Here is a 44,739-nt window from a genome sequence, read left to right as displayed (position 1 = left end):
GAGACGTTGGCGAGCTCTGGGGTTACTCTCGGTCTTCGAGAGTTTGCCAAAGTCATGATCTTTTAGGGTATATGTTGGTATAGTCATAGCTGAATTATACTATATATTATGGGTTTGGTATTAGTATAGTCATCATTTACTGTGGCAATTGCCAGTCAATAGGCGTTTTGCCAAATTGTCTCAGATAATCATTGGTTTTAGAAAATGGCTTTGAACCAAAAAATCCACCACGATTGGCCGCCAGTGGTGAGGGATGCACGGCCGTTAAAATTAGATGTTTATCAGTATCGATATATTTACCTTTCTTTTGCGCTTTGCTGCCCCACAGAATAAATACGGTATGCTCTGTTTGTTGATTAATAATGTCAATGACAGCGTCGGTAAACTGCTCCCAACCTTTATTTTGATGACTGTTTGGCTCGCCTTCACTGACAGTTAGTGAGCTATTCAATAACAATACGCCTTGCTGCGCCCAATAGGTCAAATCACCGTGAGCTGAGTAACTGGTGTCAATATCAGTAGCCATTTCTTTAAGCACATTATTCAGTGATGGTGGCTTAGGAATCGCTTTTGGTACTGAGAATGAAAGCCCCATCGCCTGCCCTGGACGATGATAAGGATCTTGACCTAAAATAACGACTTTGACATGTGCTAAAGGCGTTAGGTTAAAGGCATTAAACATCAGAGGGGCTGGCGGATAAATACTGTCACTCGACTGATAAGCTTGCTTTAAGAATGCGCGGAGATCATCCATATTATCGGAAGTCAGCTCATCAGTTAGCGCTAATTTCCAATCTTCTGGCAAACGTACATTATCTAAAATAGCTTGTTTTTGCTCAGCTGTTTTCTCAGTTGTCGTGTTCTCTGCCTGCTCATCATCAAATAATTGCATGGGTCTATCGCCTCTTTTTTAGTTGCTTTTTAGTTGTTTATAATTAGTTTGACACAGTTTATTTAGCACTCATCAAAACCTCACATTAATAAATCTGTCATTCAAATAATGATGGTAGCAAAAAAAGACGTTACATTTCATTATAAAAGGTTAGTAAACATATAAACATCGGCTAAATGTTAGCGAAAAAAAACGGCTGCCGTAGCAACCGTTTTTATTTATACCAATATTCAATTCAGGATTATTCATATCAATTGACTAAATAATTTATGATTGAATAGCTTACGATTAACCAACTTAGCTTGCCACTGACTCAGAGTCTGAGCGCGGCTCGTAGGTCTCAACAACTGTCAATATGATTCGACTATCGCTTGAGCCTTTATCACTTTGCATATTGCCGCTTTGCATATTAGAGGCCGTTTTCTCAATAGAGATATTGTTAGATTCGGCATCAGCGTCAGTATCTTCTGGCTCTAAAGTAAGATGTACTACCCCGCCATTGACCAAGTCACCAAACAAAATCATACCTGCCAATGGTTTTTTAATCTCATCTTGAATCAGACGCTGCATGGGACGGGCGCCCATCAGGCGGTCATAGCCCTTCTCAGCTAAATAATCACGTACCTCGTCATCAATCTCTAAAGTCACTTGCTTATCATCAAGCTGGACTTGTAGCTCAACCAAGAATTTATCGACCACTGATACCACTACTGAAGTATCTAGCGCATTGAACTGAATGATGGCATCCAAGCGGTTACGGAACTCAGGACTAAAGACGCGCTTGAGTGACTCATTGTTATCACGACTATGATCTTGCTGGGTAAAGCCCATAGAGGAGCGGCTGATACTGTCAGCACCAACGTTAGTAGTCATAATGACAACAACTTGTTTAAAGCTAGCCACTCGGCCATTATTATCAGTTAGCGTGCCGTGGTCCATAACTTGTAATAGCAAGTTAAAGACATCTGGATGCGCTTTTTCAATCTCATCAAACAGTAATACGCAATGAGGATGCTGATTAATCTTTTCAGTAAGCAAACCACCTTGGTCATAACCAACATAGCCTGGAGGCGCGCCAATCAAACGTGAGGCGGTATGCGCTTCCATGTACTCTGACATATCAAAGCGCACTAGCTCAACACCTAGCAAACTGGCCAGCTGGCGCGATACTTCTGTCTTACCAACCCCTGTTGGCCCTGCAAACATAAAGGAACCAATTGGCTTCTCCGGTGCTTTAAGACCCGCACGAGATAATTTAATAGCATCGGCCAAGGTCGCAATCGCTTCATCTTGACCAAAGACTAAGCGTTTCAAGTCGCGATCTAGATGTTCAAGAACACTCTTATCATCGCTTGAAATCGACTTAGGTGGAATACGCGCTAACTTAGCAACAATAGCTTCAATGTCTGCCACGTCAATTTTCATTGGTGGTTTTTTATTTTTCGCTTTCTTAAAATCAGCAGCCTTCGACTTATCACTGGCTTTAGCAGCTAAAGCTTCATCTTGCATTTCGTTATCAGTGCCATCAACTTCATTGGTGTCTGTATCGATTTGCTCGTCAAAATCCTGCTCCAAATCAGCAATTAAACTGTCTTCAGCATTGATGTCATCAGCATCAGGAATAACGCCCAGGCGTTTATACGCACCGGCCTCGTCGATGACATCAATAGCCTTATCCGGTAAGAAACGCTCGTGGATATGCTTAGACGACAGCTGTACTGCACTGATTAGAGCTTCATCGGTATACGCGACATTATGAAATTCTTCATAACGTGGTTTAAGACCGCGTAAGATATCGATACTCTCATCAATACTCGGTTCTTTGACATCAATTTTTTGAAAGCGGCGTGATAATGCATGATCTTTTTCAAACACCTGACGATATTCTGTAAAGGTGGTTGAACCCACACAGCGTAACTCACCATTAGCAAGAGCTGGTTTGATTAAATTAGACACATCCATATTACTGCTCATGGACGAGCCTGCCCCAATAATCATATGAATCTCATCAATAAATAAGATCGCATTGGGTTTATTCTTCAGGGCATCAAGCAGCGCCTTCATCCGTTTTTCGAAATCACCACGGTATTTTGTACCTGCAATCAATGCGCCAATATCTAAGCTATAAATCACGCAACCATTAAGTGGTTTTGGCGCTTTATCATTGATAATCAACCAGGCTAAACCTTCAGCAATCGAGGTCTTACCAACGCCCGGCTCACCGACTAACAGCGGGTTGTTTTTACGGCGGCGGCACAATACTTGCGCTGCACGCTCGATTTCAGGACCCCGCCCAATGAGCGGATCAGTCTTACCTTCCGCTGCACGCTGGTTGAGGTTACTAGCGAATTCTACTAAGGGGTCTTTGCTGGTCTTTTCAGAAGCACTACGACGCTCACCCGTTATAGAAGCGCGTGGCTCAGATGGCTCCTCTTTGTCTTGCCCATGAGATAGATATTGGGTCAGCTCAAGGCGGCTGATACCTTGCTTTTTCAGCAAATAAACCGCATAGGTATCATGCTCTGAGAACATAGACACTAAAATATCTGAGCCCTCGACCAAACGGCCACCGCCGATAGACTGCACATGGAAGATTGCCCGTTGCAAAATACGATCAAAGCTTTGGGTAGGCTGCGGTGACTGCTCTATATCGACATCTACTGTTGGCGTGTGCTTATTAATATAAGCTTCAAGCTCAGTACGCAAATTTGAGACATTAGCATTGCAGGCAGTCAAAGTGTTGGCAGCATGAGTGTTTTCTAACAGTGCCAGTAACAAGTGCTCAACAGTCAGATATTCATGTGATTTTTGACGCGCAAGCGTCATGGCTAGACGCAAGGAGACTTCAAGATGACGACTTAACATAACGAATTCCTACGGTTATACATATCTTTAGGATTTAGTAGCTTAATGAGTAAATCAGGGCGACAGATGGATTGTTCAAGGTAGATAACAATACGCTATCACTAATAATCAATCCAATAACAGGTAACAATAATTGATCAGCAAAGAGTAATACAAAACGATTAATACAAAACGGTTTACGTCAGCTGTCATTCATCTCAACATGATAAGCACGCATAGTCAATCTATTAACACGTACTAAAATGTATCAAATAATACCGCAAACGTAAAGTTAATGGCGCAGCAGAAGTAACTTTACAATCTGGTTGAATGAATAGAAAGATTAATAGTAAAAAACAGCAATAGAGGGACAACAATGAGGATATACAAAAGCAAGGGTTCTAAACAATACGTATACCATACGATATTTGCGAATACTTGGTTCGCTATATATATATAGGGATACTTAAGAAAGAAATCAAGGTCAAAATAGAGAGTCAAAAACAGATTTGGATATTTTTATACAGTAGGATTTATACAAAAATGTATTAGAAAAAGCAGTTTATAACACTTGGATAATTATTCTTAAAACCGATTTATTGGAGTAACAGGGTCAGAGAAAAGGGCAAAAGTATAATATTCAAATAACGATAAAACGATTGGCCCTATTCACCTTGATGTGGCTCGATCTGGGTAAGTAGCGGATAGCCTTCACGGTGGGCTAGACTATTAACCTTTTTTGCTTTGGTCTCAGCGATATCTTTAGGGTAGATACCCGCGATACCTTTGCTATTATTATGAATAGTTAGCATAACCTCAACGGCTGAATCAATGCTATGACGGAATTCTGACTGCAAAATGTAGACCACAAACTCCATTGGCGTATAGTTATCGTTATACATAACTACCGCATACATTGGCGGTTTTGCCACTTCCGGTTCCGCCACCATAACGTCTGCTTGCGGCGTGGTTTCGCCATCAGGGTCACTATCTTGCGCACGATGAGCGGGCACATTTGGAAAGTGCCAATCAAAAACAACGGGTTTAGCTTGTGATAATATTTGTTTCATCATAATCAAAGTATAAACTAAAAGGTAAGCTAACAATAAAAGAGAGACTATCAGGTATAAAAGTGATAGGTAAAATATACGGTGAAGCGGTTGTTAAAAGTAAAGCAGTTATTACCAAGCAAACAGTCACTGGAAATTGAATGGTTATTCAGAAGCAATGGGCCTTTTATCGGCTTCTGGTAAATCTAAAAGCGACAGTGGCATGTTATCGACCATAGCACCAAGTTTCCAATCATACAATTGCTCCACTTCCTGATCGCCTGCCTTTAAAATGAGCTTAATTTGTAGCGGCTTAAAGCCTGACGGCATTACAAAGCGTCCACGAATGCGTTCAATACCTTTAATAGCATAACGAGCAGGATCTAGCGGCACTTCTACGAAATCATCATCGTTTAGCAGTGTCAAGCTGACCGTTAGATTCTTTGCTTGCCCATCACTACTGAGCATACCAATATCGAAACCATACTCAAAAGTGTTCTCAGGTAATGGTTCAATCTTAGCGCCAAGTATCTGTAACGGCATGCCACCTTTATCACTAATCACACTAGCATATAGCCCATTGAGCTGTGTGACTTGCTCATTTTCAACTTTTAGGGCTTGCTGAGTCTGACGTAGATCATCTAAATTTGCCAAACTGATCGTTAACTCTTGTTTGGCAGTCGTCGCTTGATTCGTCGACATCTTATGACTTAAGCGCAAATCGGTGAGCTCTTTGTTCGCCTGCTCACTGTTTATAGTGGCTTGTTTTGTCTCGGATTGCATCGAATAGTAGCCACTCTGGTAGCCAAGCTTGTGGCCAAACATCAATCCAACAGCAGCAGTCACTAATATCACTATTACAAAGAGCGCCAATACCAACGTCGACGCACCTTGTTGTTTGCCAACTATACAGTTTTTAATACTGTTACGACTATTTATAATGTTATCTATACTTTGATAAGAAGACAGTAGTCCACGCTCAGACTTGTCTGATGCGGAATCTTGGCACGATGAACTTGCTGCCTGCAAGCGCAAGCGGTGGGCAGTCTTAACAAGCATCTAGAAGGCATCTCTTAACAGTAAGGGGATGTATTATAACGGAATTTAGAATCAATACCTAGCACCGTAAATACGAATAACCGAATAGTAAAGGTTCAGTGATAAAGTTTAGGCTATAGGTACATATGAAATAGTGTTCATAGAATACTATTAACTAAAAGACATTAAAGGTCAATCATTCATGGAACGTTTAAGGAACAACAGGCGCAAAATTTAATCCTAAGGTCTCATCAAGACCAAACATAACATTCATGTTTTGTACTGCTTGCCCCGCCGCCCCTTTCACTAAATTATCTTGTACCACTAGTACGGTCAGCTCAGCACGCGCGTTATCTTGGTGCACTGCTATACGTAAACGGTTGCTGGCACGGACACTACGGGTATCAGGATAAATACCGCTTGGCATCACATCAATAAACACTTCTGAGGCATAACTGGTCTCAAATTCGTGTTGCCAGTCGATATTAGCGCCCGCTTCGGTCAGCTCCATATGAATAGAGCTGAACATACCGCGTATCATCGGTACTAAATGCGGTAAAAAACGAACACGCTGGGTAAACTGGCTATTTAATAATTGCGCAATGCCCTGCTCAATTTCCGGCAGATGACGATGACCCGTCACCCCGTAAGCTTTAAAATTATCCGTAGTTTCCGCATAATTAAGCGCAATACTTGCTTGGCGACCAGCACCTGATACGCCAGACTTGGCATCAATAACAATCCGTGAGTCAATTAGGCGCGTTGCTTGCTTGTTTTGTGCCTCAATAATAGGTTTTAATCCTAAAATAGCAGTGGTAGGGTAACAACCGGGGTTACCTACCAACAGAGCGTTTGCAAGCTTATCACGATTGATTTCAGGTAAGCCATACACAGCCGTTTTTAATAGCTCAGGACAAGCATGCGGCTGTTGATACCATTGTTCAAACTCAGTCAATGATTGCAGACGAAAATCAGCGGCCAGATCAATGACTCTAACACCCGCTTGGGTCAGCGCCTCTGCTTGCTTCATCGCCACCCCATGCGGCGTGGCAAAGAATACTACATCGCAATGTTGTAGCGCAGCGAGCGTATCATCACCTAAGTCACTAAAGACCAAGTCTGAGATACCGCGCAAGCTTGGAAATATCTCATCAGCACGCGTTCCTGCCTCACTGCGCGAGGTTAGCAAATCGATAGACACCTCAGGATGCGTAGACAGTAAGCGAATAAGCTCAATACCTGTATAGCCTGTTCCACCGACAATGGCTGCTGAAATCATAAGAGGTCCTTTTTGCTTAGTAAACGCTGAATATGTATAACACTAAATATCTAAATTTTATAATCGTGCACGGCGTCGACAAATACTTTGGCATGATCAGGATCAACCCACTGGGTAATACCATGACCTAGGTTTGCCACATAGCCCGTTTTATCGCCACAGGCGTATGCACTGTCAAGCATCAACTTCACTTCAGAGCGAATAGTCGCTGGCGAACCGTATAGCGTCGCCGGGTCTAAATTACCCTGAATGGCTTTACTACTCTGTAGCTTTTTATGCTGTTTGGTCAACTGGCGCTGGCTTTCAGTCAACACTTGACGGGCACGATCAAGCGGCATCGTCCAATCTAATCCCAAAGCATCAGCCTCGCTATCCGCTTGAATATCAAGCCAAAGGCCGCCACCTTTGGTAAATAAGATGACTGGTACTTCAGGATGCCGCGCTTTTAGTGCAGCAACGATACGCTTATTGTACCTATGCGAAAACTCTATAAACTGACGGTGACCAAGTCCCCCGCCCCAGCTATCGAATATTTGTACCGCTTGCGCACCAGCGATGATTTGGGCATCCAAATAATCAATCACTGATGTTGCCAGCTTATCAAGCAGTTGATGCAGAAGTTCAGGATTGCTATAGAGCATACCTTTAGTATAACGGTAGTCTTTTGAACTGCCGCCTTCAATCATATAGGTCGCTAGCGTCCAAGGACTGCCCGAAAATCCAAATAACGGTACTTGTCCATTAAGAGCCTTACGAATACTAGTCACCGCTCGCATCACATAATCTAGCGAATCGTTAACATCTAGGGTTGGTAACTTGTCAATATCGGACTGCTGACGGATAGTACGTTTAAACTTAGGACCTTCACCGGTCTCAAAATATAAGCCTAATCCCATGGCATCTGGAATGGTCAAAATATCACTAAATATAATGGCCGCATCTAGATCCATACGTCGTAACGGCTGCAATGTCACTTCCGTGGCGCGATCAGTGTCTTTGCACAGGCTCATAAAGTCACCTGCTTCAGCACGGGTGGCTTTATATTCTGGTAAGTAGCGACCGGCCTGACGCATCATCCATACCGGTGTGGTATCTACCGGCTCAAACCGCAGAGCGCGCAGCAGTCTATCGTTTTTGAGAGGAGCAAAATTTTGCTTAGGTGAGTTATCGTTGTCCGAGGCGCTCATGCACAAATCTCCAAAATAGTACAATATCGATTATTGTCATTGTTAAACATAAATAGGGATAGAAAAAATACAACTGTTAAAATACCCAGATGTAATTAATGCCATAAAGATAAGCTCTGTTATGGCATTAAGGTCTTAATGTGTAAACATACTCACTGCACGTAATTGGTATCAGCTTAAACAATAATAAAAAGGTTTCATAGTTCAGCTATGTATCTCAGTTATTTATCTAAGCTAATTACAATATATTACATGGACAGCGCTAAGTTATCGCGATGTACCATCACCACGCGCTCTTCGTTATTACCAAGAATTCTATCGAACTGCTCGGTACGCTCACGTGCAACACGGCGCGCATCGGTAGACGAGAAATTGACTTGGCCAACGGCTAAGCGCTCATGGGTATCTTGATGAATGATCTCTACCACATCACCTTCATCAAAGTCCCCGCGAACCTCTACCACACCGACCGGAAGCAAACTTCTATTGTGCTCGATCAACGCTTTTGCCGCGCCGGCATCCACAATCAGAGCGCCTGACATCCGCAAATGTGCCGCGATCCACTGTTTGCGGGCGATGATTTTGTCCTCATCATTGGTGGTTAATAAGGTACCGACTGCTTCGCCTGCTACCACACGGGTGATGACATCTTCAATAGCACCACTCACAATAACAGTGGGACAACCACCCATAGCTGCCAAACGACCGGCACGAATCTTGGTCAGCATTCCACCGCGTCCAAGCTTGCCGCCATCGCCGGCAATATCAAATAAATAATCAGCCATAGCACGCTCTTGACGAATCATTCTGGCATTGGGGTTATCACGTGGATTGTCAGTAAACACGCCTTCTTGATCGGTTAAGATAATGTATAAATCAGCATTGACCATGGCCGCTGCCATCGCGCCTAAGGTGTCATTATCGCCAAACTTAATCTCATCAATGGTGATGGTATCGTTTTCATTAATCACTGGCAGTACACGCCACTCTAATAGCTGAGTCAGTGCGCTAGTGGTATTCAGATAACGACTACGATTGGACAAATCATCATGCGTCAACAGCAACTGCGAGCTCTGTATACCATGTTGGATAAGGGCTGACCACCAAGTACCAATCAAACCCATCTGACCGATAGAGGCACAGGCTTGTAATGCTGCGAGCTTATTAGGCCGCTCATCAAGATTCATGCGTACCACACCTTCAGCGACCGCACCTGATGACACCAACAACACTTCCACACCTTGGTTATGCAATTCAGCAATTTGTGTCGCCCACTCGTATATGGCAGTACGATCCAATCCTCGACCATTATTAGTCAACAATGATGAGCCAATCTTGACAATAACGCGCTGAATATCAAAGTTGCGGGTTTGTTTGATAAACCTTGGTTCTTCGGTCGTATTTTCCATGTCAACTGCCATAAAAACTCCTGTCTATTGCGGGGATTAATTTAAAAATCAATTTAAAAAGTAAATAAGTGGCCTATTCTTTTGTGCTATCAAAATCGTGCTGCCAAATAGGCATAATACAGATAAGTGTACTAGTGTCGGTAAAAGAGCAATAAAAGAAGATACTTATAAAATAATCAAACTCTTCTCTTATTGTTAATATTAAGCTTTTAACGTCAAACCGTCCATCTCATTCAGTAATATCAACCTAAGTATTATCAAATTAAGTACTGTCAAACTAAGGGGCGTAGGCCACTTCGACGCCATCATCGTCATCGTCATCGAAATGATCATTATCAAGAATATCGTTGTCAGGTAAGTCTGTACCTTCGCGTTGCGCTTTACGAGCTGCACGGTACGCTTCGCGCTGTGCTTCAGTGTTACGGCGAACTTCTACTTCTAAACGCTCAAATCGCGCTTTTTGTGCTTCGGCAAACTCTGGTTCTTCTTCTTCAAGCTGGCGCTCGCGCTCAATCTCATTCATTAAATGATATTTTACGGCATCAGTACCCTCACCCATTAAGGTTGAGGTACGAAATACGTCCCCTGTCCAGCCAAGCTCCGCAACGATATGAGTACACAACTCGTTCAATTCTTCTTCATCAATAACCTGATCAATTTTATTCAATATTAAAATTTGCGGTAAATTAGCCAGTTCAGGAGAAAAACGTTCAAGTTCATTTAAGATAATGCGAGCATTATTGACCGGATCTGTGCCATCAATAGGCTGTATATCAACAATATGCAACAGGCGACGCGTACGTGCCACATGTTTTAAGAAGCGAATACCCAGACCCGCACCTTCTGATGCGCCCTCGATAAGCCCTGGAATATCCGCCATCACGAATGAGCGATGGCGACCAATATCAACCACGCCTAAATTTGGTACCAAAGTCGTAAATGGATAGTCAGCAACTTTGGGTGTCGCAGCAGAAACTTGACGAATAAAGGTTGATTTACCCGCATTCGGAAGACCAATCAGTCCTACGTCTGCCACAACTTTTAGCTCAAGCTTTAATACTTTTAACTCACCTTCAAAGCCTGAGGTCGCTTTTCGTGGCGCTTGGTTGGTAGAGCTTTTAAAATGAGTATTACCTAAACCGCCATCACCACCTTTAGCAATTAATAAAGTCTGATCTATTTCGGTCATATCGCCGATGACTTCATCGGTTTCGGTATCAATAATAGTGGTACCAATAGGAACTGACAAGAAAATATCGTCAGAGCCTTTACCGGCACAGTTCTTACTATGGCCGTTTTCACCACGCATTGCATCATAGCGACGGGTATAGCGATAGTCGACTAAAGTGTTGGTGTTGTCATCAGCAATGACATAAACGTCACCGCCACTGCCGCCGTCACCGCCATCAGGACCACCGCGAGGGACGTATTTTTCTCGGCGAAAACTGGCGATACCGTTACCACCATCACCTGCTTTTACTGTTACGATGGCTTCATCAATAAATCGCATGTTACGTTCCTTAATTGTCAATCTGGTTTATAGCCAGTGACTGTATTTGTATTCGGTTTATATTCGGTTTATATTCAGTTTGTATTTGCGTCTATGTTCGCATGTTCCACTTTGCATATCTAAAATGGATACGTTCACGCCAGCACCAAACAATATCTACAAGTTAATATGAGCACTTATTATGGCAACAACACCCGATAATCAATCGGACTATCGAGTGCTGTATTTAATAGCGATAACACTTACTAATAATAATGACCAGTATAACATTTAAGGACAAGATGCAAACCATACTTGTATAGCCATGTCTAGCCTAGCTATCTTCATCTTAGTCGTTTTATGCTGGAATTTGAGTGTAGCTGATACCAGCCATCTGCGTGGCTAAGCGTAGTACCTGAGTACTATAGCCTACTTCGTTGTCATACCAAATATAGACAATAGCTTGATTGCCAGTGAGTATTGTGGCCTGAGCATCTACCACACCAACGTGGGTAGTACCTACAAAGTCAGTCGAGACCGCTTCTGTCGAGTCCGTATAAGCGATTTGCGACTGCCATGTGCTGCTATTAGATACTTTACGCATAAACTCATTTAAAGCATCAGCACTTTGCGGTACGCTTTTTAGATTTAAGTTTAAAATCGCTAAGCTAACGTTGGGCGTGGGTACACGAATAGCATTACCGGTGAGTTTGCCGCTTAGCTCTGGTAGGGCTTTGCCCACTGCCTTTGCAGCGCCAGTGCTAGTAATAACCATGTTCATTACGGCACTGCGCCCACGGCGATCTGCTTTGTGATAGTTATCAACCAAGTTTTGGTCATTGGTAAAGGAGTGAATGGTCTCAACGTGGCCGTTTTCGATACCGAACTCATCATTCAGTACTTTTAGCATTGGCGTAATGGCGTTAGTGGTACAACTGGCAGCACTAACAAGAGTGTCGTCACCGATAGTATCATTGTTAACACCGTAAACGACGTTTTTAATCTCGCCACCAGAAGGGGCGGTTAGCAAGACTTTTTGTACACCTTTAGCTTGTAGGTGCTTGCCAAGACCCGCTTCGTCTTTCCAAATACCGGTATTATCAATAATTAAAGCATTATCAATACCATAAGCGGTATAGTCAATTTCACTCGGATCATTAGCATAAATAACTTGTATAAAACGACCATTAACAATCATGCCATTATTGTCATCATCAATACTAATTCCGCCTAAAAATCTACCATGAATTGAGTCACGCTCAAGCAATGAGATGCGTTTGGCTAAGTCGCCAGCAGCGGCAGGACGTACCACGATAGCTTTTAATTGTAGGCCTTTCGCGCTTGAGGCTTGTGATAACAATAGACGCGTTAAGATACGACCAATACGACCAAAACCATATAACACCACATCGGTAGCACCATTTACGGTGTTTTTATCATTATCAGTAGACTGTAGGGCAGCTTGTATATCACTGTCGCTAGCAATTAGCTGACCGACATCGACTCGCGCCGCTTGAATATTCTCACTAGCTGCCAATGCTTTGACCATTGCTAAAGTGTCGGCAATAGCGATCGGCTTAGCGCCTTGTTCACGTATTGCCGCTTTTTGATGCAATGCCAGTACTTGACCTACTGAAGTCGTATCAAGTGTTTCACCGAACAAGGTGACTTGCACATCTTGCTCGTTATAAAGTTTATTGAGCAAACCAATCAATTCGATGGCTTGTTGTTCTTGATTGTTATAGTTGGTTAAGTGATCTTGATGTAATTGGCGTAAGGTATCAGCGTTGCTCACGAGAAACATCCTTCTGGTCAGTAGAATTTAATAGTAATGAAAACAGGTTAATAAAACGATCACGTATAAAATACGATAAAACTAAGAAGAAACTGGGATTACTCGGTATGGTAAAGCGACAAATACGAATAATTATGGGCGTCAGTGCTTTTAAATCGTCTGTATTTTAGCTCAAAACGCCTTATTTTGCCAGTGATAACCATTATTAGCGACGGTTATACCGTCATAAGAATGATCCTATAGAAGTTTTTTTCAGATTAGTAACCGCTTCTTTGAAAAATTAAAAGACAAAAACAGCTTACTAAGCTGTCTTCTTTATCTATTAAAAAGTTTCTTATCAATCCAACTTCTAAAAACAAACCCTATTCAACAAACTTTTATTGAGAGGCCAAATACTAGGAAGCTAGATTAAGTAACTAGGTTAAGCAACTCAATATCATGGGATTAGACTAACGGTTTGATTGCTATGCGTTGTCAACTTAAACTCTTTTAGATCATAGCCTTGTTGCTGAGCAATCTCACGATATTTGGCATAAGTCTGCTGAGTGATATTAGGCGAACGGGCCAACAACCATAGGTATTTCTTATCTGGCGTACCTACTAAGGCTGTCTTATAGTCTGCATCACGAGCCAGCACCCAATAGTCAGCGCGCCCTACCGGCAACCAACGAATCCATGAAGGTAAAAAACTGACCTTCAACTTGCTGCCAGTATTATCAGCAGGCTTTGCCAGTCCTTCAGCAGTTATGGCTGTACCATTTTCACCACTACATTTATTGAGCACCGTAATGCCTGATCCATCGGTTTTGCCAGTATAGGTAGCGGTCACGTCACTTGCACATTTGCGCTGAAAGTACATGGGCAAGCGCCCTATTTCATACCAAGTGCCCGCATATTGCTCAAGATCAACGCTGTCTACGGTCGTTGGCGTGCTTGCAGATTTATGAATGATTGATGAAGGTTTAATCGCTAGTGTCGCAGTAGTAGTCTTATCAGTCGTGGCGTTATTAGTTGTGGTACTAATTGTGGTATTGGGCACACTCATCGGTGCAGCATAAGCTGAAAACGCCGCCAATGGTATGATAATCGCTAAGGCAATCGCGGTATGCTTGATCAATCCATTCATAAATACTCGCTCCGGTATTACATTGCTAGATGTATTATGCGTTGTTGATAGGTTATTCATATCCTGATTAACACCGACTTGAGTAGAACCAGCTTGAATGAAACTGGCTTGTTGAAGGCTGTCTTTTTTTAAATTCTTTGCTTGTAGGCTATCTGTTTCTAAGTTTTCTGATTTTAAATCATCTAGATCAGTACCATCTTGCTTAAAGCCATTTTGTAACTTATCAATTTGCTCATCCGACAGTTGCGTCACAGAGGGCGCTATATCAGCTGCTTTACCTGATTTTTTATAGCCGCTAGCAATGCTAGGCTTTTCTATATCATCGTGACCATCGTGCTTTGTAATCGTATTTGTATTGTTAGTCATAATAGACTCTTGTGCCTTCATCATGCTGTTGTCGAGACGCTTGTATGCAAAATAAGTATCTTTTGAATACGATCCTTCTAAAGAATGATGTAAATCTTCGTAATATTTAGCGTCATTGCTGGCGCTACCGGTCTGTTTCATTTTGTCGCTGCTCAGATAGCGAGAACTTGGATAGCTAATCTGCTGCGATTGAGAACCGGCTGCCTGTGAGTCAGACCATGCTGACTGAGGTAACTTATTGGTTTTCATAGTAGTACCATTAATAGTTATATATGTAATTAGATTTAATTGATTTAATTGATTTAACAAAAGAGACTCAACTAAATCAATAAGCCATAATTAACTATTGATAATTTAGTCCCTCTTTAATTTCATATCCTATATTAAGGGCAGTACTACTATTAAAACAGTGCGGCAATGTAGGAAAAGGCAACGGTTTGTAAGTAATTATGTGTCTATTTCATATATTAGTTATATGGTTACTAACTTGTAAAATATGTTGAAAAACAACTATTTGTACTGGTTGACTATGTTCTCTAATCTATTTCTAATCCAGTTTTATACTGTCAATATTAACGTGTCCGTTAACCCTATAAAATTAGGCTTTAGCGATATGAAATCAACATCTAGCCTTGTAAAAATTGCCGAATACCAGCGATGCTTATAGCACCGTACTGATCGGCCTGTTCAAACATTATTGGTGACAAACCACCCAAACCAATAACTGGCATGTCAGCTAATTGTGCCAATGCTGACCACGCTTGCCAGCCAAGTGGTTCACTATCAGGATGGGATTGGGTTGCTAGTACTGGCGATAAAAAGATACCGATAACGGGTGGTTTTTGATGTTGTAAGCGTGTCGCGGCAAATTGGTTGGCCGTGTGAATACTTTCTGCATCATGGCAGCTTACTATTAATGGACGGCTTGAAGAATCGTATTGGCTGCCTTTAGACTTGTCTTCAGAGTCATCGTTTTGAAAACCATTAAACCAGCACATCAATTCATGATGTGTTAGATGAACCGCTACAACTTGATTGCTAATTTCAGCGGGCGGTGTATTTTCTGGTGTTTCAGACTTTGTTAAAATTTTATCAGTACTGTCATGTTGATAACCATTAGCATAAGGCAACACACTATAAATATCAGGTCGTAAGTGCATCAACTGAGCCGCAAGTTCCGCATCAGTAACCTTTGTTTTGCTTGCTACTTTACTCTCCAATTCGGATGCTTTGGTGCGTATATATACCCAGGTATTTTTAGAGATATGCTGTTGATGATAGGCAAGCCATGCATTACTGGCATCAGTGTCTTCGCTAAAATGTATTAACGGGTAAGTAACCGTCATCTGCGTTGGTAGCTGTAGCCATGCCAAAATAGTCTGATTGGCAGCAGGTAGCGGATAATCACCTGCCAGCAGCTGGCTCTTGGTCGCCCATGTTAATGCCTGCCCCTCTAAACCATAGTCGCAGTGTTGATGTTGCTTATACTGTTCTGCGGTTAGCGCAACCTTATATACCTGCAGGCATACTTGCTTATCACCATAGTCATGATGCAAACGACCAAGCTTGACCAAATGATTACTCTGTATATCAATACCAGTCTCCTCGCTAACCTCACGTATTAATGCGGCTGATGCTGTCTCATGACTGTCTATCTTACCGCCAACAAATTCATAGCGGTTGCCCTGATGCTGACTAGAGTTGCGAAACCCAAGCAAATATTGCTCTTGATGATGTATTACCGCCACAGCGACATTGACGATGGATTTATGATTAACTACTTTATCAATGGTCGCCTTATCAACGACCGACTTGTCATCATTATTAGCTTGCTGTTCTTCAACTTTATTCAACATTACTGTTTCCTAAATGGTAACTTCCTAGGTGATTATTTTATAAATGATTGTTTTCTAGGTAATTAATTATGTCCCACTTTATTATTTTTGCAAAAAACACTAGTGTGGACGAACGATTGAATAGAGTACCTAAAGTTAAGTTACATAAGTTTACTTAATATCTGTGATTTATTTTACCAATTGGCTTGTAAAATACTTCAATATAAATGATAATCATTATCGTTAATTAGATTTATTCAGTGCGTATCCTGTTTAGCTCGACGCTGTTTATATTGTCGTTATCCATAACCCAGCCAATCACCTACTAAAAAGCCAAAAGGAATTCATTATGAGCATGGTTATCTCTCGTTACCTAAATTGCCGCGAAAATCGGCTGCCTACTTTGCAGTCACAGCATCTATTTGCCCTAACTAAAGAAGTTCGTATTGAACATGAAGGCGAAGAGTATCGCTTACGCCTAACCCGTAATAATCGCTTAATTTTGACCAAATAGCTTATATAGCCTTAAAAAATTTCACAGCGACAAAAAAACGCCTTCGATAAGGCGTTTTTTGTTGATGGCATTTGTCACATTAATCGATTACTCTGTATGAATTGATAACAATATCAACGCCCAAACTGCCCATTACTAAAGCTAGCCAGCGCTAAAACTGCCAACTATAAACCACATCAACCACATTTTCCGCAGCGGAAGTCGCTTCGACATAAACACGGCGGGTCAGCTGATAGCGAATGGATAAGCTATTTTGGGCATTAAAGACACCTACCCCATAGCGGATATATAAGTCAGGCGATACATAGCCGGTGACATTCACATTGGTATCTTCGCTGTTGCCTGATGCATCAACCGTTAAGCTCTGTAGACCAAAAGCTTGGCCTATTTGATTGGTTATATTGCGTGTGCCGCTTAAGCCAAAATTAAGTCCAGCGGCTGCCAAATTGTTGGTCACTTGTGACTTGAAGCCTTGCTCACTGATTTGAGTCGCGCTGCCATTGTTGATGCGACCAGTCACCAACGCATTCATAGCTTGCTGCTGAGTCAGTCCCGCATTGTTAAAGACCACAATATTTGGGTTTGTAGGACTGCCTCTAACTCGAACCCCTACGGTATTGCCGTCGATAATTTTGACTGCTTCAATACTCAAATTGGGCTTCATTACATCACCATTGAAGCGTATTTGACCGTAATTGAGCTCTAGGTTCTGTCCAAAAATATCGACACTAGTGCGGCGCGCCACTTGAACCACGCCTTTAGCACGCAGGGTACCTTGACCACGCTGAGTGACATTCAACGCACCCGCTAGAGGAATGACCGCTCCAAAGCCGCGAAAACTAACCTCATCACCCAAATCGATACCGATATCTGCATTAATCGACCAAGGCTTTGAGATTGCTAAGACCTCATCAATATTACCAATATTGCGCCTATCAATAACCACTGCATCTTCGGTCCGGGTAATCAAATCTTCACTGGCTTCTGGCGGACGAATGGTCGCTGATGGCACACTGACTGTTCCTTCAATATTGACATAACGGTCGCCTGGACGCACGATGATGTCGATATCAGGATTAATCACAGCGTATAATAATGGCGGCTGGGTCAATACTAAGCGCTCGCCGACAACGCTAAGCTTGGCTTGCAATTTTTGTTGCCAATCAACGGTACCAGTCAGCTTGCCCGTACCTGTACCACTATTAAAGGTGCCATCGATGGTCGCTTGGGTACCGCGAACTTTAGCTCCGACATTAACTGTGGTCAAATTCACTGGTAAGTCCAGCATAGCAATGCGACCATCGGCCAGCTTCACATCACCATAAAACTGCGGCTTATCGAGCGTACCGCCGAGGCCACCTGCCATAGTAATATTACCTTCAAGTACCCGCATACCAGGGAAGAAAGGTTTGAAAATCGCTAAGTTAAGCTCATTGAGCACTAGCGCGCCCGAGATAGGCTTCGGGGTTTTGTAAGGATCAACGATGACCTCAGCATAGCCACGGCCGCCGCGACCGGTATTGATATCGGTTCGTAGTTTTAGTCCTTCAGGAACGGATAGGGCAATGAGTGACACACGCTTATACGGCAAGGTGATGGGTGCGCTATCACCATCTTGAATAAGACCGATTTTACCGTTATCAGAATATAGAGTGGTGTTAATGGTCGGCGGCTTGCCGCGTTGCCATCCAACGATAGCTCTGCCATTAATCTTGCCATGCCAATCAATATCTTTGGGTAAAAATACTGCAAATAATGAAGTATCTAGCTTTTGTACAGCAAGATTAACTTGTCCCCCCGCCGCTGACGCAATGAGATTTTCACGTAGGCATAACTTGCCAGTCTGATCTACTGCTTGCCAACAATGCGCGGCAAGCTGCACTTTGAGCTCATTTGTGCCGCCACTGTTAGCTTGCGGTAGGTTAACAATCAATTGCGCCGGTTGTAGTTGGTTTAAAGCAGCATATTTAGACTTAACGCGACCTTTACCTATGACCCCTGACCAGCGGAGCTGCTGACGATCAAAGCCGCCTTTGAGCCTTGCAGAAATACCAAGCTGCTCGTTGGCCAACTCAACATTGACGACGTGCGCTTGCTCTGTACCATTAAAGGAAGCATTAACGCTTTTGAAGGTTTGTCCAGCCACATCTAACCCTTCAGCGCTGACAATCAACTGGCTTGGGCTATTGGCTAAATTGACCAACTTACCGCGAATACGACCTTGGCGTAGAATAAATCCAGGCAGCGCGATACGTTCACCAACTAAATCAATATAAATGGTCGGGAGCGCTTGTCCTGCTGGTTGCGATAAGGTGGCGCCGCCGGTGACTTTGCCCGCAAGTTTATCTGATAGCTGGTCGAGACTGGTGATATTAATTTTTGTCTGTAGTTGCTTGGCATTGCCATTCGCGGTCAGATAATTATCGCCCCAACGTATCACTAAATTATCGGCATTTAAGCTCTCAATTAAGGCATTTACTTGCTTATATTGCGCTTCGACATCTTTTGCTTGCAAACGCTTAAAATAGCTCGCTAGGTCTTCGGGTAAATGTAGTTTAGCGGCCAAGCTACCTTTGGCACTTAAAGTTTGGCCTTTTAATATGCCACTTAAATTGAGTTGCTTTAAATTAATAATTTGCTGCGTTTTCGTCCAGCGGCCGTCACTATTTAGCGAGCCAGTGATAACGCTTGGTGTGTCTTTAAGGAAGTAGCCCAAATTGAAACGATCCATAACGGCGCTAATATCCCAAGCGATACCTTGACGCACATCGACGGTTCCTTTGGCATCAATACTGCCTGCCGCGCCCACATGCCGGAAGCGCTTGATACGAATCACCTGATCATCACCACTGGCATTGATGGTTAATCTACCAGCTGGCAACTGCTTAGCATCTAATATACCCTCAAAATCAACGGCGAAACGCTGCAATTTACCTTTAGCATTCGGATTGTTTTCGGCTGCAGGCTTCCATTTTCCGCTGGTGATCAAATCACCAGTGAGAATCGCCGGATTGTTCGGTAAGAAGTAACCTAAATTGAACTTATCAAAGCGTCCTGTGACGTTCCAGCCAATATTGTCGCGTAAATCAAGCGCGCCTTTTGCTTGTACAGAACCTGCTTCGCCCGCATAATTTAATTTGCGGAAACTTATCATCTTAGGTGTGCCTGCCGCATCAATAGATAAACGGCCGCTAGGGACATCAGCTGTATCGACCTGTCCATCAAAACGTGCGTCAAACACTGATAACGCCCCATCGATAATGTCTACGCTGGCATCACCGCTGCCAGTAATACCAATAGCACGACCGTCCTGCGAAGCATCCAGTTGTGCCTGCAAATTGGTATTGTTAAAGCTAATGATATGGCGCTGACCTTTGACGCGATTTTTACTGATATTGAGCAAACGACCGCGCGCGCTGATGCGTCCGGAGATACGATCAAGTGGCAGGTCACTACGATACTGCTTGGGTAGCAAGCCATTAGTTCGCGCATCGATCTGCCAGGTTAGCGGGCGTCTCTTGGTGGCTAGTTTAATCTGACCACTGCCCATTAAGTCGCCTACGATACCTTTATAGTTTAAACGGTTGATATCTATGACGTTGCCCGCTTTACGCACGCGCACATCATAGTTGCCTTTAGGCGCGACATTAAGCTCATTAATCACTGCGTTGGCATCAACAGACAAACGCGAACCACGGACGATAACGCTGGCTTGCCCACGCGGACTATCGACATTACCGATATTGGGCAGTTGTTTACGCACTAGGTTTTGCCAAGTGGCATCAATATACAAAGGTGCCGCTTGCTTAGACTTCACTGACGTTTTGCCGCGTACAATCTTAGCATTAACATGCTCACCATCACGTTGACGTAAATCAGCATTGAGCTGTAGATTGCCGGTGGTGTTTTCGTGTTGATAATGAACAAACAGCTTGCCATTGAGTTTTTGCGGCGCATACACTTTATAGTCGTTATATTGCTTTGGAATGACGCGGCGAATGTCAAAATTGCTACCAGTCGCCACTACTTTGGCATCAAAGCTGGTTTTCCAATCTAAAATACCTTGCGCAAGCAAACGCCCAGCCGGTACATTGGCATTTAAGCGGTCGATGCGCAGTTGACTGTCTGCAATCACAGCGCGACCTTGATAGTGCCCTGAAGGAATGTCTTTTGCCGTCAGTTCAGTATTAATTCGCAGCCGTATCTCTGAGATAACCCCATCAGCGGTTAGCATGCCACTTTTCAGGTGGATATTTTGCTCATCGGCATACGGTATCAATATATCGTCCCATTGCAGCTTGGCTTGGAACGGTGCGCCTTTATCGAGTCCTTGCACGACGAAATCACCACTCACATCCCCATCGTTATAACGGCTACGTACCTTACCTACTGTGCGTCTTAGACTGCCCATTGCAGTGATATCGAGGGGAGCAATATAAGCTTTTTCTAAGGCACTAACTTCAGCAATCGCGGTTAGATCAAGCGGATAGTCCCCTTGTAGATCAATACTGCCTTGTAAAGCACTGACTTTAACAATATCGGCATAACGCAAATCGCCGCGACCGACGGTCACTTGACTGCCTACCCACGTTAGATCACGCGCTGCAATATCATGAATGACAATAGGCTCTTTAGTGACTTGTTTGTAGACAATAATCTTTACGTTTGCCTGATCAAGGCGCAGATTGACTGGTAGCTTGAGGGTTTTATAATCGAACGGCTCACCCGTTGGTGGCTTTTTATTAATGATCTCAATACGCTGAATGTCCGCATCACGCAGATGGACTTCTTTGGCAAAAATAGCGCGCCAGCCAATCTTTATATACGCTTTATCGATCAATATTTCTAGATCGTCGGTCGCCTCGATATCGATGTCAGTGACCCAAATACCATCGCGTAAGTTACCGCGCCCATAGGTAAAATCAATACCGGTCTCAGCGCCGATCTTTTCTAGTATAAATTTAGTACCTGAATCGGTGCCAGCCACATAAAAAAATACTGCAAACATAATCGCCAGCAAGATGAGAATCAGCACCAGTAGTTTGAGTACAAAAGACAGCGGATACCAACGACGTACCGCGCGGGCATCTTTTTGAGCCGGATCTTCATCCGGTGGATCTTGAGGCGGGGTGTGATTGTTCAATATGACACTCAACTGGGTTAAAAGAGGTTCGGCATCAACCCACAATCAATACGATTAATAGGACTAATAGCTTATTTATAATAATTGGGCGCAATGCATGGATATAAATTATTGAGCTTATCATTTACTTATTTAGTTATAAAGGCGAACCGATAAAGAAATGCAACCTAATCGGAATACTATCTTCTGTGACGCCAGCGGCAACGTCGACTCGTACAACACCTACTGGTGATGCCCAGCGAATACCAACTCCTACGCCGACCTTAGTTTCCGTATCGAAGTCTTTATCATAAGCATTACCAACATCGGTAAATAACGCCCCGCGGAAACCTGGTCTGAACTCATAGTTATATTCAGCACTACCGACTGCCAATACCTGCCCACCAGTCAGAAAGCCTTTGTCGATTGGCGATAAGCTCTCATAATCATAACCACGAATACTTTGGTCGCCGCCAGCAAAAAAGCGTAACTTATAAGGCACTTCATTGAAGTTATTCGCCCAGATATAGCCACCATTTAGACTACCAAGCACTTGATGTTTATCATCATCACCAAAGCTATAAATACCGCTGACACCAGCACGGGCTATCACAAGGTCAGTGTCACTTAATGCCTTGTCCGCTCCGGCTTCAATAGAATAATACTGGCGGATACCGCGAGTCGGATTGACCGCATTATCAACGTCCGTTTTATTTATGCCATAGCCGAACAGCAGTGCGCTTTGTTTGGGACTAGAGGACGTAAAACGTATCGGCAAGTCTTCTAAATCAGCGTCATCGACGCCGGTTTCTAGCTCATCTAAACGGTAGCGTACCGAATAACTACGGTTCCAACCGTTGTCGCGGCGAATATTCCGTGCCAGCCCTGCTTTTAAAGTTTTGGTGGACAGATCAAAGTTACCTTTACCTTGGTCGATAACCTCTTCTTCGTAAGTAAGACGCGCCTCTAACTTATCGTTGAGGGGGTGCTTCCAAGGCCGACTGCCATAGACGGTGACGTTTTTATTGATTCGTGATACCGCGACCTCCGCCCCTGCTTGATAGCCTTTACGATTGAGTAAGTTATAATCAATTTTTGCTGTCGCGCGCACACCAGTATCGGTACCATATCCGAGACCGACTTGTGCATCACGCGGATTATTGGCAGAAACAAACACGTACAACGGTACTTCCTTACTGTCTTGTACTTGCTCAGGGGTTTTACGACCCTCAAGCGTTGGTGGCACAAAATTCTCATCAGCGAGTATACTTTCTTCTTCAGGGAATATCTTTTCGGCGACATTGCTAATAGAGTCGCTTATTTTGCCCAAAATATTTTCTGCTTTTTCTTCTTTTTCATCCAACACCCGATTGCTTGGCAGACGGTTTAAGCGCTCAGCTTTTTGTTTAATAGCTTGCAGCTTTGCACTGGTTTCTTCATCCACTTCAAACTCAATAGGCGCAATATCAGCCTTATTAACAGACGCGTCACTATTAGTATTGATGTTGTCGTTATTATTGTTATTAACATCATCCGTACTGATGTCACTCTGACGGTTGGCCATATTCACTGATGACTCGCCAACGTTATCTTTACTAGAAGAAACGACATTTTCATCACTATCTATAATGCCGTCATTATCATTATCAGCACCTGCTGGCGCATTATCGAAAGCTAGAGTACTGAGTGCGCTGCGTTCATCAGGCGGCAAAATGGTTTCAACGTTCACTGTATTAAAATAACGGGTCGCTGATAAGTCGTTACTAAATTTAGTAACCGCAGGGCGATAAAATGAGTCGCCTTCTTCAAAGTCAAATAACTGACGTAATAACGATAACTCAACAGGCAATTTATCAGGGTCTTTAGTTAAAGTGCCGGTTTCCTCATCATAAGTAAAAAACACTACGTCGCCGAACTCGTAACGAGCACCCGTATCATAAATCAGAGACACATCAGCAATGTTGTCTGGCAGAATGATATCGACCGATTTGTTTAACCAAGATTGATCAAAATAACCATAAGTATTACTTAGCGATTCAAGTGCCGCTTTGCTACTTTTATAGACCCGGTGATTAAACACATCGCCCTCGAGCGGTGGCAGCGTTTTTTCGAGTACTTGAAATTCCGCTTGTTCATTACCTGCGCCGCGAACATCGACAGTACGATTGTCAACGCGTACGGGTTCACCTAGTTTTTCGATGATCACATCAACAGTGTCAGCAGTTGGTTGGCGCAGGCGTAAGGTAATATCATAGTAACCAACGGCTTTTGCAGCATCTAACGCTGTTTGGCGCAAGCGCGGCAGGGCAGCGGTAAAGTCAGTGATAGATTGGACGGTGGTATCATCAAGAGCCGCTTTAATATTATTGATAGGCTGAATATCATCATCAGCCTTGATAAGTTTTGGTTGGCCGTTGATCGCATTGTCAGATGCGGCTTGTTGTAAATATACCGTTGTTTCTATGTTCGGTAGTGCCATAACACCGCCATTAAAAAACCGATTGTATAAGCGTTTAAAGATATTGCCACTGTTGCGAGCAAGGGGTTTTGATTTAGTGGCTTGAGTAACACTATTACTGACTGCTTGCATCTCGGTTGCGGCTTCATAGTCCGGCAGGTAATCATCGGGATTCAATATACCTACTCGTATATCTTGCTCATCTACTGCGGTTGGCATCTTGCCCGCACTGGTCTGTGCTTGAATATCGCTTATCTTATTGTCCGCGCCGGTGACCGGATTGCGCTCTTGCTGCGCCAACGTTTCGCTGGGATCAGATTGCTCAGTAATATCAGCACCTGCATCGACGCGTCCACTACTTACAGAGTCGCTGACGTTAATGGGCCGCGACATAATCTCGGCAGTCTCCGCACGCTCGGCGACCGTCTCATACTTGCCTAAAGTATCAAGGTTGGTGGGCGCTGGCAAACTAGCTGCATCTAAGCTGACGTCTAAACCAATAGGCGCCTCGCGGCTGTCTAAGGTAGCAACGGGCGCATCAAAACCGCTATTGCCACTGTTATTATCATCGAAGTCGCTGTTATTTTGAGCATCCATAGCAGCAAGCTCGCGCTCAATTTGTTCAGGAGTCATCATTTGGTAACCCTGCTGCTGTACACTGGCGGCTTGCTGCTGCAAATCATCATTGAACACATTCGGCTGAGCGTTGGTCGAACGATCTGAGCGGTCTAAACTAACTGAGCTATTAAAGCTATTGCCAACATTTGGTTTGTTTTGGGGCTTAATGTCTAAATTTTGCTCGCTGTAATCGTCTAATACCGATTGATCGATGATACCTTGATCTACTGCCTTTTTTAGGCGTAACGCATCCAAGGCCGCATCGAGCTGAGCATCTGAGCTAGGCTGTTCCGAGCTATCAATAGTATTGTTATTAGCGCTATTATTGACGTTACCATTGACTTGACTATTGGCATCAGCGGCCATTGCGGGTGACATACCAAACCCAACTAAGCTGCTGGCGATAGCGGTAAATAACGCGGTACGGGCAAAATAGTTGCTGGGCAAGTTGCGCGCTAGAGTTGAAGGCTGACGTCTCATGATTACTTACTTCCTCTCGCCTCAGGCGGCACAAATTTATTGAAGCTATAAAGTTACTGACGATAGTTACTGCCAAGTATTAGCGGTAACTACACTTATAGCACGTGGCTATTATTTGACTACTCTATTAATACGGTGCCTGATTTGGCTTATGCTATGCCACTTGCACCATTTAGCCGTTAGTTTTAAACGGTAGAACGCTTCTGCTGGCGCTTGGCTCTTGGCTCTTGGCTCTTGGCTCTTCACAATATTTTTGATGATTTCACAACGCTGCTTATAATTCCAACATGTTTTTCATGATACAGACGCGTAAAACTTACAAATCATAACTTAGATAATTATTAAATCATAGCATCAGGCGCATGTATTTCTGGCAAAGCCTTGCTATTATACGGCCTAATACTGCTAAAACCTATCTTATATTTTGATAAGTTTTTGATACTATTGATAATAATAAATAACACTATCGACACAGGCAATGCGTTGGTCTTATCGCGTTGGTCTTATAATAGCCAGTTCACTCAACTTATTAGACGCTACCCGCTTGTAGGAGTATTTGTGGAAAATCAGTTTCAGTTATTTAAGCGTCGCCGTTTTAGCGCCATGTTTTTTACCCAGTTTTTGGGGGCCTTCAATGACAATATTTTTAAGCAAGCGCTGATATTAGTGTTGACTTATACTGCTGCCACTCAACTGGGAGTAGAGGTCAGTATTCTGAATAACTTAGCAGCGATGCTATTTATTTTGCCCTATTTTTTATTTTCAGCGTTGGCAGGGCAAATTGCGGATAAGTTCGAAAAATCAAAGCTAACGCGATTCATTAAGCTGCTTGAAATAGTCATTATGGTGGTCGCGGCAGTAGGCTTTGTATTTGAGTGGTATGCGCTATTATTTGTGGCGTTATTTTTGATGGGTACTCACTCAACCTTTTTTGGTCCCATTAAATATGCCTATTTGCCGCAAGCGATGAAAGAGAATGAGTTAGTCGGTGCCAACGGCCTATTTCAGATGGGCACGTCGCTGGCTATATTACTGGGTATGATTATCGCTGGTGTCTTAACGCAGTTACCGCAGTCGCTGTATTGGATTAGCGTGACGGTATTGGTAGTGGCGCTATTAGGTTATATGGCTGCGCGCTTTATCCCTATCATGCCAGCAATGCAACCTAACTTAGTCATCAACTGGAATATTGTTACTACTAGTATGTCGGCGGTGCGTTACTTGTACTCGATGCCGTTTTTATTCTTTGTCATTCTAGGTAACAGCTGGTTTTGGTTTTATGGAGCGACCTTTTTGACCCAAACGCCAGAGTTTAGCAAGGTCATCTTGCATGGTAATGAGTCGGTGGTAATTTTCCTACTAACCTTGTTTTCAGTTGGAGTTTCCATCGGCTCGCTACTGTGTAAAACCTTTACCAAAAATCAGGTCAGTTTGAGATTATTACCTTTTGGTATTGCCGGCTTAAGTATTTTTGCCATTGATTTGTACTTCTCTCTATCGGGATTGAATATTGGTGTGAATACCAATATCAACACTGAAACCTTATTAGGTGTTGGCGAGCTTTTCGATGTTGCCGGTAGCTGGCGCGTATTTGCTGACCTGTTCTTTTTAGGCTTCAGTGGCGGCTTATATATCGTACCTTTATATGCTTCGATGCAAGCCTATGCACCCAGAAGTCATCGCGCACGCATTGTTGGTGCGAATAATATCTTTAATGCCATATTTATGGTCACTTCAGCCATCTTTGCTATCGTCGTATTAAATACCTTGGGACTGACATTACCCCAATTGTTCTTAGTCACCGGTGTTCTCAATATTGCTTTTGGATTATTTTTATATATTAAGCTTAATAAACATATCAAACAGGCGGTCATACAAACCCATGATGAGGAACTCAGTCGGCAGGATTAAACAGGGGGTAAAATCGAGCGCTAAGCAGCGGTTGTAACTGCAACCTTTGAATTGCCCGTTAAGCTGATAATTTTCGTGCCGATAATCCACATTGTTTGCTATAGTAATATCTATTAACTGTTGATAAGCGGTTACTATCGCATTCAAACTATACATAGCAATATTTTATTTATCATACCTAAGTATCTCATACACAACGTAATCAGGAGCTAATTATGGCACTGCGTTCCTTATCCAAAATTGACCAGTTATTACTCGGCGTTGACAAGGCATTGCGAGCCGTCGTGCCACATTCAAACCCTAGCACCCGTCCGCTACCCGTCAGTAATGACGATATTCCCGAGCTGACCATTACCGAAGCAAGACATGTCGCCGGCCTGATGCGTATCAATCACACAGGCGAAGTATGTGCGCAGGGTCTTTATCATGGGCAAGCATTTGCGGCAAAAGACAATGGCGTTAAGCAAGCCATGCACCAATCAGCCGAAGAAGAGGTCGATCATCTGGTCTGGTGTGAGACCCGTCTAGACGAACTCGGCAGTCATCCCAGTGTCTTTACCCCATTGTGGTACGGCATGTCGTTCGGGCTTGGCGCCGTGGCTGGCGCCATCTCTAATGAGTTTAGCTTAGGATTTGTCGCGGAGACCGAAGCGCAGGTTAGCGAGCATTTACAAGACCATATCGGGCAATTGCCTGAGCAAGATACGCGCTCACGAGAAATACTAGCGCAAATGAATATTGAAGAGTTACACCATCGTGAGTTAGCATTAGAAAATGGCGGCGCAGCCTTATCACCACCGGTACGCCACACTATGCGCTGGATGGCCAATCGCATGAAAGCCACTGCTTATCATTTATAATAGAATTTATAAGGGCATTGTTAGTCAAATTTATAGTCAAGTATGCTCAATTTGTCTGCTTTTAACAATCCTACTACTGATAACGCTTAGGTTAATTTGCTAGGGTAATAAAAATTTGTACAATTTTAAGCCAATGACCGTAAATGACTGCCAACCAATTGATAAATAACTACTAAATAAACAAGGTAACGTTTCTATGAAAGCCATAAGCCAGCCTAGCACCTCTACTAAGACGTATAAGTTTGCTACTTTAACTGCGTTAGCGGCGGCATACACAATGATGCTATCCGCCCCTGCGATTGCAGCTGATACTGACACGGCAACGACTGCCCCTGCTATGATTAGTGCCCCTAGCGCGGTTGATTCCAGCACACGAGTTATTCGCCGTGCTCAGCCTAATGCCACTGTCAGCCCTGCTCAAACTGGTGCACAATCAAATACCGCTACACCCAGTGCCGTACAACAAAGCAGTACGCAACAAAGCAATATACAATTTAATACCTCACAGATACCCTCAACAGCGCAACCTCAAGCGACAACACCAGTACCTGACACCTCCGAGCTGACAGGATCCACTCGTGTCTACCAACGTGGGCCTATGACCAGTACTGGCATGGATATTAGCGGCGGACAGCTCCCTAGTGTTCCATCACCACAAGTGCGAGTGTCAGATATCAGCTTTGTGCCTACCGTTTTAATTCCGCAACAACAAAGTCTCAGTACAGATAAGCTAGATGTTAGCTTGCTTGATGACTTTATTGCAGAAGTGTCTCCCAATGCGCGTCACTATCCACCAAACTTCCCCAACCGTACAGAGCGTTATAATACCCGTGAAAAAATAAAAGTATTAACTGAATGGATTGAACCTTACGCTAGCGCGCCCAACGCTTCTTTTGACGTGCTAATCCGTGCCGCCAAACTTAATGGCATGGGACGTAACCTAGATTTAGGCACCGACTACACCGTACGTGGCGGACAGTATGTCGATCGCGCCATCAAGAGTAAACCTGATAGCGGTGAAGCCAACTTTATATATGGCATGATGCTAGCAGAAGGCGGCGGTTTTAAAGAAGGCCAAAAATATCTAGATCGAGCCGTAGCGCTTGGTTATACTGAAGCAGAACAAAGCTTGGCACAGTCAGATCTATTGAGTGATCGACGTGACAAAGCGTTGGAGCGCCTACGTCGCCTTGAGCAACAAATGCCTGATAACGCCATTATTCGTCAGCAAATAAAGCTGGTTGAAGAAGGTAAATTCTATATTTGGGATTTGCCCGCTCCTAATATCAGCATTAAGGCGACCACCTAAATTTAACGATGGCCTTAGACTTAGCTGTTTAGACATAGTTGTCGGTAGTCCATCACGTTAAAAGATGTCTGGAAATAAAAGCTATCGTGGAATTAAAACTATCAGCGCGTTCGTTTTATATTGTCATTAAACCAATATAAAACGAACGCGCTTTTTTATGCGTGTTGTGACTGCTTATTCATTTGTTCAAACTTACTCATTCCTTCTATCTTATCAATACTTGTATATTACTGCTTGTCATCCAGTGATTATGAGTGACTGACGATGATTTAAGTAATGAGATTCACATACTTGAAATTAAAATAAGATTTTGAATTTACAAGCTTCAGACAACAGGCTTTAAATAAAATAGTGTAATAACAAAAGTTACGCTACACTCATTCTTGTACGCGAATAACAAGCTAATTGCTGACTCATAACTATCATTTACTGAGACCATCCATGACTTCTGCCTGCCTTGTTACTACCGCAGCGGCCCACGCTCATAAAAAGCCAACGTTTATCGCCACATTAATAGCCTTAATAGGAGCGATAACGCTACTGTCGGCCTGTAGTACGGTCTCTGTAAATAAGCAAGCCTCGGCAAAGACCATTTCTGCTCAGCGTGGCAATATTGTCACTGACAATAAGCTCAGTAGCGATACCGCCTCAACCTTGTTATCAGCGGGTCTTAATGAACAAGCTTGTATGCAGCAGTTTGAACTGTGTTTAGAACAGCTTACTGACAGTATGCTCAATGAGCATTATCGGCCAGAACTGGCGATTTTCTCGGAACTACACTATGCCAAAGCGCTCGAGCTGGCAAAATCGCAAGACTGCCGTGATGCGCTCGCCCGCCCGCCGCTTGACCCTTATTATGCCAATGCCTCTCTAAGCGATAGTCAGGCTGAAACTCAGCAGAAGAATACCAGTCGTTGTTTAACTGGCTATCAAGGACGACTATTTGATGCTATTAAGTTCAGCTATACTTATCTGTTTTACGACAGCTTAGCCCATGATTTTGAAGGGGCAGAGTCAGAAAAAATCAGGACTCGCCAGCAAAACCGTATTCCAAGCGACATTGATATCCAAACCCAAGATATCTATAACGCTGCCAGCAACGATGTCATCACTCAGTTATATAAATCAGCCGATAACTCGCATAAGCTGATGGGCGATACCAAAATCAGCTATTTACCAACCACCACATTGGAAGACGACAATAAAGCAACGATTGCCAATCGTACCCCGCGTCAAGGCAAGTCCACCGATCAAATCAATGTCATGACCATGCAAGTGGATGATTATAATCTTAATATTTATCTGCCAAACGAAAACAACTATCTACAAAACGCTAATAAACAATCCTCTGCATTAGCAGATTTAGTATCGACTTATGAGCTGCGTCTGACCGGACTGAACTCAATCAGCAAGCGTCCAGGCCTAGGAATTAGCTTAGTAGCATCCTTAGATGATCGCTACACCACCACCATTCGCCAGCTACTAATTTCCACACTATCAGGCAGACTAAATAAAGAGACGACCACTGGCAGTATGGATGATAGCGAGACCAGCGCACGCATCTATCCTACGGGACATTTATTGATGACTGGCCTGATTAAGCCTGCCGGTGATAGCGTCCTTGATGTGCTCAGCAGTGAGCAGCTCGATATTCATTTATATAATCCTTACCGCAGCGAGAACGTTAATGTTTTGGGAGATGATTATCCCCTTGCGGCCAACTTCTCCGCCGGTTATGGGCTATGGCTGGCGGAAAACCAACTGGATGGTGTGGGCTATCTCAATCTTTTAACCCGCCAGCAAGAAGCCAGCTTGCCTAAACTATTTATGTTAGAGCCTTACGACCCTAATAAGCGGGTGATTGTCATGTTACATGGTCTGGCATCCAGCCCTGCGACTTGGGTTAATTTAACCAACGATATTTTTAATGATGACAAGCTGCGTGATAACTACCAAGTATGGCAAATTTTCTACCCTACTAACTTGCCTATTTTAGAAAATCGCTATCAAATTCAGAAGTTACTTAAAGCCACTTATCAGCAAACAGATCCTAACGGGCAAAATCGTGCCAGCAAAAACAGCGTCATTATTAGTCATAGTATGGGTGCTCTTATCGCCCGTATGATGCTTTCTGATGATAATTTGACCCAAAAACTTGATGCATTAGACGATCAAAATATGTTATCCAGTAATAGACAGCAAATCGATGCCAAGCTGAAACGGGAATTTGGTCAAGCAGAACTGGGCAAACGCTTTGAGCTTGAGACCCTACCACAAGTCGATACTGCGGTATTTTTATCCGCGCCATTCCGAGGTACTGACTATGCTGACCGCTGGTTTACTCGCGCCTTACGCCGTGTCGTTTATTTGCCGATAAATTTGGTCAAAACAGTTACAGATAATTTGGCAACGATTGCCACCCAAGGTGATTTGGCACAAAACCCATTAGGCGCCTTGTACTTACAAAATGGTGCGAGCCAGTTAAGCGATAAATCGTCCTTTATTCAGCTGACCAAGGACATTACTATTAACGACCGAATCACTTATCACTCGATCATCGCTAATAACGATGCGGACATTACCAAAGGGCTGGCACAAATGCAGCCCAATGGCGCAAAGATTGACTTGTCCCAAGCGCTGCCAGAAGACAATAAGACTGCGAACGAATCCGCAAGCACAAACTCTGCCGCAGATATGAGCACGTTAGCAAATGAGCCACTGGTAGCGTCGGTCGTTGTTAATGACAATATCAGCCAAGCGCTGACCGCGCGTTTATCTGATGGCATTGTACCCTATACCAGTGCTCATCTAGATGGCGCAGCATCTGAAACTGTCATCAGTGGAGGCCATAGTATTCAAGCCAACCCGCAAACCATTCTGACCTTACGGCGTATTTTGCATCAGCAATTAAAGCAGTAACTAAAAATTTTCACCAACAATATCAATATTATCCTAACATTTAGCTCGTCAAGATTTTAATGTGTCGTAGTGTAACTTTATTATATATCAGTACTGCCCTATTTCGACTTTTTAACCTTGTGACTTAATATTTTCAATAAAGTAATTTTTAGTAATGAACAGTGATAATAAGCGGTAACTATTAGTAACTAATATTAAACAATGAGATATTTTTTTGTAGTGAATTACTGCTTTTCAACCCCATATTCTCCACCGTTTTCGATAATTAGTGACTGCTAGGTACGCGTCCATAAAAATGTGTCTCTTGCACGTACACTTAGGGTGGCGCATAATATATCGACAATAAGAAATAGTATCTTATTAACTTTATAAATAAATGTTTATTAGTTTATACGGATATAAATTAATTACTTCAGCTAAACAGTTTTTGGCTAAATAATTTTTAGTCAAACGGTATTTAGCCAAGTAACATTCACAGTTAAATAACAATTGGCTATTGCCCGTAATGCTTATCGCCCCCTATCTATGAATAATGACGGACGGTTACGGACAGTTACTTGAGCGTATCATGGAAGCTAGCGCTAGTCAGCTAACAGATAAGGGTAACCGTTTATGTTCGCTACGTTTATGATTGACCAGCTTGATGCGCTGATGCTTGCGCGCATTCAGTTTGCTTTTGTCATCTCCTTTCATATTGTCTTTCCCGCTTTTTCTATCGGACTTGCCAGCTGGCTTGCGGTATTAGAATACCGCTGGTTGAAAACGGGCGAGCCTATTTATGCTGAAGTCTACAAGCACTTTGTCAAAGTATTCGCCGTTGTATTCGGTATGGGCGTGGTATCAGGCGTGGTGATGTCCTATCAGTTTGGTACCAACTGGGCCGTATTCTCTGATAAGGCCGGTAACGTTTTAGGGCCACTCTTGGCTTATGAAGTGTTGACCGCGTTTTTCTTAGAAGCCTCATTCCTAGGTATTATGCTGTTTGGTTGGGGACGGGTCAGCAAGCGCATGCATTTTGCATCAACGGTAATTGTGGCCATTGGTACGCTGATATCCGGTTTTTGGATTTTGGCGGCTAACAGCTTTATGCAGACGCCGCAGGGCTTTATGGTGGGCGCTGACGGTCTACTCTATCCGACTAATTGGCTTGAGATTATCTTTAATCCCTCCTTCCCTTACCGCTACGCGCATATGATGACTGCGGCGTTCTTGACCACCGCCTTTGTCATTGGGGGTGTCGGTGCCTATTATATCCAATCTAAAAAGCATGCCAAACACCGTCAGCACGGTCGTGTGATGTTGGGTATGGCGATGATTATGGCCATTTTCGTCGCGCCAGCGCAGGTGTTGATTGGTGACATGCATGGTTTGAATACGCTTGAGCATCAACCAGCTAAAGTCGCTGCTATGGAGGGGCTATGGGAAAACGAGCGTGGGGCACCGCTCATCTTGTTCGCTATCCCTGATCAAGAAGCACAAAAGAACCACTATGAAGTTAAAATTCCATATGTATCAGGTCTCATCTTAACTCACTCGTTGGATGGCGAAGTCAAGGGTCTCAAGAACTGGGCACCGGAAGACCAGCCCTATGTTCCTATTGTATTTTGGTCATTCCGTGTCATGGTGAGTATAGGCTCCTTGATGGTACTAGTAGGTCTGTTTAGTCTCTACAAATACTTCAAAAAGCAGCAGTTTAATCCTGAGAGCAAATGGTTCCACCGCGCTTGGATGATGATGACACCGCTTGGTTTTGTTGCCTTACTTGCCGGCTGGTTCGTGACTGAAACCGGACGTCAGCCGTGGACAGTATACGGTGTGATTCGCACTGCTGAGAGCATGTCACCGGTTGCAGCCCAGCAGGTAGCAACGACGCTGATTGGCTTCATTGTGCTATATATCTTTGTCTTTGGCGCCGGTAGCTTTTATATCCTGCGTCTGATTGCTCAAGGACCCAAACCATATGAAGATCCTGCAGCTGATAATTTTTATGAGCATTCAATCACTGAGGGTCAAGGTCGTACGTTGAGCGGTGATACCGATACGGGTGAGAAGACTAAGCAAGATCTCGATACACCAGCGAATGATAAAGACGATGGGGGGTTACGCTAATGTTTAACTATGGTGATGTATTAGATTTACCCTTGATTTGGGGTGGCTTGATTGCTTTATCGGTCTTTATTTATGTGCTGCTTGATGGCTTTGATTTGGGCTGTGGTATTTTATTTCCGTTTGCCGGCTCTGATAAGAACCGTAGCCGAATAATGAACTCTATCGCCCCATTCTGGGATGGTAACGAGACTTGGCTAGTACTGGGCGGCGGTGGTTTATTCGCCGCATTCCCAGTCGCCTACGGTATCATTATGACCGGCTTATATCTGCCCGTAACCCTCATGCTATTCGGTCTTATCCTACGAGGAGTGGCGTTCGAGTTTCGCTTCAAAGCCACGTCGCGGCGCTATGTTTGGGACTTCTTCTTTTTTATCGGTTCTATCATCGCCGCCTTTTCCCAAGGGATCATGCTAGGGACATTGGTACAAGGGTTGGAGGCCAGTAATCGTCTATACTCAGGAGGTCCGTTTGATTGGTTCACACCATTCGCTATGATTTGCGGTGTCGCCCTTGTTATCGGCTATGCGCTACTCGGATCCACATGGCTCATCATCAAGACTGAGCACAAGCTACAAGTTTGGGCACGGAAAATATCAAGCTGGATACTATCAGCGCTGGTATTAGCGATGGTGGTGGTAACGGCATTTATGTACTTCTCAGATATCGATGCACTCGAAGGTTGGTTCAGTCTACCAGGGGTGTTATACATAGCACCCATGCCCATTATTGTGCTGCTACTGTTCTTTGTGATGCGTAAAGACTTGACCACTGAGCGCGAGTATCGTCCGTTTTTATTGACGGTGGCGCTGTTTTTGATGGGTTATATTGGCGTCTGTTATGCCATGTTCCCTTACATCGTGCCGTATCAAATGACCATTTACGAAGCCGCTGCTGCTGATACCTCGCTATCATTTATACTAATTGGCGCCGTTATTATGCTGCCGATTATTCTGAGCTACACCGCATACGCTTACTATACCTTTAAGGGTAAGTCCGGTCATGAGCCTATGTACTAAGCAAAATAAAATGCACTCGTAGGATATGAGAATGCGTAGCAGCTGCCGCAAATCTTTGTGGCAGCTTAGTCTAACAAGCTACAGTTAATCCCAAATAAGCGTAATATTACCAACCATCGTTGCTACTAAAAATTTATTTTTCTGCTCTTATGGTGGTGGTGGAGACGATATGATTTTTCTTCAGCCGTTAATGAAAAACTTATAAGGGATTAACGATAACTAAGAGGTCATCATGAAAAAGCTCAGTAAAAAGCAAACGCAATGGGTATGGTTTATTGGCCTATATTTGGCAGGATTTTTGACTATCTTTATCATTGCACAATTAATTAAGCTAGCGATGGGGGTTTAAACTCGTAGTTCTTATCCTTGCTTCATCGATGAATAAAAAATGCAGCCCCATTATTGCAATGAGGCTGCATTTTTTTGTTATAACAATCCAAGTGTTTTATAAGATTGACTATAAAGGGCTTTAAGTGCCTCGGTGAGTACCCGTACCTTTGCTTGCAATAAATTCATTTATTTGCGTTAAGCGTTCTTCTGTACCGACATCTATCCAATTGTCAGTGATGACCTCTGCGGTTACTTGAAACTTCATCATCGCCTGTTTAAGCAGCGGCGCAAGGGCGGCAGGTTGTCCAGTCGCCAGCCCATCAACCAAACGCGGTGACATGACACTAATACCAGCAAAAGTGTGTTTATCAGCATCGCCAACGGCATGCTCACTGGCCAAGCCATTATTGATAGCAAAGTCGCCGCCGCTATTATGCTCTGGATTATCTATCAGTAATAGATGAGCACGCTGATCTGCTCCTAGCTCATAGTCTTGCAAACGTGCAAAATCAAAAGTCGTCCAAACATCAGAATTAACCAAGATAAAGGGCGCATCTTGTAGTTTGCCCGTTTGTAGCGCCTGAAAAATACCCCCTGCCGTCTCAAGCGGCTCGTCATCTTCTACTGACCAATGTAATCTCACACCGTATTGCGAGCCATCGCCTAAGGTGTCCATAAGTTTATCCGCAAGCCATGACGCATTAATAGCAATATCAGTAATGCCTGCTGCTTGTAGTGCTTTAATATGCCAAATGATAAGCGGCTTTCCGCCCACCTCAACCAAAGGTTTGGGGGTATCAAGGGTTAATGGACGCAGGCGCGTACCCTTGCCAGCAGCCAAAATCATTGCTTGCGTTATTACGGCCATGATCGCTCCTTATTTTTATAAAGTTAATTTTTTAACGGTGTGAAAGCTAGTGATGTTTTAGAACACTATATTAAATAGATCTAGCTAAATATACTGCTGTGAAAACTTACGTTGATAGGCTGGCAAGACAGTATCTATTAACCATATGTTGAATGGCAATACCGCTTGTTGAATACTATCACTGCCATATGCACCGAGCCACTCCAGCTCAAACATTAGATCACGCATGACTTTGGGTATATCAGCCAAATAGCGGTTTTTACCATCGCGTTCAGACAAGCGGATAAAAATTCCTAATACTTTCAAATGCCGCTGCACGCCCATAACATTGACGTCGCTTTCAAGCTGCTCTACGCTACTGCTAGTAGCTAAACTTGCCTGCTGCTGCTGCAATTGCCAAAAGTCATGAATCCAGCACGATACTTGGCTTTCCGGCCATTCTACGTAGGCATCGCGTACCAATGAGACTAAGTCATAACTATAAGCACCAATGACCGCGTCTTGGAAGTCAATTACCCCTAAACGTGAGGGCTCTGCTTGATCTTGCATTAGGTTACGACTGTGATAATCGCGATGAACGATGACCTGCGGCTGCACCAAAATCTCTGCTATCAAGGCAGATTTTAGATTATCCCACAGCGCCTTATCAAGGCTTACCTCGATATAAGGTATAAACCATTCACTGAATAGATCCATCTCGCGGGTTAACAGCGCTGTGTCGTAATCTGGTAATTGATGCTGTACTCTTGCGGTCTCTACCGGTACATTTTGTAGCGCTACCAACGTCTGCATTGCCAGTTGATAATAATCGTTAACTTGCGTAGGGCTAGCATCGATCAGTAGATGAGCAAACTCTAGGGTACCGAAATCTTGTAGCACCAAAAACCCTTGCTCTACATCTTGGGCGATAAGCTCTGGTACATTGATTGCGGGAGACATCAGCTTGGCCACATTAATAAATTGCTGCAAAGCATCTTGCTCGTCAGCAGAATCCATGACAATATAGCGCGCCGCGTCCGTACCCTTGCTGTCTAAGCTATTTGAGTTATCTGAAAACTGAATACGATGATATTGACGCGCACTAGCATCACCGGGCAAGCTATCAAGCGTAAATTCTTGGTTTGCAAACACTTGCTGTAGCCAGTGCTCTAGCTGCTGCTGGCGAGTGTTCGAGGTTATATTAGTCAGGTCAGGGTTCAAAAGCATTTTATCTGTCATATCTTTATTTATCATATAAGGGCATCGCAGGTTAAATATCAGTTGTAAATAACTAAAGTAGTAATAAATCAGGCAAATACTTGCTAAAATGGTGAGCTTTTTGACTCAAAGTGGCTGTTATAAAATAGGGCTTGAACCCTGATTTGATGTATGGCGCTGATCATGAATCTAAAAAACGCCTTGCTACGTCATGAAATTTGGTTAATAGTGTAGCTGATTTGGTTTTTTTTGACTATGCTAAGTGGTCAATACCTGCAAGATGACCGAATATTAAAAGTCATCTTATCGTATAGTGGTCGTATAATGGTTTATTAATAGATCACTATACAACATACTAAGCACAGTTATTGTGCTGCTCCATGGCTTTACTTTATTCTGCTACGCTTGCGCTTTGATTTAGTACCAAATATTAAATAAGATTAGATTAAGTAATCTTGCTCAACCGAATAACATTTCGGGCTAAAAAATTACTGGCTAAATAGCAGTATTAGGCTAAATACCGCGACCCAATAGGCTCTGCAATCATAGGTGTGCCCTTGTTATATTCTCCGCTCTACCAAAGCATTCGTTTGATTTTATTTGGTGCATTAGGCTTGACTGTGAGTGCGGCTGTCACAGCAAATGCTGCAGTGCAAACGACTGAGCCGTTTATAACTGCTAGCACCAGTGTCAGCAGCAATATTCCTGACCCTGATTCTGATATTAGTGCCAGCAGTAGCGTTAATCAAAGTGCTAAGGAGGGCGCTAATGAAAGTGTCTATAATGACCCTGATATTAACGCTAATAACAATATAATAGACCCCAATACAGATACCATTACCCCAATTACTGACAAAACTGATGCTGACACTGGTATTAAAAGTACCGACGATACTGCCGTCCAGTACTTGGACAATCCTAACGCTCGCAATAGTTTTAATAGTAGCAATAAAAAAGACAATAATAACGGCACACGCCAAAGTATGGCAACTGATTCCTCAATTGATAGCAGCCGCCTTGATTTCAGCGATGAGAGTATTCAAAAAAGTTTGCAACGCTTAGCAGAATTTTATGAGCTTACTCCCGATACCGACACTCCGACATTAAATAGTACCGATACTGTTAATACAATAGACAATAGCACTCAAAATTCAGCTTCGATAGCAAACAATACGCGACAGCCTACGTCGGATAGCCAAGCTAACCGTCAACCTATGCGCCAATTGGGAACAAATTTAAATCTGCTTCCCAATTCAGTAGTCAATTCAATAGATAGTGCTCAACGCTGTGAAGGTCAATGGGTCTATCCTAAGCGTAACCCTAATTATCAACGCGCCGTCAATGAAGCCAATGCGACTAATGGACAAATCCCTACTGATTTAACTGGTACTCCCAACAGCCAAGCAGCGCTGTTTGCAGAATCTGATTATGGTTATTATGATAATGTCGATTATGCTGAGTTATCCGGTAATGTCATTATCGATCAAGGCACCCAGCATATCGAAGCAGATAAAATCGTACTGGATTTAACCAATGGCGTGGCTGGCGCACAAGGGAAAGTATTATTTACTGATCAAGCCACTGGCACTGTTAATGATGGCAACGTCAATAATGGCAATAGACCTGCTACGCAACTAACGCCTAGCAATACTCAGAATAATAATAAGACTACCATTAGCGAAAAAGCCTCACAAGGCGGTCTGATTGGCGTAGCAGATAGCTTGGCTTATAGCACTGAGACCGGACAGACAACCGCAAATGATGTGGCTTTTGCCAGTGTGCCATTGCAAGCGCACGGCTATGCCAAGCGACTTAATCGTCCTAATGAGAGCCAGTATGAGCTCGATGAAGTAATGTTTACCACCTGTCCGCCTACTGACCGTAAATGGCAGCTTGAGGCTAAAAGTATCGACTTAGATACCGATAGCGGACGTGGTAAAGCCTACGACACTACCTTCCGAATCCGCGATGTACCGGTGTTTTATTTGCCTTACTTCAACTTTCCTATCGACAGTCGCCGAAGTAGCGGATTTTTATTACCCAGCGCAAGTATTGGTAGTGAAAGTGGCCTCGAAGTCGATATCCCCTATTATCTAAATCTAGCGCCCAATTACGATGCCACACTGAATACTCATATCTATACCAATCGTAACCCTATGCTCTCAGGTGAGTTTCGTTATTTAACAGAGGAATACGGCGAAGGTATTTTTAACGGCTCGTATTTGCCCAATGATAAAGAGTATGACGGCGAAGATCGCAGCAGCTTTTTTTATGATCACTATTGGTCATCAAACAGTATCCCAAGGTTAAGCGGTGATGCCAAATACAGCTATGTGTCAGATGAAGAATATCTTAATGACTTTGACACTTTAGGCTTATCAGACAATACACTGAATCTACCAAGGCGCGCGCGTCTTAATTATTATAATGATTATGTGACCGGCGAGCTAAAAGTCGAGACCTTCCAAACACTTGATGCTTTTACCAATACTGGTGAGCCGTTAAAAGATAAAGACAAACCTTACTCACGTCTACCGCAGCTAGAACTGAACTATCGTCTGCCGTGGTTGGAGAGTTTCGATATCACAGGCGTTCATGATTCTGCCTATTTTAAAAAGTCTATCGACGATGGCTCTGAGCCTGAAAAAAGCGGCGCACGCATTTATAATAAAATCAGTGCCGCCTATCCAGTAGAAAAAGCATGGGGTTATGTTAAGCCAAAAATCAGCCTACAGCACTTATATACCTCGTATGACCAAGACAGCTTAGCGGATAACTCGCTCAGTGAGAAAGACGGCAGTCAGTCGGTCTTTGTGCCCCAAGCCAGCATTGATGCCGGTTTGCATCTATATCAAGCCGGATCGCCGTTCGGAGCCTTTGATGATACCTTAGGGGGTTATCAGCTGCTAAGTCCACGGCTTAAATATACTTATTCGCCCTTTGAAAACCAGAATGATATTCCTAACTTTAATACCCGTATTGCCTCGATTAACTATGAGCAGTTGTTTTCAGACAGCTGGTTCTTAGGACATGACCGCTTGCAAGATTTGCATGCCATTACTCCTGGGATCAACTATCGTTACATCGACGCAACGGGTGTGACACGTTTTGATGGTAGCATTGCGGAGCAGTTCTATTTAGGTGATGGTCGCGTGACGCTTGAGGACCAAAGCTCTGTATTTACGACTTCATCCTCAGGAATGGTATGGGATGCCAGTGCCCAACCTTATAACAACGTTTGGGTCGATGTCAGCGGCGCGCTTACCAACAGTTATGATTTAAATTTCATTACCACTGAATTGCGTTATCAGCCATCAGATAATAGTTTGTTTAACGTCGGTTTTGTTAAACGTCAGCGCGATAATAATACCAATCAGCTGCCGTTATCCGCATTTACAGCGTCAGCAGTTTTTCCTGTCAATAATAATTGGCGCGTGCTAGCGCAAGGACAATACGATTATCGCAGTGATAAAATGCTCGACGCTTTGGTCGGCATTGATTATGAAGATTGTTGCTTTGGCTTTGCAGTTTACGGTCGGCGTTACTATAATGACCTAAATATCAAAGACAAACCTACTCAAGCCATTATGGCAGAGATTAGGCTTAATGGTCTTGGTAGTGGCGATAGCCGCTTAACCCGATTGCTCGCGGATAAAGTTCTAGGTTTTGAGCCGGTACAGACTGCATGGAAAGATTAGCGAACAAGACAACAAAGTATAAAGCCAGCTGTTTATTAACCTAGATACTTACGCGTTATTAACCTAAATACTTACGTGACAACATTGCGGACGACTTTATTCAACTTATAACTATTTAGCTTATAATGAATACCGTTGACCAACTACTATCCGATGCGATGACATTGATGAGGAGCATCATGAGATTTTTTTCTTTACGTCAGACTAGCCGCGCTGTACTGTTTTCTATGGGTATGAGCGCAGGCCTTGTGCTTAGCCTCAACGCCCAAGCGGCAACGGTTAAACCTGTAACTGCGCAAGCGGACGCTAAGGCTGTGAGCCAAAATAGCAGCGCCCGTTTAACGCCTGCTAATAGCACTGATGGTATCATCGCACTAGTCAATGATAATGCCATTCTTAAAAGCGATCTGATTGATGCTGTCAATCAAACGCAAGCACGGGCGCAGGCTGCAGGTGAGCCGATGGCTAATTCAGCTCAGCTACAGTCTGAAGTGCTAAATGCGCTAATTTTACGTGAGATACAGCTGTCATTGGTTAACCGTGTCGGACTGAAACCTGATGAAGCCGCTATCAATCAGCGTCTTACCCAAATCGCTCAGTCCGAAGGGCTTAATAGTCTTGCTGCCCTACAACAGCGCTTAGATGCGAGCCAAGCCGGTAGCTATGCTTCTTTACGCTCAAAATTGATCGAAGACTCTGCTATTCAATCTTTGCAACAACGTCAAATTACTAATCTTGTGCGCATTAGCGAGCAAGATATTGATGCCTTTCTGGCCTCGCCTGAAGCCAAGCGCTTGAATCAAAGCGAATATCAAACCATCCATGTGCGCGTGCCTTATATGGATGATTATAGCCGGCTATCACAAGCCCAGCGCGATGAGGCGCTCGAAGTTGCACAAGCATTACGTACTCGCCTGCTAGCGCCAAATGTGGATGTCGCTGCTGCCGTTGCCGCTACCCAAGGCAACTATCCAATTCCGCTACAAGGTGGCGATATGGGCTTTCACAAAGCCGCCGCCCTACCTACGGAGTTATCAAGCGAAATCACTAAGCTTGATGTGGGTGCGGTTAGTGAACCGTTAGTCACTGCTGAAGGTATTGACATCATTAAGCTTGCCAACAAAAAAGCCAATGATACGATGATTATACCGCAGTGGCATACTCGCCATATTTTGGTTAAGGTTGATGAGCTACAAACGGACGCACTGGCTGAGCAAAAGGCCAACGACTTATACGATCAGCTACGTAAAGGCGCAGATTTTTCCGGTCTAGCAGCAACTTACTCGGACGATCCAGGTTCTGCTGGACGTGGTGGTGATCTGGACTGGGTCAGCGAAGAAGATATGATCGGTCCCTTTGAGGCGGTCATGAAAAACACTACTGTTGGTGACTATTCTGCACCCTTTAAAACTCAGTTTGGCTGGCATATTCTTAAATTAGAAGGCAAGCGTCAGCATGACGTAAGCGATCAATATCGCCGCAACATGGCGCGCCAAGCATTATATCAACGCTTAGCACCGCAAGCCAAAGAAGACTGGTTGCAAGAGCTACGTGCCAGCGCTTATATTCAAGTGCTTGAATAATATAGCGAATATACAACGCTACACTAATTTGGTTTGAAGTAAAATTTAATAAGGGCATATGCAAACGCATGTGCCCTTTTTTATCGTGTAAAAATGAGCTGAAATATTAGCTGCTAATCAAAGTATCAGACCGCATACCTTCAACAATTATTTAACTTCAGCAGAAAAAAAGTGCCGTTATTTCAACAAACACCTCCTATGAGTTGTCTAAATATAGTTGACCACTACAGACCGACTAAACGCTATTGGATTAACCCAAAGCTAAAAGCGTTTATTTAGTTTCGTCAGTTTTGGCAGTGCAATATCTAGGCGTTATTGAAAAATAGCGTCCTTTCTATTGTTGCGTTATATTACTATCAATAATAAATCTAGCTTACTTACTACCTCAACCCAATGGATATTGGGTAAATGAATTCGGACCAGAAAAAGAGAATGTGCTACCATTTTCTGTATTAAGAGCTGTCACATAAAGCTTTCCTAGTTCAACATTATAATAACCCACTCCATTAAACGAGGTGTTAGGTAATAAACAAGGTGAGCCTTCAAGGTTAATTTTAACGTCTAAATAATTTTTAGATTGAGTATCGCTGAAACTACCATTAAATTTACATCCTCTATCGCTTTGACCTAAAATATTGCCACTTGTATCAATGCTGATATCTGTAGATTCAAATTGATCGAAGATATTTTCACTTGTATCTGTAGATTCAAATCCATCGCCTACTGTAAGGCTTGGAAATAAGATATCTGATAGATTACTAGCATCTGGATTCATAGCATCTAAACCAGCAACAGTAGCGTCACCTCTGAACACTTTTCCACTTAAATTTTTGATAGAAATTGATACATCTGGTTTATATTTTAAATTTAAAGTATCTACTGATACGATGTTTACAGATTTGCCATTGGGAAGATAACCATCAACATAAGTATAAGGAAAGGTAATAGCTATAGCATCTCCCGTATTAGTATCAATTGATACTTGTTGTTTGAGAGGAGCGTCCCCCCCTGGATAATAAGTTTTAAAACTGGTAGTTAATGAGCTATCAATATCATTAAGGTCTCCATACTCAAAATAACCTAGTCTGAGGATAACAGCAGGGCCATAAGCTGGACCTCCAAAGGTGCGTAAAACCCATATTTTTTGTTCGTCAGTAACAATACTGATAGCTTTAGTAGTTGATGTTTTATAATCCCCGTAATTATCCTCACTTACTCTAATATCCTCGTAAACTCCTTGTAAACTTATCTTTTCATTTTCATTGTTTTGGTCATCAGCTGATGGAATACTGGAATCTGAATCATCACCACTGAGCTATGCTGAAGAAACCGTAGAGGTAAACTTGGTAAACTAACGACTCAATGAGGAGTTTACCATGACCAAGAAAATCAGAACTTATAGCACAGAATTTAAAGCAGAAGCCGTTAAGAAGATAGC

General features: G+C 43.3%; 26 protein-coding genes. 10 read left to right on the top strand and 16 right to left on the bottom strand.

The features are described from left to right. Window positions 1-136: 136 nt before the first annotated feature. The 11 genes from JMX97_RS10565 to JMX97_RS10515 all read right to left on the bottom strand — a co-directional run bounded on the left by JMX97_RS10565 (window position 137) and on the right by JMX97_RS10515 (window position 16,330). Window positions 137-892, bottom strand: coding sequence for a uracil-DNA glycosylase (locus tag JMX97_RS10565; protein WP_201557938.1), 756 nt, complete (start codon window positions 890-892; stop codon window positions 137-139). Window positions 893-1,189: 297 nt separating this feature from the next. Continuing rightward, window positions 1,190-3,757 (bottom strand): AAA family ATPase, encoded by a 2,568-nt coding sequence (locus tag JMX97_RS10560; RefSeq protein ID WP_201557937.1) that lies wholly within the window; start codon window positions 3,755-3,757, stop codon window positions 1,190-1,192. Between the two features lie 644 nt (window positions 3,758-4,401). Next, window positions 4,402-4,809, bottom strand: coding sequence for an ATP-dependent Clp protease adaptor ClpS (locus JMX97_RS10555; protein ID WP_201557927.1), 408 nt, complete (start codon window positions 4,807-4,809; stop codon window positions 4,402-4,404). 141 nt (window positions 4,810-4,950) lie between these two features. Then, window positions 4,951-5,844, bottom strand: coding sequence for a hypothetical protein (locus tag JMX97_RS10550; protein ID WP_201557926.1), 894 nt, complete (start codon window positions 5,842-5,844; stop codon window positions 4,951-4,953). A gap of 190 nt (window positions 5,845-6,034) precedes the next feature. Beyond that, window positions 6,035-7,102, bottom strand: coding sequence for an N-acetyl-gamma-glutamyl-phosphate reductase (gene argC / locus JMX97_RS10545; RefSeq protein ID WP_201557925.1), 1,068 nt, complete (start codon window positions 7,100-7,102; stop codon window positions 6,035-6,037). Between the two features lie 50 nt (window positions 7,103-7,152). Beyond that, on the bottom strand, window positions 7,153-8,289 hold the full coding sequence (gene hemE, locus JMX97_RS10540) for a uroporphyrinogen decarboxylase (RefSeq protein ID WP_201557924.1): 1,137 nt from the start codon (window positions 8,287-8,289) through the stop codon (window positions 7,153-7,155). Window positions 8,290-8,537: 248 nt separating this feature from the next. Continuing rightward, on the bottom strand, window positions 8,538-9,710 hold the full coding sequence (gene proB, locus JMX97_RS10535) for a glutamate 5-kinase (protein WP_201557923.1): 1,173 nt from the start codon (window positions 9,708-9,710) through the stop codon (window positions 8,538-8,540). 265 nt (window positions 9,711-9,975) lie between these two features. Further along, window positions 9,976-11,208, bottom strand: a complete 1,233-nt coding sequence (gene cgtA, locus JMX97_RS10530) for an Obg family GTPase CgtA (protein WP_201557922.1) — start codon at window positions 11,206-11,208, stop codon at window positions 9,976-9,978. A gap of 337 nt (window positions 11,209-11,545) precedes the next feature. Next, entirely contained in the window at window positions 11,546-12,991 is a 1,446-nt protein-coding gene (locus JMX97_RS10525; protein ID WP_201557914.1) for a glyceraldehyde-3-phosphate dehydrogenase, read from the bottom strand. Window positions 12,992-13,418: 427 nt separating this feature from the next. Next, window positions 13,419-14,723 (bottom strand): lipocalin family protein, encoded by a 1,305-nt coding sequence (locus JMX97_RS10520; protein WP_201557912.1) that lies wholly within the window; start codon window positions 14,721-14,723, stop codon window positions 13,419-13,421. 377 nt (window positions 14,724-15,100) lie between these two features. Further along, on the bottom strand, window positions 15,101-16,330 hold the full coding sequence (locus tag JMX97_RS10515; protein WP_201557910.1) for an NUDIX domain-containing protein: 1,230 nt from the start codon (window positions 16,328-16,330) through the stop codon (window positions 15,101-15,103). 334 nt (window positions 16,331-16,664) lie between these two features. Between JMX97_RS10515 and hemP the strand changes: the two genes are divergently transcribed. Continuing rightward, window positions 16,665-16,823 carry a hemin uptake protein HemP gene (gene hemP, locus JMX97_RS10510; protein WP_227672156.1) on the top strand — a complete coding sequence of 53 codons (159 nt, stop codon included), beginning with the start codon at window positions 16,665-16,667 and terminating at the stop codon, window positions 16,821-16,823. Between the two features lie 151 nt (window positions 16,824-16,974). Here hemP and JMX97_RS10505 read toward each other — a convergent pair whose 3' ends face one another. Continuing rightward, window positions 16,975-21,969 (bottom strand): translocation/assembly module TamB domain-containing protein, encoded by a 4,995-nt coding sequence (locus JMX97_RS10505; RefSeq protein WP_201557952.1) that lies wholly within the window; start codon window positions 21,967-21,969, stop codon window positions 16,975-16,977. 133 nt (window positions 21,970-22,102) lie between these two features. Beyond that, window positions 22,103-25,501 (bottom strand): autotransporter assembly complex protein TamA, encoded by a 3,399-nt coding sequence (locus JMX97_RS10500; protein ID WP_201557907.1) that lies wholly within the window; start codon window positions 25,499-25,501, stop codon window positions 22,103-22,105. Between the two features lie 558 nt (window positions 25,502-26,059). Between JMX97_RS10500 and JMX97_RS10495 the strand changes: the two genes are divergently transcribed. The 7 genes from JMX97_RS10495 (at window position 26,060) to JMX97_RS10465 (ending at window position 35,974) form a co-directional block, all read left to right on the top strand. Continuing rightward, a complete protein-coding gene (locus JMX97_RS10495) occupies window positions 26,060-27,412 on the top strand; it encodes an MFS transporter (protein ID WP_201557898.1) in 1,353 nt (450 codons plus the stop codon). Window positions 27,413-27,633: 221 nt separating this feature from the next. After that, complete coding sequence (coq7, locus tag JMX97_RS10490) at window positions 27,634-28,272, top strand: 2-polyprenyl-3-methyl-6-methoxy-1,4-benzoquinone monooxygenase (RefSeq protein WP_201557943.1); 639 nt, start codon at window positions 27,634-27,636, stop codon at window positions 28,270-28,272. Between the two features lie 196 nt (window positions 28,273-28,468). After that, window positions 28,469-29,581, top strand: coding sequence for a hypothetical protein (locus JMX97_RS10485; protein WP_201557896.1), 1,113 nt, complete (start codon window positions 28,469-28,471; stop codon window positions 29,579-29,581). 441 nt (window positions 29,582-30,022) lie between these two features. Then, window positions 30,023-32,500 carry an esterase/lipase family protein gene (locus JMX97_RS10480; protein ID WP_227671557.1) on the top strand — a complete coding sequence of 826 codons (2,478 nt, stop codon included), beginning with the start codon at window positions 30,023-30,025 and terminating at the stop codon, window positions 32,498-32,500. Window positions 32,501-33,112: 612 nt separating this feature from the next. Further along, window positions 33,113-34,609 (top strand): cytochrome ubiquinol oxidase subunit I, encoded by a 1,497-nt coding sequence (locus tag JMX97_RS10475; RefSeq protein WP_201557894.1) that lies wholly within the window; start codon window positions 33,113-33,115, stop codon window positions 34,607-34,609. Continuing rightward, window positions 34,609-35,625 (top strand): cytochrome d ubiquinol oxidase subunit II, encoded by a 1,017-nt coding sequence (gene cydB, locus JMX97_RS10470; protein ID WP_201557892.1) that lies wholly within the window; start codon window positions 34,609-34,611, stop codon window positions 35,623-35,625. Before JMX97_RS10475 ends, cydB begins: the two co-directional genes overlap by 1 nt. 232 nt (window positions 35,626-35,857) lie before the next feature. After that, the gene (locus JMX97_RS10465; RefSeq protein ID WP_201557890.1) at window positions 35,858-35,974 is read left to right on the top strand and encodes a DUF2474 domain-containing protein; all 117 of its coding nucleotides are present in this window, start codon (window positions 35,858-35,860) and stop codon (window positions 35,972-35,974) included. Window positions 35,975-36,094: 120 nt separating this feature from the next. Here JMX97_RS10465 and murU read toward each other — a convergent pair whose 3' ends face one another. Together murU and JMX97_RS10455 are read right to left on the bottom strand one after the other, a co-directional pair. Beyond that, a complete protein-coding gene (gene murU / locus JMX97_RS10460; RefSeq protein ID WP_201557888.1) occupies window positions 36,095-36,823 on the bottom strand; it encodes an N-acetylmuramate alpha-1-phosphate uridylyltransferase MurU in 729 nt (242 codons plus the stop codon). Window positions 36,824-36,907: 84 nt separating this feature from the next. Next, window positions 36,908-38,041, bottom strand: coding sequence for an aminoglycoside phosphotransferase family protein (locus JMX97_RS10455; RefSeq protein WP_201557886.1), 1,134 nt, complete (start codon window positions 38,039-38,041; stop codon window positions 36,908-36,910). A 536-nt stretch (window positions 38,042-38,577) separates the two neighbouring features. Between JMX97_RS10455 and JMX97_RS10450 the strand changes: the two genes are divergently transcribed. Together JMX97_RS10450 and JMX97_RS10445 are read left to right on the top strand one after the other, a co-directional pair. Next, window positions 38,578-41,718 (top strand): LPS-assembly protein LptD, encoded by a 3,141-nt coding sequence (locus tag JMX97_RS10450; RefSeq protein ID WP_201557878.1) that lies wholly within the window; start codon window positions 38,578-38,580, stop codon window positions 41,716-41,718. Window positions 41,719-41,897: 179 nt separating this feature from the next. After that, complete coding sequence (locus JMX97_RS10445; RefSeq protein ID WP_201557876.1) at window positions 41,898-43,301, top strand: peptidylprolyl isomerase; 1,404 nt, start codon at window positions 41,898-41,900, stop codon at window positions 43,299-43,301. 385 nt (window positions 43,302-43,686) lie between these two features. Here the strand turns inward: JMX97_RS10445 and JMX97_RS10440 are convergent, their stop codons facing one another. Next, window positions 43,687-44,115, bottom strand: a complete 429-nt coding sequence (locus tag JMX97_RS10440; protein ID WP_201557874.1) for a hypothetical protein — start codon at window positions 44,113-44,115, stop codon at window positions 43,687-43,689. Window positions 44,116-44,739: the final 624 nt, after the last annotated feature.

It is taken from the genome of Psychrobacter sp. 72-O-c (assembly GCF_904846605.1).
Lineage (GTDB): Bacteria > Pseudomonadota > Gammaproteobacteria > Pseudomonadales > Moraxellaceae > Psychrobacter.
This window is presented reverse-complemented; position numbering and strand designations above follow the sequence as displayed.

Excerpts from the sequence above, each read along its gene's own strand:
- JMX97_RS10565 (WP_201557938.1), bottom strand. The coding sequence starts at position 892 with ATGCAATTATTTGATGATGAGCAGGCAGAGAACACGACAACTGAGAAA.
- JMX97_RS10560 (WP_201557937.1), bottom strand. The coding sequence starts at position 3,757 with ATGTTAAGTCGTCATCTTGAAGTCTCCTTGCGTCTAGCCATGACGCTT.
- JMX97_RS10555 (WP_201557927.1), bottom strand. The coding sequence starts at position 4,809 with ATGATGAAACAAATATTATCACAAGCTAAACCCGTTGTTTTTGATTGG.
- JMX97_RS10550 (WP_201557926.1), bottom strand. The coding sequence starts at position 5,844 with ATGCTTGTTAAGACTGCCCACCGCTTGCGCTTGCAGGCAGCAAGTTCA.
- argC (WP_201557925.1), bottom strand. The coding sequence starts at position 7,102 with ATGATTTCAGCAGCCATTGTCGGTGGAACAGGCTATACAGGTATTGAG.
- hemE (WP_201557924.1), bottom strand. The coding sequence starts at position 8,289 with ATGAGCGCCTCGGACAACGATAACTCACCTAAGCAAAATTTTGCTCCT.
- proB (WP_201557923.1), bottom strand. The coding sequence starts at position 9,710 with ATGGCAGTTGACATGGAAAATACGACCGAAGAACCAAGGTTTATCAAA.
- cgtA (WP_201557922.1), bottom strand. The coding sequence starts at position 11,208 with ATGCGATTTATTGATGAAGCCATCGTAACAGTAAAAGCAGGTGATGGT.
- JMX97_RS10525 (WP_201557914.1), bottom strand. The coding sequence starts at position 12,991 with ATGTTTCTCGTGAGCAACGCTGATACCTTACGCCAATTACATCAAGAT.
- JMX97_RS10520 (WP_201557912.1), bottom strand. The coding sequence starts at position 14,723 with ATGAAAACCAATAAGTTACCTCAGTCAGCATGGTCTGACTCACAGGCA.
- JMX97_RS10515 (WP_201557910.1), bottom strand. The coding sequence starts at position 16,330 with ATGTTGAATAAAGTTGAAGAACAGCAAGCTAATAATGATGACAAGTCG.
- hemP (WP_227672156.1), top strand. The coding sequence starts at position 16,665 with ATGGTTATCTCTCGTTACCTAAATTGCCGCGAAAATCGGCTGCCTACT.
- JMX97_RS10500 (WP_201557907.1), bottom strand. The coding sequence starts at position 25,501 with ATGAGACGTCAGCCTTCAACTCTAGCGCGCAACTTGCCCAGCAACTAT.
- JMX97_RS10485 (WP_201557896.1), top strand. The coding sequence starts at position 28,469 with ATGAAAGCCATAAGCCAGCCTAGCACCTCTACTAAGACGTATAAGTTT.
- JMX97_RS10480 (WP_227671557.1), top strand. The coding sequence starts at position 30,023 with ATGACTTCTGCCTGCCTTGTTACTACCGCAGCGGCCCACGCTCATAAA.
- JMX97_RS10475 (WP_201557894.1), top strand. The coding sequence starts at position 33,113 with ATGTTCGCTACGTTTATGATTGACCAGCTTGATGCGCTGATGCTTGCG.
- cydB (WP_201557892.1), top strand. The coding sequence starts at position 34,609 with ATGTTTAACTATGGTGATGTATTAGATTTACCCTTGATTTGGGGTGGC.
- JMX97_RS10465 (WP_201557890.1), top strand. The coding sequence starts at position 35,858 with ATGAAAAAGCTCAGTAAAAAGCAAACGCAATGGGTATGGTTTATTGGC.
- murU (WP_201557888.1), bottom strand. The coding sequence starts at position 36,823 with ATGGCCGTAATAACGCAAGCAATGATTTTGGCTGCTGGCAAGGGTACG.
- JMX97_RS10455 (WP_201557886.1), bottom strand. The coding sequence starts at position 38,041 with ATGACAGATAAAATGCTTTTGAACCCTGACCTGACTAATATAACCTCG.
- JMX97_RS10445 (WP_201557876.1), top strand. The coding sequence starts at position 41,898 with ATGAGATTTTTTTCTTTACGTCAGACTAGCCGCGCTGTACTGTTTTCT.